This is a genomic window from Imbroritus primus, from assembly GCF_964332355.1.
In the GTDB taxonomy this organism is placed as follows: domain Bacteria; phylum Pseudomonadota; class Gammaproteobacteria; order Burkholderiales; family Burkholderiaceae; genus Imbroritus; species Imbroritus primus.
In genome coordinates this window covers 1,423,557-1,481,227 of sequence record NZ_OZ201293.1, presented here as the reverse complement: position 1 = coordinate 1,481,227, position 57,671 = coordinate 1,423,557, and the positions used below count along the sequence as shown (strand labels likewise).

Here is a 57,671-nt window from a genome sequence, read left to right as displayed (position 1 = left end):
CGCGCACCGCGGCCGGCGCCGTCGACCAGTTCGGGGAAGGCATTCGAGATCCCGCCCGCGCCCACATCGTGGATCGACTGGATCGGGTTGGCGTCACCCAGCGCCCAGCAGGCGTTGATGACTTCCTGCGCGCGCCGCTCCATCTCCGGATTGCCACGCTGCACGGAATCGAAATCGAGGTCGGCCGCGTTGGTCCCGGTGGCCATCGAACTGGCCGCGCCGCCACCCATGCCGATACGCATGCCGGGACCGCCCAGCTGGATCAGCAGCGTATCGGGTGGCAATGCATTCTTGTGCGTGTGCGCGGCATCGATGTTGCCGATGCCGCCGGCGATCATGATCGGCTTGTGATAGCCGCGCACGGTTCCGCCGACGTTCTGCTCGTACACGCGGAAATAGCCGCCGAGATTGGGCCGGCCGAATTCGTTGTTGAACGCTGCCCCGCCGATCGGGCCTTCGATCATGATATCGAGCGCCGAGGCGATGCGCTCCGGCTTGCCGGTCACGCCCGGGGTGTCGCCGGCTGCAGCCGGCCGGGTGGCATCACGCGCGTTCTCCCAGGGCTGTACCGCACCGGGCAGCATCAGGTTGGAAACCGTAAAGCCGGTCAAGCCAGCCTTCGGCTTCGCGCCGCGACCAGTGGCGCCCTCATCGCGGATCTCGCCGCCAGCCCCGGTGGAGGCGCCGGGGAACGGGGAAATCGCGGTCGGGTGGTTGTGCGTCTCGACCTTCATCACGGTATGCGTCAGCGCCTGGCGCGCCGCGTACTGATGGAGTTCTCCTTGCGGGAACCAGCGTTCGGCCATCCCGCCTTCCATGACGGCGGCATTGTCGGAATACGCCACGACCGTGCCCTGCGGCGCCAGTGCGTGGGTATTGCGGATCATCTGGAACAGCGACTTGTCCTGTTCCTCGCCGTCGATGGTCCAGGTCGCGTTGAAAATCTTGTGGCGGCAGTGCTCGCTGTTGGCCTGCGCGAACATCATCAGCTCGACGTCGGTCGGATTACGCTCCAGCGTACGATAGGCATCGACGAGGTAATCGATCTCGTCTTCCGACAGCGCCAGACCCATCGCTACGTTGGCATCCACCAGCGCGGCACGCCCGCCTGCCTGTACATCAACGAACTGCAGCGGCTTGGCCGGCAACTCGTCGAACAGGCGGTAACCGTCTTCCGGCGTCGCCACCACGGTTTCGATCATGCGGTCATGCAGCAGTGCCGCCACGGCCTCGCGCTGTTCCGGCGCGAGGCTCTTGCGGCCGCGCAGCAGGCCTTTCTTGCACGTCACGGTGTAGGCCACGCCGCGTTCGATGCGCCGCACCTGCGGCAGGCCGCAGTTGTGCGCGATATCCGTGGCCTTGCTGGCCCATGGTGAAATCGTGCCAAAACGCGGGATGACCACGAAACGGTCGCCTTCGGTTTCGGCAGTGAACGGCGCACCATAGGTCAGCAGCGCCGCGACATAGCCCTGCTCGTCCTGGCTGAGCACGCGATCGCTGGCGACAAGATGGACAAACTGGCCGTGAATCGCTTCGATATCGCTATCGATTTCGCGCAGGGCGGCAAGCAGGCGTTGTTGACGGAAGACGGACAGCGCCGAAGCACCGGGAAAGCACGAAAAATGCGCCATGATCTGAGTGAAAAGCGGTGAAAGAACGCCACGAACAGGCGGCGTCCGGCAAAACCCGTATTGTACCCTGCCCGCCCTGCTGGCGATATGGCGCCATCGGCCAGAGTGCAGCGCGGCGCATGCCGGTGGTCCCTTGCGCTGGCGACGCAAAGCGCACTGCGCGGCACTTGCATCTCGTGCCGTGCTCAGGCCTGCCGAGCCTTGCGTCCCCGCGATGGCCTCGCTAGACTGGTTCGCCCATGCTTCCGGCCCTGTTTTTGAGTGCGCCATGCTACCCACTATCGATACCATTCTCGCGCGCATTGCCGCTGGCGACCTGACCCATACCGAGTTGCTTGAGCGCTGCATTACCGCCAGCAATGCTCCTGAAGCTACCTCGGTCTACCTCCACACCTGGTTCGACAGCGCCCTGGCCACAGCCCGGGCTGCGGACGCGGCACGTGCCGCAGGCGAGCCGCTTGGTCCGCTGGCAGGCTTGCCGGTTTCCATCAAGGACCTGTACGACGTGGCCGGTGAAACCACACGCTCGGCCTCGGTGGCACGTGACGACGCTGCTGCGGCAACGTCCGACGCCGAGGCTGTACGGCGCCTGCGCGCCGCCGGTGCGGCACTGATGGGCCGCACCAACATGACCGAGTTTGCATTTTCCGGTGTCGGCATCAATCCGCATTACGGCACGCCGCGCAATCCCACCGACCGCAGTGTCGAACGTATTCCGGGCGGATCGTCGTCGGGGGCCGCGGTCTCGGTCGCACTCGGCCTCTGTGTGGCAGCACTGGGCAGCGATACCGGAGGCTCAATCCGCATCCCCGCTGCGCTCAACGGCTTGACCGGTTTCAAATCGACCCAGCGCCGCGTGCCGCTGGATGGCGCCCTGCCACTCTCGCGTACGCTCGACACCGCCTGCGCCATGGCGCGCTCGGTCACCGACTGCCTGCGCCTCGACAGTGTGCTCGCCGACCAACCGCTGCGGCCGGCCGCCGTACCGGCATCGACCTTGCGTTTCGCCGTCCCGCAAACGTTGCTGCTGGATGAACTCGAACCGGAGGTCGGCGAAGCCTTCGAGCGGGCGTTACGCCTCCTGCGCGAGGCTGGCGCGAGCATTGAGGAAATCCCGTTGCAGGAGCTTGGCGAGCTCGCGGCCCTGAACGCGGCAGGCGGCTTTTCCGCGCCTGAATCGTGGGCTGTGCATCGCAAGCTGCTGAGTACGCGCCGCGCCATGGTCGATCACCGTGTGGTCGCCCGCATCGAACGCGGTGCGGCGATGAGCGCTGCGGACTATCTCGATCTCATCGATGCGCGGACAGACTGGATCGAACGCGTGGAGGCCCGCATCGAGCCTTTTGACGCCATCCTGTGCCCGACCGTGCCCCTGCTGGCCCCGCCCATTGCGGCCCTGGCGCACGATGATGCCTTCTTCCGCGCCAATGCCCTGCTGCTGCGCAATACCGCAGTCTTCAATTTCCTGGATGGCTGCTCCATCTCGCTGCCGTGCCAGCCGCCGGGCGCGCTGCCGGTCGGCCTGATGCTATCGCATGCCGGCATGCTTGACGAAGTCCTGCTGTCGGCTGCCATGACAGTGGAAACCCTGCTGCACTCAGCCGGCCTCGGCCTGCCGCCCGATGGGCTGATGTAGACCCGCCATGGACACACCGACGCCGCTCTACCTGACACGCCAGATCCGGGCCATCGAGGCCGCCGCGTTCCAGCGCGAACCTTCCTACGCCGTCATGACCCGCGCCGGCCGCGCCGCCGCGCGCTGGCTTGACGGCGTGGCACCGGGTGGTGGGACGCTGCTGTTCGTCGCGGGTCCCGGCAACAACGGCGGCGACGCGCTGGTCGCGGCCACCATGCTACATCGCGCCGGCCGCGCGGTGCGGGTCTGGCTGCTGGCGCCGCCGGAACGCCTGCCTGCGGATGCCTCTCAGGCGTGGCACGATGCCTGTGTCGCGAAGGTGCCGACTGACATCCTTCCGCCACCGGCTCCAGCAGCCGGCATGGCGCCATACGTACTGCCGGCGTTTCCACCCCGCATGAGCGCCATCGTGGACGGCCTGCTCGGCATCGGCCTGAGCCGCGCCGTGGAAGGGGACCTCGTCAGCGTGATCGAGCAGCTCAACCATGCACCGGTCCCGCGCTTTGCGCTCGACATCCCGAGCGGCCTGCAAGCCGATACCGGCGTTGCGCAGCAGGCCATTCGCGCCACCGCGACGCTGACGTTCATTGGCGCCAAACCAGGGCTCTACACCGGCCAGGGCCGGGACTTTGCCGGCACGGTGAGTACCGATGACCTGGGACTCCCCCTGCCAGACGGCGTCACCGCCGAGATCATGCTGAATGGGCCGGCATGCTTTGCCCACGCCCTGCCGGCTCGCCTGCATGCCTCGCACAAGGGCAGCTATGGCAGTCTCGCCATCATCGGCGGGGACGCTGGCATGTGCGGCGCCCCCTTGCTGAGCGCGCGCGCAGCGCTACGGCTGGGCGCCGGGCGCGTACATGTGGGTTTTTTGAACGATGCGCCGCCGGCATTCGATGTACAGCACCCGGAACTGATGCTGCGCGCAGCAAGCCAGATCGACCGCACCGCCATGGACGCCATCGTGCTCGGGCCGGGCATGGGCCAGGGCACAAGGGCGCAGCCCTGGCTCGATTTGCTGAATGCCGGCACGCCACGCACGGCGCGGCATGTACTGGATGCCGATGCTCTCAATTTGCTGGCGCAGGCGCGCACGCCGCCGCATCTGAACGAACAGGATGTGCTCACGCCACATCCGCTGGAGGCAGCGCGCCTGTTATCCGGAAATATCGCCACGGTCCAGACCGACCGCCTCGCTGCCGCGCGCGCGCTGAGCAAGCGCTATGGCGCGGTAAGCGTACTGAAGGGTTCTGGCACCGTGGTGGCCGCGCCGGATGGCCGCCTGGCGATCAACCCGACAGGGAATGCTGCGCTGGCAACCGCCGGCACAGGCGATGTGCTCGCTGGCATGACGGGCGCGCTGCTTGCGCAAGGCATGCCTGGCTGGGAGGCGGCGCTTGCGGCAGTGTGGCTGCATGGCGCGGCAGCCGACCGCCTGGTCGCCCAGGGCGCGGGCATGGCAGGACTGGCCGCCGGCGACCTTGCATGCGCCGCACGCGCGGTCTATCGCGAACTTGTCGAACTCATGCAGGGATCCCCCGGTTTGTAGGACGTTGGACGATGGAAGGCCGTGCCCCGGCGCGCTATACTCCACCCCTATTTCGCACACCGCGAGTCACGCTGCGAGTCGCACTGCCTGTCACTTTGCGAGTCACTCCGCGATTCGACCCCAACGGCGCGCTGAGAGCAGCGGGCCCACTGACAACGCAATCGACAAGACCACGCCGCACACCACATGCTGACGGATCTACCCGCCTGGAACGCCCTCACCCACCACTGCCAGACCATGCGCACGGTTCGGATGCGGGACCTGTTCGCGCGGAGTGACGGCGACGCACGCGTGGCGACCTTATCGGTCGAGGCTGCCGGCCTGCATCTGGACTACAGCAAGAATCGCATCACGCCTGAAACGATGGCACTGCTCATGCAATTGGCGGAAGAAGCCGGCGTACTGGCCGCCCGCGATGCCATGCTGGCTGGCGAGCAGGTCAACACCACCGAGCACCGCGCAGCCCTGCATGTTGCGCTGCGCGCTGCGCCCGGCGAGCAATACTGCGCCAATGGCGAACCAGTCGGTCCGGCAGTCGCCGCCGTGCTGGCGCGCATGCGCGACTTCAGCGATGCCGTACGCAACGGGACATGGCGGGGCCACGACGGCCAGGCGATCACGGATGTGATCAATATCGGTATCGGCGGCTCGGATCTCGGTCCACGCATGGCGTGCCGCGCCCTGTCGCATCTCGCTTCGCCGCGCCTGCGCATGCATTTCGTCTCGAACGTCGATGGCGTCGAACTCACGGAAATCCTGGCGCGCGTGCAACCGGCCACCACGCTCGTCATCGTCTGCTCCAAGACCTTCACCACCCTGGAGACGATGACCAACGCGCACAGCACGCGCGACTGGTTCATCGCCCATGGCGTGCCGGAGGCAGGACTGGCACGCCATTTCGTTGCCGTCTCCACCAATACCGATGCGGTGCGTGCCTTCGGCATCGATCCTGCCAATATGTTCGAGTTCTGGGACTGGGTCGGCGGACGGTATTCACTCTGGTCCGCCGTCGGTTTATCGATCGTGCTGAGCATCGGCTATGAGCATTTCTCCGAGCTGCTGGCAGGCGCGCATGCGATGGACCGGCACTTCGCCACGGCCGCACCGCTCCAGAACATGCCCATGATCCTCGGCATGCTCGGCGTGTGGTACCGCAACTTCTTCGACAGCGCCAGCACCTGCATGGCGCCATACAGCGCCTCACTGGAACTATTTCCGTTTCACCTCCAGCAACTGGAGATGGAAAGCAACGGCAAGTCGGTGCGCAAGGATGGTACGCCCGTGTCGTACCGCACGTCGCCGATCATCTGGGGCACGGCCGGCACCAACGGACAGCATGCCTACTTCGAATTGCTGCACCAGGGCATGCAGCTGATTCCGGTGGATTTCATCGTTCCGCTCAAGGCGCCGCATACGCTTCCTGGCCATCATGCCAAGGTGCTGGCAAACTGCTTTGCACAGGGTGAAGCGCTGATGCACGGACGCACCCTGGATGACATCACCGCACAGGGTGTCGAGCCGGAACTGGCACCGCACCTGGCCTGTCGCGGCAACCAACCCAGCAATACCCTGCTGCTGCCGGCGCTGACGCCTCACGCCGTCGGTGCACTCGTCGCGCTCTACGAGCATCGTACGTTTGTACAAGGGGCGATCTGGAACATCAACTCATTCGACCAATGGGGCGTCGAACTCGGCAAGGTGCTTGCCAAGCCGATTCTCGAAGAGCTGAACGGCGGCGCCAGCCATCCGCATGATGCGTCGACAGCTGCATTGATCCGCCGCGCTCGCGGTTGAGCGTGCTTCCTGCCCGCGCACCGGCAGATTCAAACAGCAAGTACAGAAAAAAACCTAGATATCCGCCGCCAGGACTTCGTCGCTGGCGATGCGCCCGGCTTCGATGGTCAGCACGCGCCCGCAGCGGGCCGCGACCGAGCGGTCGTGTGTGACGAGGATCAAGGTCGAACCGGCACTGCGGTTCAGCTCGAACATCAGGCCGATTACCGCCTCGCCGGTTGCCGTATCCAGGCTGCCGGTCGGCTCATCGGCAAACAGCACTGCAGGACGAGTCACAAATGCGCGGGCCAGTGCCACGCGCTGTTGCTCACCGCCTGACAATGTCTTCGGGTAATGCCGCAGACGCGCCGACAACCCTACGCGCGCCAACATGTCGGCTGCGCGGGCTTCGGCGCCTTCCGTTTCACCACGCAGTTCGAGCGGCAGCATGACGTTCTCCAGCGCCGTGAGGTGCCCAACCAGCTGGAACGACTGGAACACGAAACCGACATGCTCGCCCCGGAGTCGTGCACGGGCGTCTTCATCGAGTGTGAACAGCGGTTGCCCGAGCAGGCGAACCGACCCGGTGGTCGGCAGGTCCAACCCCGCAAGCAAGCCAAGCAGGGTGGATTTACCTGAGCCGGATGCGCCGACAATGGCGAGGCTCTCCCCGGCCGCAACGGAAAAGTGGATGTCGTGCAAAATAGCCAGCGGCCCGGTAGCATCGGTGACGGTCTTGCCAAGGCCTGCGACTTCGAGAATGGATGACGACATGTTCGAGCACAAATGGAAAGCATTGAAACGCCTGGCGGCGATGGTCGGCCTCGCCGTCACGACCGCACTGGCGCTGGGACTGACGCCGGCATCGGCGCTAGCCGCCCCCGTGATCCTGGTGATGGGCGACAGCCTGTCGGCTGAGTATGGGCTCGCACGTGGCACGGGCTGGGTCAGCCTGTTGGAAGACCGCCTGAAGGCGCAGAAGTTCGATTATAGCGTCGTCAATGCCAGCATTAGCGGCGAAACCACGAGCGGCGGCAAGACCCGTCTGCCGGCACTCCTGCAGCAGCACAAGCCGGCCCTCGTGATCATCGAGCTCGGGGCCAACGACGCACTGCGCGGCCTGTCGCTGCTGTCCACCCAGACAAACCTGCGCGCCATGCTGGCCGCGAGCCGCAATGCCGGCGCACGCAGCCTGGTGATCGGCATGCGTATCCCGCCCAACTACGGCCAGCAGTACACCGAACGCTTCTTTCAGACCTTCGGCAGTGCCGCCAAGGAATACAAGGCCGGCTACGTGCCGTTCCTCCTCGAGCATGTGGTGACCCGCCCCGAGTGGTTCCAGCAGGATCGCATCCATCCGACGGCTGCCGCCCAGCCCGCCATGCTCGATACCGTCTGGCCACACCTGCAGCCCATGCTGAAGCGCTGACGCCTGCCTGCCGGGCATGGTCAGCGCGCCATGCGCGCGCCGCGCTACAATGCGCGGCATTGCCCCATATCCTCCCTTGCCATGAAGCTGCCGCGAGTGGTCCCCAGCGCCGAGGCGCTGCCGGACCTCGACCAATACTCCGCGATCATCGACGTCCGCTCCCAGGCGGAATTTGCCGAAGACCACATCCCCGGCGCCATCAATTGCCCGGTACTCGACAACGATGAGCGCGCGCGCGTCGGCACGCTGTACAAGCAGGTATCGCCGTTCGAAGCCAAGAAGGTGGGCGCGGCCCTCGTCGCACACAATATTGCCCGGCATATCGAAACGCAGTTCCTGGGTCATCCCAAGCAGTGGCATCCCTTGATCTACTGCTGGCGAGGCGGTAATCGCAGTGGCGCGATGGCGCTGGTGCTGTCTCAGATCGGCTGGAAAGCGGATCTGGTGGAAGGCGGCTACAAGGCCTATCGCCGGGAAGTCATTGAGGCCATGGCACCGCTTTCCGGGCGCCTGCGTTTCATCGTGCTGTGCGGTCCGACCGGCAGCGGCAAAACGCGATTGCTAGGCTCCCTCGCCGACGCTGGGGCACAGGTGCTCGATCTGGAAGAGCTGGCGGCCCATCGCGGCTCGGTGCTTGGCGCCCACCCGCACGCCAGCCAGCCGTCGCAGAAGATGTTCGAGTCGCGCCTGTGGGATGCGCTGCGGCGCTTCGACCCTGCCCGCCCGATTTTCGTGGAGGCGGAAAGCAAGCGCGTGGGCCGTGTGCATGTGCCGGACCCGCTCATGGAAGCCATTCGCAGCGGGCAATGCCTGCGGGTGGAAACGCCGATGCCGGTACGCGTCACGCTGCTGCTGGAGGAGTATCAGCACTTCCTGGCGGACACGACCCAGTTGGCCGAACAGCTCGCCTACCTCGCGCCCCTGCATGGCAACAAGACCATTGCCCAATGGCTGTCACTGGTGGAAGCGGGACAAGCTGGCGAATTTGTCGAGGCCATGCTGCGCAGCCACTACGATCCGACCTATACGCGTTCGATGACGCGCAACTTCCCGGCGTATGGCGATGCCTTGGCGGTGCCGATTGCCGATGCCGGGCAGGAAACTTTCGCGGCGGCAGCGCAAGGGCTACACGGCGGCCGGCAAGACATTGGCTGAACGGCGGAGGGAGTATTCGATCCGCCCTATCCGCATCATGTGCGCACCATGCCCGCGCCATATTCGCGCCGTGTTCGGTGTGATGCAAGCCGTCAGCCGCGGGTTGCCCTGTCACTGCCACCTTCTTCTCATAAAAAAAGCGCATCCGGAGATGCGCTTTTTTCTTGCCGCGAGCCTGTCAGCCCTCAGCCGGTGCCGTCGCCGGCCGAATGATCTGGACCTTCGAGCGGCTCTTCAGGTTCTGGTAATAGGCATCGAACTGGCTCTGTCCGGCAATCTGCTCCAGCTGGCGGATATCTGCCTGACGGCGCGCCGCATCGGGCTTGGCACCTTCCTGCACCTTGTTGATACGCAGTACCGCATAACCATTGGCACCGAGATCGACCCCGACGAACGCCGGCAGCTTGCTGGTGTCGGCACGCATGACCGCTTCCAGCGCTGCGCCGGGGAGATCGCCTGCCTGGCTGCGTGACACCGTCAGTGGTGCGCCGAAACCCTCATCCGACGGTGCCTGCTTGAGCGCAGCGACGCGTGCTTCGCCAGCCTTGCGCGCGAGCGCGGCCGCCTCCTGGGCCACGACCTTGGCGCGCAGTTCGTCCTTCACGTCTTCGAGCTTGCGCGTCGTGGCCGGCTGGTATTCAGCGACACGCGCCGCGACGAGCGTATTTGGGCCAACCTGGATCGCTTCGGTATTACGTTTGTTTTTCAGCACGTCGTCCGAAAAGATCGCGGCGAGCACCTTCTCGTTATTGATTGGGCTCTGACCCAGGGCCGGATTGGGCTGGCGTGTCACACCGGTAGCAGTCTGGATCGTCAGCTTCAGGCGTTCTGCAGCCGGCTTCAGGCTTTCGGAGCGGTCGTAAACGGTATTGGTGAACTGGTCGACCGCCTCGCCATACTGCTTGGTGGCCTTCTGCGTCCGGATCTCTTTTTCCAGCTCGGCCCGCACGGCATCAAGCGGACGTGTTTCGCTCGCCTTGATGCCGGTTACGCGGATGATGTGATAGCCGAAATCGGTTTCGACGAGATCGCTGATCTCATCCTTTTTCAGCGCGAAAACGGCGTCCTCGAACGGCTTCACCATTGCACCACGGCCAAAGGTTCCCAGGTCACCACCTTTCTCGGCGGAGCCGGGATCCTGCGAGTTCTTGCGGGCGACCTCAGTGAACGATGCGGGATTGGCGCGTACCTCGGCCAGCAGCTTGGCAGCCTTTTCCTTGGCCGCAGCGCGATCTGCAGCCGGAGCATCCTTCGGCGATACGATCAGGATATGGCTTGCCTGGCGCTCCTCGGCAGTCTGGAAGCGCTTCTTGTTCTGCTCGTAGTAAGACTGCAGCTCCTCCGGCGTGACCGTCACGCCCTGCGCGAAACTGTCGGCCGACAGCACCAGGTACTCGACCTTGGCTTGCGCCGGCACCGCGAACTCGGCGGCATGGCCATCGTAATAGGCCTTGAGCGCAGCCTCGTCTGGTGTCACGCGGGCAGCGTAGTCCGCCGGCTTGTACGTGACAGCCTGCACGACGCGCTGCTGGTCGCGGATGGCGATCAGGCGGTCGATCAGGCTGGCGGGAATGATGTCGGTGGCGGCAATCGAGCGAACAAGCTGCTGCGTGGACAGGTCGAAACGCATGCGGGCATCGAACTGTTCCGGGGTCATGCCCTGCGCACCCAGCAGCTGGCGATAACCGTCCACATCGAACTTGCCGTCTGCACTGCGCAGTTGCGCGATGGCGGGAATCGCCATGATGGCTTCCTGCAGATGCGCATCGGAAACCGTCAGGTGCAGGCGTGTCGCCTCATTGGCGATCAGGCGTTCCTGGATCATGCCATCGAGGAGCGCACGACGCGTCTCGGCATTCTCGAACTGCCGCGGGTCGTAGCTCGCGCCAAGTGCCTGGCGCATCTGCTCGCTCTGCATGCGCATCGCATTATCGACTTCGGCATTGGTAATGACGCGTCCTTCGACCTTGGCGGCATCGTTGGCGTTATTCATGAAGCTTGAATAACTTTCCATGCCAAAGAAGACAAACGACGGGAACACCAACAGAAGCAGCACAAACAGCATCAGCCGGCGGTGGTTGCGGACGATCTCAAGCATGCGGTTTCTTCACGTAACGCTCAGCGAGCGGGAGAATGGGATTCTATCAGCACGGCCATGGTCACTTCCATGATCGCCACCAAGAGACAATAGCGAACGTCACAGAAAAAAAGGCGAACTGATGTTCGCCTTTTTTTGATGATGCTGGCGGAGTGGACGGGACTCGAACCCGCGACCCCCGGCGTGACAGGCCGGTATTCTAACCGACTGAACTACCACTCCAGATTGCGTTGACCGATGAACTGGTGGGTGCTGAGGGGATCGAACCCCCGACCTACGCCTTGTAAGGGCGCCGCTCTACCAGCTGAGCTAAGCACCCGCTCATCGCAACGACGGAAACCGGCCAACGCTTGGTTGTCGATTTCCGAAAGCGCATCAGTTTACTGCATCTTTCAGTGCTTTGCCAGGGCGGAATTTCGGTACCTTGGCTGCCTTGATCTTGATCGCCGTGCCGGTGCGCGGGTTGCGGCCAGTACGGGCAGCGCGCTTGCCGACAGCAAACGTGCCAAAACCGACCAGCGTCACGGTACCGCCTTTCTTCAACGTCGTCTTGACCGCGCCGACGACTGCGTCGAGCGCGCGACCTGCTGCTGCTTTCGAAATTTCCGCCTGCTTGGCGATATGGTCGATCAGTTCAGTCTTGTTCACGTAAGCCCCCTCGGAATGAGATAGATGGCAGATGGTGTGCGGCAGAAAAACAGGCGCGTTGCTGGCTCTTCCCGTCCTGCCGATTGTTTGCCGGCACGATGCCGGGCGAAGTCATTAAACATTTGGCAAAGCCTTATGTCAAGCGGTTTTCCGGGCGAAATACAAAATTTCGTGAGGATTCATGCGGCTTGCCACGACCCTACCTCCGGCAACTACGGAAAACGCATCGCGAATGCACGCCCATCGCACCACTGGCACGCCTGGACGGCACCTCTACCGCACCAGCAGCACCTACATTGCGCCCGCATCCGGCAGATCCGGCTCTCCCGCAGGAGCAATTTGGTATAGCAAAAAAAAAGCCCCGGTCGGATGACCGGGGCGATTGGTTCAGCGATACCTCAGTGATGCGTCATCTCTGCTTTCGCGGCATCCGGCTTGTCTCCCACCTCAGCCGGTTTCGCCGCCTTGGGATCATCCTCCGGAATCGGCTCCGGCATGCGTTCCAGCGCAAGTTCGAGCACCTTCTCGATCCACCGCACTGGCACGATCTCGATGCTGTTCTTCACGTTGTCCGGAATGTCCTGCAGGTCCTTCACGTTCTCTTCCGGAATCAAAGCGAGCTTGATACCGCCACGATGAGCCGCCAGCAGTTTTTCCTTGAGACCACCGATCGGCAGTACTTCGCCGCGCAGCGTGATCTCGCCGGTCATGGCCACATCAGCACGCACCGGCACGCCGGTCAACACCGACACCAGCGCCGTAGTCATCGCGATACCGGCGGACGGACCGTCTTTCGGTGTCGCGCCTTCCGGCACGTGGATGTGGATGTCACGCTTCTCGAGCACCTCATCGCGGATGCCGAGACGGCGGGAGCGCGAGCGCACCACCGAACGTGCAGCCTCAACCGACTCCTTCATCACGTCACCCAGCGAGCCGGTACGGATGATGGCCCCCTTGCCCGGCATCGTGGCTGCCTCGATGGTCAGCAAATCGCCGCCCACCTCGGTCCACGCCAAGCCGGTTACCTGACCGATCTGGTTCTGCTTGCCGGCCAGGCCGAAATCGAAGCGTCGCACCCCGAGGAACTTGTCGAGATTCTCGGAGTTGACCTTGACCGTGCCACTCTCCTTCTTGAGCAGCAGCAGCTTGACCACCTTGCGGCAGATCTTCGACAGCTCGCGCTCGAGCGAACGCACACCGGCTTCGCGCGTGTAGTAGCGGATGATGTCGCGAATCGCATCTTCGGCGACGTCGATCTCGTTCGGCTTCAGGCCGTTGTTACTGATCTGCTTCGGCAGCAGGTAGCGCATGGCGATGTTGATCTTCTCGTCCTCGGTGTAACCCGAGAGGCGGATGACTTCCATCCGGTCGAGCAGCGGCGCCGGGATGTTGAGCGAGTTGGAGGTCGCCACGAACATCACGTCCGACAGATCGAAGTCGACTTCGATGTAGTGATCCTGGAACGTATGGTTCTGTTCCGGATCGAGCACCTCGAGCAGCGCGGAAGACGGATCGCCACGGAAATCCTGGCCCATCTTGTCGATCTCGTCGAGCAGGAAGAGCGGATTGCGCACGCCGACCTTGGTCAGGCTCTGCAGGATCTTGCCGGGCATCGAGCCGATGTAGGTCCGGCGGTGACCGCGAATCTCGGCCTCGTCACGCACGCCACCGAGCGCCATGCGCACGAACTTGCGGTTCGTGGCCTTGGCGATCGACTGGCCGAGCGAGGTCTTGCCCACGCCAGGAGGCCCGACGAGGCACAGAATCGGCGCTTTCACCTTGTCGACGCGCTGCTGCACCGCGAGGTACTCGAGGATACGTTCCTTGACCTTCTCGAGGCCATAGTGGTCCGAATCGAGCACGCGCTCGGCGTTCGACAGGTCCTTGTTGACCTTGCTCTTCTTGGTCCACGGCAGCGACACCAGGGTATCGATGAAATTGCGCACGACCGTCGCCTCAGCCGACATCGGCGACATCAGCTTGAGCTTCTTGAACTCGCCTTCAGCCTTCTTGCGCGCTTCCTTGCTCATGCGCGCCGTCTTGATCTTTTTCTCGAGTTCGTCGAGGTCCGCGCCCTCTTCGCCTTCACCCAGTTCCTTCTGGATGGCCTTGACCTGTTCGTTCAGGTAGTACTCGCGCTGGCTCTTCTCCATCTGCCGCTTGACGCGGCCACGGATGCGCTTTTCTACCTGCAGGATGTCGATCTCGCCCTCGAGCTGCGACAGCAGGCTTTCAAGACGCTCGGTCACGCTCAGCATCTCGAGCACTTTCTGCTTCTGCTCGAGCTTGATCGGCAAATGGGCGGCAATGGTATCCGCCAGACGACCGGGCTCATCGATACCGGACAGCGAAGTCAGGATCTCGGGCGGGATCTTCTTGTTCAGTTTGACGTAGGAATCGAACTGCGAAACGATCGCGCGGCGCAGCGCCTCGGTCTCGGCGGATTCCACCGGACCTGGCGCGACCGGCACGGCCTCGCAGGTGAAATGCGACTCGTCTTCCGTCACGTCGACGATATTGGCGCGTTGCGTGCCTTCGACCAGTACCTTGACGGTACCGTCGGGCAGCTTGAGCATCTGCAGGATGTTGGCGATACAGCCAACTTCGTACAGGTCCTTGTCGGTCGGCTCATCCTTGGCCGCGGTCTTCTGCGCCACGAGCATGATATTTTTGCCCACTTCCATGGCGGCTTCCAGGGCCTTGATGGATTTGGGACGACCAACGAACAGCGGAATCACCATATGCGGAAACACCACCACATCGCGCAACGGCAACAGTGGCAGGTGAATCTGCTCGGCAGGGAGGAGTTGGGTTCCAGACATCATTTATCCCCAGTCAGTCAATTACAGGCTAAATTGGGCTGCGGCGGCCTTTTGCAAGAGCCCACGCAGAACACGTACCCGACACCACCACAAAAAAACTGATTTTCAAGAAAAAAAGCCGCTCGCAGCGACACGAACGGCTTTTTGAACAACATTTTCCGTCACGTGTCAGTTGGAACCGGCCACCTTCGGCTGCTCCTCGTAGACGAGCAACGGCTTTCCATCCCCGCTGATCGTCGTTTCCTCGATGACAACCTTCTTCACACCCTTGTAGCTGGGCAAGTCATACATCACATCCATCAACGCCTGTTCGATGATCGAACGCAGTCCTCGCGCGCCGGTCTTGCGCTTGATGGCCTTGCGGGCAATCGCCGAGAGCGCCGCGGGACGGATTTCCAGTTCGACATTTTCCATCGCCAGCAGTTTCTGGTACTGCTTGATCAGGGCATTCTTCGGCTCGACCAGGATCTGCACCAGAGCGGCCTCATCCAGCTTGGCGAGCGTGGCGACCACCGGCAGGCGGCCGATCAGCTCGGGAATCAGGCCGAACTTGATCAGGTCTTCGGGCTCGACCTGCGGTAATACCTCGCTGGCCTCGCGCTCTTCCTTGCTCTGCACTTCCGCGCCAAAACCGATACCAGTCTTGTCCGAACGCTGCATGATGACCTTTTCCAGGCCGTCGAACGCACCGCCGCAGATGAAGAGGATATTGGTCGTATCGACCTGCAGGAAATCCTGGTTCGGATGCTTGCGGCCGCCTTGCGGCGGTACCGAGGCCATGGTGCCCTCGACCAGCTTCAGCAGTGCCTGCTGCACGCCCTCGCCCGACACGTCGCGAGTGATGGACGGGTTGTCGGACTTGCGCGAGATCTTGTCGATCTCGTCGATATAGACGATGCCGCGCTGCGCCTTCTCGACTTCGTAGTTGCAGTTCTGCAGCAGCTTCTGGATGATGTTCTCGACGTCCTCGCCGACATAGCCGGCTTCGGTCAGGGTGGTCGCATCGGCGATCACGAACGGGACGTTGAGCAAACGTGCGAGTGTCTGGGCGAGCAGCGTCTTGCCGGAACCGGTCGGGCCGATCAGCAGGATGTTGCTCTTGGAAAGCTCGACGTCGTCCTTGCGGCCCAGGTGCTTCAGACGCTTGTAGTGGTTGTACACCGCCACGGCCAGAATCTTCTTGGCAGCATCCTGGCCGATCACATACTGGTCGAGGCTCTGCCGGATTTCATGCGGCGTGGGCAGGTCGGATTTGGCCGCGCCGGACGCATCCTTGTCGGACAGCGCCGCTTCGTCGCGGATGATCTCGTTGCACAGGTCGATGCACTCGTCGCAAATAAAGACCGACGGGCCGGCGATCAGCTTCTTGACCTCGTGCTGGCTCTTGCCGCAAAAGGAGCAATACAGCAGCTTTTCGCTATTGGAGCCTTTTTTATCCGCCATAGGAGTGATTCAGAAGTTGTAATTGCATCATACGCCAATTTGGTAACCCGGGCGAAAAACCGGGCGCGGCACCGGAAATCGGTTTCCGCGCCCGGTTCCGCCCGGATGCCACGCCGTCGCCAGCGCGGCATCCGGATGATGCGTCAGTTGGCGCGCTTGCCGATGGCCTTGTCGATCAGACCATACTCCACGGCCTGGTCGGCGCTCATGAAATTGTCCCGATCGGTGTCGCGGGCGATCTTCTCGACTGGTTGGCCGGTCACGTCCGACAGGATCTGGTTCAGGCGTTCGCGCAGGTAGAGGATCTCGCGCGCCTGGATTTCGATATCGGAAGCCTGGCCGCGCGCGCCACCGAGCGGCTGGTGGATCATGATGCGCGAGTTCGGCAGCGCAAAGCGCTTGCCCTTCGCACCCGCGGCCAGCAGGAACGCACCCATGCTGGCGGCCATGCCCATGCACAGCGTGGACACGTCGGGCTTGATGAACTGCATCGTGTCATAGATCGCCAGGCCGGCGGACACGGAGCCACCCGGAGAATTGATGTACAGCGAGATGTCCTTGTCCGGATTCTCGCTTTCCAGGAACAGCAGCTGGGCAACCACGAGGTTGGCGGTCTGGTCGTTCACTTCGCCAACCAGAAACACCACTCGCTCCTTCAAAAGGCGCGAGTAGATGTCGAATGCACGCTCCCCACGGCCGGACTGCTCCACGACCATCGGCACCAGTCCAAGTCCCTGCGTATCGAGCGCGGAAGCCTGGGTCGTGACCATACGGTCCAGCAGATCGTTACGGGTCATGCAAACTCTCCTGAGTATCGTGCGCAAAAAGCCGGCTGGGTTGCCAACTTAGGCTGCCTGGCCGTTGCCTTCATTGGCAGCGGTCAGTTCCTCGAAGGACACGGCCTTCTCGGTCACCTTGGCTTTCCCGCATACGAAATTTACCACGTTGTTTTCGAGCACGTAGGCTTCCATTTCCGCCAGGCGCTGCTGGTCGCCGTAGTACCAGCGCATCACTTCCTTGGGATCTTCGTAGCTCTTCGCAAAATCTTCGATCTCTGCCTTGATCTGCTCCGGCTTCGCTTCCAGGCCGTTGGCCTTGACGATCTCGGCCAGAATCAGGCCGAGCTTGACGCGGCGCTCGGCTTGCTGAGCGAACATCTCGGCCGGGATAGGCATATCCTTAGCGTTCGGCATGCCGCGCTGCTCGAGGTCCCGGCGGGCCATTTCCACCAGGCGCTCCTGGTCCTGCTCGACCAGTGCCTTGGGCACATCCAGCTCGCTGGCCTTCAGCAGCGCTTCCATCACCTGGTCCTTCAGCATGGCGTGCGTGCGACGCTTGACTTCGCGCTCGAGGTTGTCGCGAATGTCGGAACGCATTTTCTCCAGGCTGCCGCCAGGAATGCCCAGCGACGTAGCAAATACCTCGTTCACTTCCGGCAGGTGCGGCCACTCGATCTGCTTCACGGTGATCTTGAATTCGGCGGTCTTGCCGGCCACTTCCTTGCCGTGGTAATCCTCGGGGAAGGTCAGCGGGAACGTCTTGCTCTCGCCCACCTTCAGTCCAACGGCAGCGGCTTCGAATTCCGACAGCATGCGGCCTTCGCCGAGCACGAAAGCAAAATCCTCCGCCTTGCCGCCGGCGAATTCCACGCCGTCGATGGTGCCGACGAAATCGGCAGTGATACGGTCGCCGTTCTTGGCCACCACGTCGCCGTCACCGTCGCCGTGCTCGCCCTTTTCACCGCGCGGATGGTAGTGCACGCGCTGCTTGCGCAGGATGTCGACGGTCTTCTCGACTTCTGCATCGGTGATCTCCGTCTTGGTGCGCACCAGCTCAGCGCCCGACAGATCGCCGATCTTCACTTCCGGATACACCTCGAAGGTGGCATCGAACGCGACCTCGCCGTCGGCCACACCTTCAGTCTTGACTTCGAAGCGCGGCTGGCCAGCCACCTTCACATCCTGTTCCTTGGTGATGTCGAAGAACAGACGGGCAGCCTTGTCGAAACGGACTTCCATCTCGACTTGCTGGCCGTACTGCTTCTCGACCATTTTCATGGGCACCTTGCCCGGGCGGAAGCCCGACATCTTCACGGTCTTCGACAACTTGACGAGACGCTGCTGCTTTTCCTGCTCGACTTCGGCCTGCGGCACAGCCAGCGTGACCTTGCGTTCGAGTTTGCCCAGATTTTCAATGACAGTTGCCATGGTGGTTTTCCAATTCACTCAATGATTTGTATTCGGTAGGCGACCGGATTGCGCCAGATTGCACCGGACTGCGCGCCATGCCCGGAGCCTTGGGCCCAGCGGACGGAAAACGCGCATTATCGCACGGAAAGTTTCGCTTTCGGCGTTTTGCGCATCGTTTTGCGACACCTGGAACGGTATTGGCACACCAGCCGGCAGCAACGTACTGCATCGTACGGATGCGCGCGCCTGCGGCGCGAGCCGTCAATGCGACAACCCTTGCGGCAACCCGTGGCGCAGGCGATGCAACAACTCGCGCGCGGGGTCGACAGCCCCGGCCAGATCACGTTCGATTGGCCACGGCTCGCCTTCGATCTGGCTGGCCAGGAGTTCGCCGCCCAGTGCTGCCCATGTCAGACCGCGCGAGGCCAGACCCAACAGGCCGTACAGCCCGGGCAGGCGCGGCAGGTCGGCCAGATGCGCGCCGCGCAGGCGCTCGGCTTGCGCCAGCGCCACCGCTTCGTCGGCGAGAGAACCGATGTGTGGCAGCCGGTTATGTGTCACCCACCGCACCCCGCGATAGCCCTCCAGGGCTGCGGGATCCAGCGCCGCCAGCCGCGCGCGCCATGCCGGCAACAGCGCTGCAATACGTGTCAGGTTCTCCGCATGCGCCTCCGCCGGCGAGAGCACTTGTGGAGGCGTTTCATAAGTCGAGCCGATGCGGACGCCCCGGGCATCGGCCGGCAATACATAGCCGTTGCCAGACACGACGGCCCTCGGCCAACCGGCGGATGCGGGATTGCCGCCGATGAGTGCGGCAGGGATATCTGTGAGGCGGCCGGCCATCGGTGATAGTGTCATGGCTACGCGCGGGAGCAGCTCCAGCGCGGCTCCGCCGTTTGCCAGAATCACCACGGGTACGCTGGCCAGCAGTTCCCCCGCCGGCCCATGCAACTGCCAGGCATCCTCGACGCGCCGAAGGCTGGCGACATGGCAATTCCACCGTGTGGTCACATTCGGAGCGGCATCGGCCAATTGCGAAACACACACCGCCGGCGGCGCTACCCAGCCGCCCAGGCCAAACCACCACCCGCCGTAGGTAACCTCGGCGCCGCAGGCATCCTGCGCCTCGTGCGGTGTGACCCAGCGTACGATTTCCGGGGGAAAGCCGAGCTGCTCCACGGTGCGTCGCTGCAAGGCAGCCTCTTCTTCCGACATGGCCGCCTGCAGGAGGCCGCTCGCGTGCCAGCCGACAGCATGCCCGGCCGCCGACAACGCAGCCCAGTGCGCCAGTGCATAGTGATGCCCAGCACGCGTCAGGCGCGACAGATGGCTGTCATCCGGCGAGACATGGGGGTGCAACGCCGCAGCATGGTGTGCCGAAGTCAGCCGGGCCGGGCCGCCCTCGCGTTCGAGCACCGTTACCTGCCAGCCGCGGGCTGCCAGCCGGTGGGCGACGGCACATCCGGCCAATCCGGCGCCGATGACCACGGCCTGCCTGCGTGCCCACTGGGCGGCCACCGGCGGCGGCTGACGGCGCTCCCGCCAGCGTGGCAGGAAGGTTGCCTCGATCGCTTGCCCCACGCTCGCCTGTTCTGGCGCGGCAACGGTAAACCCCGCACGCCGCAGCCCTTGCAGCATGGCCTGATCGGTCAACGTTGCCACGAGAGATCCACCCTCGCGCATCAGACGGCCTGCCGCGCGTATCAGTTCGATACCGGAATGCTGTGGCGCCACCCACAGACCGTCGAATCCGCCCCCGAGTCGCCCGACCACGGACTGCGGCTCACCCACTGCCAGTGTGCTCACGACTTCTTTTTCGGTCTCGAAGCGCAGCAGCCCGGGCACATTTGCAGCCTCTGGAAGATGCAACTGCGTCGCCAGCGGATGCGCGCATGCCGCCAGCGCAGTACGCTGCTCATCGGGCCGCGCCACCCACACCAGATGGAGACGGCCGCGCGGTGCGGGGCTGTCGCGCCACGCCTGCCACGCCGCCAGAAGTGCCGGGAGCGCTGCCTGGCCAACATACAGGGCAGCGGCATGCGCATGCGTCCGCCATGCGCATGCAAGCGTGCGCAGGAACGGGGCAAAACGGGAAGATCCGTCGGACATCAAACTGGTGGGCTGGATGGGGAGAACATGCGGCATGGCCGTCCGCCGCGCAACGGAGTGGTAGGATACGCTATCCGCGCACATCGACGGATACCAGTGCTCGCCCGACTCATACCCGATGGCGTGCCAAACATGCCGTTGCGCATTTCACATTCCCCGCTGCTTATTTCGTTCCGCTCTGCATGCTCAGTTATCGCCACGGCTTTCACGCCGGCAATCACGCCGACGTCCTCAAGCATTTCCTGACCGTGGAACTGCTTCAGTACCTGAATCGCAAGGACAAACCGTACTGGTATATCGACACGCACGCCGGCGCCGGGGTCTATGCGCTCGACGACGCGTTCGCCAGCAAGAATGCGGAATACAACACCGGCATCGGCCGCCTGTGGCAGCGCAACGATGTGCCCGAGGCGATGACGGCCTACCTGGACGAGATCCGCGCACTGAATCCGGACGGCCAGTTGCGCATCTACCCGGGCTCGCCCTACCTGGCGTTTTCGCTGTTGCGTGACGCAGACCGCCTGCGCCTGTTCGAAATGCACTCCACCGAAATCGAGATCCTGCGCGACAATTTCCGTAGCGCGGGCCGGCGCGTGATGGTGTATCCCGGTGATGGTTTCACTGGATTGAAAGCCTTGCTGCCACCCCCGCCCCGGCGCGCCATCGTGCTGATCGATCCCTCATACGAGGACAAGGAAGACTACACGCACGTGCTCGACACCCTGCGTGACGGCCTGCGGCGTTTCGCCACCGGCACCTATGCCGTGTGGTATCCGCAGGTACAGCGGCGCGCCTCGGAACGCCTGCCGGAGCAACTGAAAGCCCTCGGTGTGCGCCAGTGGCTGCATGCCTCCCTGACAGTCGCAGCGCCGCGCGAAGATGGATTTGGCCTGCACGGTAGCGGCATGTTCATCATCAATCCGCCGTGGACCCTGCGGCCCATGCTCGAGACCGTGATGCCGTGGCTGTGCGATGCACTGGCGCAGGATGCCGGTGCGTCGTACCAGCTTGAATGGCAGGAAGAGTGACAGCCGCTCTTCCGCCGTACTAGCCGTGCAGCCGTACTAGCCGGCCGCCCTGGCCCACCGTGTGCCAGCCGCGTTGCAAACCTTACTTGCCGCTGCCGATCTTGTAGCCGCCGCCGCTGACATTGACGTGTGCGCCAGTGACGAATGACGCCTGGTCAGACAGCAGCCACAGAATCAGCTCGGCCACTTCTTCCGGCTGCCCGACACGCCCCATCGGCACCGTGGCGGACAATTCCTTGCGGCGCTCCGGATCCTTGAGATAGGCAGTCATGGCGGTTTCGATGATGCCCGGCCGCACGGCATTGACGCGCACGCCATCCTCCGCGATCTCGCGGGCAAATCCGGCGGTAAAGGTATCGACCGCGCCCTTGGAAGCGGCATAGGCGCACGATGCCGCGCGGCCACCGTTGGTAGCAGCCATGGAAGATACATTGACGATCGCCCCGCCCTTGCCGCCGCGCGATACCGCCATGCGGCGCACGGCTTCACGACAGCAATACATCAGCCCAACGACATTGCTCGCCATCAATTCGAGCGTCACGTCAAAGTCCAGCTCCGCCACTTCGGATTTGCTGATCGTGCCGGCGGCGTTGACCACGGCGTCGATGGGACCCAGTGTGCGTTCGGCATCCAGGAATGCCTGCTCGATGGATGCGCGATCCGACAGCGTCATCGACAGCGCAACGGCGCGGCCACCTGCGGCCTCGATTTCGCGCACGGCCGACTGCGCCTGCTCGCTTGCTGCGGAGCGCCCCGTCAGCGCCACGGCGTAGCCGGCGCGCGCCGCCAGAATCGCCGTTGCCCGGCCGATTCCCGTGGTGCCACCGGTCACAAGACACACTTTACCCATCACCTGACTCCTCCATTATTATCAATATATGGAATACCTGTTCATCGACGGCAATGCCGCGTGGCGCAGGAACGCCGGGCCATGCAACATGCCAAGGCGATGGCATATTATGCGCCGAGATTCCAGGATCCGCATCCTGGAATCTCGCACAAACGGCCTCAGTACAGCGTTTGAGATGATGTTATACAGCAAGCCGCGCCTACCCGGTCTTCGAGGTACAGCGCGAAAATCCACCGGCCATATGGCCGGATCCGGTTGGATTTACGGTGAAGTCAGCACGATTTTGCTTGATGCAGTCCTGCCCTGATCCAAATCCTGGAATGCCTTTCCGCCCTCGGTCAGCGGCCGTTCCTCGACCCATTCCAACGTCCCGAATGCGCCTTCATGCAATGCGACGACGGCAGCACGCAGGTCGGCGATCGTGTAGGTGTAGGTGCCCAGCAAGGTGATCTCCGCCAGCGTCAGCTTGCGCATGTCGATCTCGCTGGCCCAGTCCTGCAGGCCGATATGCATTACCACGCTGCCCGGCTTGGCGCCGGCCAATGCGGCATTGCGCGTCGCCTTGGACCCGACGGCATCGATCACGTAATCGTAGGCGCTGTCGCGGACGGCTTCTTCGAGCGGGTTGTAGGTCCGGCAGCCGACATGCAGTTCGGCCGAGGCCCGGCGCAATGGATTCACTTCTGCCATGTCGATATGGCGGCAGCCATACGATTTCAGCAGCAGCGCGGCCAGCAGCCCGATGGCGCCACCGCCGATCACCAGCACGCGGGCCTCAGGCAAGGGTCGCGTCAGTACGCGCATCGACAGGTTGATGGCATGCAGCGCCGTTGCCGCCGGCTCGGTGAGCGAAGCATGCAGCGCCGACATGTCTTCCGGAATTTCGACGATGCACGATGCGGGAATCGACATGTACTCGGCGAACGCGCCCGGACGCGTCATGCCGACCATCGTGCGGTTCGAACACAGATTGGTCCGCCCCTGCACACAGAATTCGCAGTGACCGCAGGTAATCAGCGGGTTGCCCGTGACACGCTGCCCCGTGGCCAACGCTGGCGCACGGCTCTCGACGATCGTGCCGGCAAACTCGTGGCCCAGCACAAGGCCGGGTTTACGACGCGGATCATGCCCGTGATAGGCATGCATATCGGAGCCGCAGATCCCCACGGCGTCGATCTTGAGAATCACCTCGCCATCGGCCACCTCGGGATACGGGCGCTCCTGCACCATCACTTCGTTTGGCTGCGTATATACCAGTGCTTTCATGGCACTCATCCTTCACATCAAAATTTTCGTCATTCGCCGCACTACACGGGCGGCAGTTGCCTGATCGCATCGGAGGCTCGTTACTTGGCGGTAAAGCCGCCATCCACCGCCAGCGTCTGGCCGGTGACGTACGCGGAGGCTTCGCTGGCGAGGAACACTGTCGCGCCATACAGATCCGACAACTCCCCGTTGCGGCCGATGCACGTCGCCTCGGCATTGCGCTTTGCCAACGTCTCATCGGCGAATACCGCCGCCGTCAGGTCAGTCGGAAAAAAGCCCGGTGCGATGGCGTTGCACGTGATGCCATGCTTCGACCATTCCTGCGCGATAGCGCGGGTCAGCTGGACGATGCCGCCCTTGCCCGCGCCATATGGCGCGCTGTTCGCAAACGCGCGATAGGATTGCAGCGAGCCGATGTTGATGATCCGGCCCCAGCCGCGTGCCTTCATCTGCGGCGCCAGCACCTGCGTCAGGAAGAATGGCGCACCGAGGTGCAAGGCAAGATGCAGGTTCCACGCCTCCGGCGTGACCTCCTGAAAGGGCTGCCGCAAGTTAACGCCTGCGGCATTCACCAGGATGTCGATCGCGCCGTGGGCCTGCAGCGCACGCTCTCCGCAGCTCCGGACGGCTGCGGCATCGGAAAGGTCGCACGCCAGCGCATGCGCCTCAATGCCATCCGCGCGCAGGTCGGCGCAGGCTTTTGCCAGCACATCCTCGCGGCGCGCCACCAGCACCACGCGCGCACCGGCCATACCGAGGGCGCGCGCCATGGCGCCACCCACGCCGGCGTTTCCCCCTGTGATCAGGGCTGTACGGCCCTGCAGATCGAATAGTTGCTTGATGTCCATTGCCCCGCCACTCCTCGAAACTGAAACGGCGCAGCCAGGCTGCGCCGTTCAACCATGTTTACACCTGCACCGGTTCGCCGCGATCGAAGGTCTCGTTCGGGAAGTATTTGCGCAGGCGGTCATCGGCCGTGCGCGCGTGGGCTTCCATGCCTTCGAGACGCGAGATCCGGGCCGTGACCTCACCGATGCGCTTGGCGGCATCGCGCGTCATCTTCTGCCAGGTCAGCGTCTTCACGAACTTGTGTACCGACAGGCCGCCCGAATAGCGTGCCGCGCCCTTGGTCGGCAGCACGTGGTTCGGGCCGCTGGCCTTGTCACCGAAAGCGACCGTGGTTTCCTCGCCCAGGAACAGCGAGCCATAGCAGGTCAGGTTGGCCAGCCACCAGTCGAGATCGGCGGTATGCACTTCAAGGTGTTCGGAAGCATAGCGGTCCGACACTTCGACCACTTCTTCGCGCGTATCGCACAGCACCACCTCGCCGTAATCGCGCCATGCGCAGTACGCAGCATCGCGTGCGGTCGGCGGCAGATCTTCGATCAGCTTCGGCACGAGACCCATCACTTCATCGGCCAGCGCCTTGGAGGTGGTGAACAGCCAAGCCGGCGACTCGTGGCCGTGTTCGGCCTGGCCGACCAGGTCGCTCGCCACGATATAGGGATCGGCCGTCTCGTCGGCGATCACCGCCACTTCAGACGGACCGGCAAACACGTCGATACCCACCTTGCCGAACAGCGTACGCTTGGCTTCGGCCACGAACTTGTTGCCCGGGCCGACCACCACATCAGCCGGCTTGCCAGTGAACAGACCGTAGGCCATCGTGGCAATCGCCTGCACGCCGCCCAGCGTCATGATGGTATCCGCGCCAGCCGCCTTGAAGGCGTACAGCACGTAGGGATGCATGCCGCCGCCACGGAACGGGCTGGAGCACGCGATGATAGATTTCACACCGGCCGCCTTGGCGGTCGCCACCCCCATGTAGGCCGACGCAATGTGTGCGTAGCGACCTGCAGGCGCGTAGCAACCCACGACATTGACGGGAATGACGCGCTGCCCGGCCGTCACGCCCGGATACAGCTCGGTGGAAAAATCTTCCAGCGAACGACGCTGCGCCAGCGCAAAGTCATAGACCTGCTGCGCAGCGAATTCGATATCCGCCTTGACGCTAGCCGGCACATCCTTGATGCCCTGGTCGATCTGTGCAGGCGTCATGATGATGTCGCCGTCCCACTTGTCGAGCTTCTTCGCATACTCGCGCACCGCGGCTTCGCCCCGGGTCTCGATCTCGTGCAGCATTTCGTTCACTACTTTCTGGGCAGTGGCGGTTTCGGTTTCGGGCGTCTTGGACGCGCGCTTGAGGTACTGGGTGGCCATGGGAATAATTTCCTTGCAAAAATGAAATCGCTTACATACAGATTCTGAATAAAGGCCGGCACACTGCAGACACCGGCCCTGACCCGACTATTCCGGCCGACGCGTGCTGCAGCGCCGACCGGAGCTGTGCTTACTTACCCTGTGCGGCGAATGCGGAGAGCTTCGGATCCGCCTGCACCTTCGCCATGTAACTGCTGTCGATGAAATCCTTCGCAGCCGGCACCTTGGCCAGCGCGCCCGAACCCTGCATGAAGGTGGCGATCTGCGTGAACCAGCCATCCATCTGCGAAGCGCCCTTGGCACGGTCCATGGCTGCCAGCTGCTGCTGCAGGTCAAAGACCGGGCGCGTCGAGAATTCCTTTTGCATCGCCGATTCCGAGATGGTTACGCCACCCTGCTGGTAGAACTTCTTCATCAGCGCCACGGCTTCGGTCGGATTGGACTTCAGCCAGTTCTGGGTCCGCAGGTACACTGCCAGGAACTTGGCGACGTTCTCGGGATTGTCCTTGGCGTAGTCGCCGCGCGCGATCAGGGCACCCGGCACCACGGCGCCACCGTCCTTGCCGGTACACAGGACCTTCGCGTTGGCCTTTTCTTCCAGCGTGTAGCTGTTCGGCGCCCACACGCCGGCGTAGTCAGCGTTGTTCGACGACACCGCCGAAATGATCTCGGCCTGCCCCATGTTCTTGAGCGTGACGTCCGCCTTGCTCAGGCCAAACTTCTTCAGGCAGGCCTGCACGGCATAGTCGCCTGTCGAGTTCGAGGTCAGGACGATCGTCTGGCCTTTCAGCGACGCCGGGTTGGCTTTCACCTGGTCGAACTTCGACTGGCTCACCAGCAGCAGGTTGGCTTGCGACTCATCGTTCGACAGGCCAATGGTCTTCACGCCGAAACGGACGAAGCCCAGCACGGCCGGCACCGAGCCGGTCGCGCCGACATCCCACGACTTCGAGGCCGAGGCTGCCATCTGCGGCACGCCTGCCGGGAAGATCGAGAACTCGGGCTTGAGGCCGACCTCGGCCCACCAGCCTTTTTCCGACGCCACATAGAACGGCAGCGCCCAGTACACGGCGGGCTGGTAGCTGACCTTGATCGGCGTGAGCTCGGCCGCACCGGCCTGCATGCTGACGACACCTGCCAGCGCCACTGCCCACACACCGCGTTTCACCAACTTGCGAAGTCCCTGCATCTTCCTCTCCTTGTTTTTTCTGCGACAGTTCGACGGCAACGCACCTCGCGGTGCATCGCCTGTTTGCAGACAGCGATTCGATTCAATGTTCGTGACCAGCGTGCTCGGCACGCAGTGATTTCCAGATATGCGTGCGCAGATGCACGAAGGACTCGAGGTCCATCACGTCTTCGATGGTGGCCTGTTCATCCCAGCGGTTGGCTTCGCGCACCGACTTGATGTCGATGATCTCCTTCACGCGGCCCGGACGGCTGGTCATGATGACCACACGATCGGCCAGATACACCGATTCTTCCACTGCGTGGGTAATGAACAGCACCGTACGCGGATTCACGCGTGCGAGGCGCACGAGCTCTTCCTGCATAACGACCCGGGTCTGCGCATCGAGTGCACCGAACGGTTCGTCCATCAGCAGCACGCCCGGATCGAGCGCGTAGGCGCGGGCAATCGCCACACGTTGCTGCATGCCGCCCGACAGCTGGTGCGGGAATGCTTTTTCGTAGCCGGTAAGATTCATGAGCTTCAGGTAATGCTCGATGATGTCGCGGCGTTCACCCGTCGCCAGCCCTTTGCTGCGCAGGCCGAAGTCGACGTTCTCCCACACGGTTTTCCACGGAAACAGCGCAAACTGCTGGAACACCACCGCGCGGTCCGGGCCCGGGCTGCGCACGTCGCGGCCGGCCACCGAGACGGTGCCGCTGGTCGGAAATTCCAGGCCAGCTGCCATCCGCATGCAGGTCGTCTTGCCACAGCCGGAGGGTCCGACGATAGCAACGAACTCCTTATCCTGGATATGCAGGTTGATGCCATCCAGCGTCAGCAGGTCTTCGCCGTTGCGCTGGAAGACGCGCGTGACATTGTCAAAAACGATATCGGCCATCGACTTCCATCCTTTTACTTGAGTGCACGACGACGATTACGCATCGCGAAATTTTCGATCTGGCGCAGCAGCACATCGATCAGCCCGCCCACGATCCCGATGGCGATCATCGCGCTCATCACGATTGGCGTATCGATATTGCTCTGGCCTTTCACCATCATGTAGCCGATACCGCTGGAGGCCACGATCAGCTCGGCGCCGACCAGCGACATCCAGCCCAGGCCGGCGGATACACGCAGCCCCGCCATGATCGACGGCAGCGCAGCGGGCAGCAGGACTTCCAGCAGGATCATGCGTGACGATGCACCGAGCATGCGGGCCGCTTCGAGCAGCTTGGCATCCACGTACTTGGCGCCACGATATGCATTGACCACGCAGGGTGGGAACGCACCGGCAAAGATGATCAGTACCGGCCCGCCAATCCCCGTACCGAACCACAGTGCCGCAAACGGCACCCACGCGATCGGCGCGATAAACCGCAGGATCTCGAACAGCGGCGAGACGATGTAGTCCAGCCAGCGGAACCAGCCCATCAGCAGGCCAAGCGGCACACCGATCGCTGCCGCCAGCAGGAAGCCCATCAGGTAGCGCATGAGGCTTGACCACAGGTGCGTCTGCAGCGTGTAGTTGGCAAACGGCGCCTGGGTTAACTCGACGAAGCGTGCGAGGACCTGGGGCGGTGTCGGCAGGAACTGCGGCGGCGCCAGGCCGGTGGCAGCGGCGCCCCACCAGATTCCGAAAAAAGTTACCAAGCCTGCCAGCGACAGCAGCCAGTATTGCCCTGCCCCGCTGCGGCGGGCTTTCTTGGCCTTGGCTGCGGGCGCAGCCGGTGCGGCCTGATGCGTCAGCCGTTGATCCGCGGTCAAATTCGCACTCCTCACGATGTAGCCCTCCACGGCATGGCGCGACGCTCGAGCATGCCCAGGCACCATGTCATTACCCAGCCAAGCGCGGCAATCGTCAGCATGGCCACCAGAATCATCGACGGGTAGATATCGAGCGAGCCCTGTGTGAGGACATGCCCGAGGCCCAGCAGCGCGCCAACCAGTTCACCAGCCACTAGCGTGGTCCATGCCGCCTGCAGCGACAGGCGCAGGCCAGTGAAGATCATCGGCAGAGAACCGGGCACGAGTACCTCCCACACGAACGCGCCACGGCGGATGCCGAGCATGTCGGCCGCTTCCAGCAATTGCGGTTCAATATTGCGCACGCCCGCGTAGCTGTTGATCACCGCCGGCACGAAGGCCGCCATCCAGATCACCATGATCTTGGCGGCATCGCCCAGGCCCAGCCAGACGATGGCCAACGGAATCCACGCCAGCGGCGGAATCGGCCGGATCAAGCTGAACACGGGATTGAAGAAGGCTTCCGCGCGGCGCGAATAGCCCATCGACAGGCCAAGCGGAACGCCAATGACGATGGCAGCCAGGAAGCCCAGCAGAACCAGCTTGACGCTTTGCAGGACGTGCTGGTCGAGTCGGCCATCGCCATAGCCGGTGGTGGCGATTTGCACGAGGGAATCCCAGACCTCTCCGGGAGTGGGGAAAGTCATGGGGTTGATGATCTGGGTCACCGTGGTCAGCACATACCACAGCGCCAGAGTGCTGCCGAGTGTCAGGATGCCGGCCTGACCGCGGGGGGATAACAACGCTTTTGCTCGCACCGCCTGTCTCCGAATGGTTTTGGTTTTGGTGTTGCTTTGCGAGTGAATTCACTATGAATTCATTTGGATATTATTGGATGTGCGATCAGCCTGCAAGTCAGCGTATACCCGACGCATCATTCAGTAGCACATCACAACACTGAAAATATTTACATTCCGCCTGTTCGATCTGTCTGGTTTTCTGGAATGGCTCCTGGTCTCGCTACTCCTGATGTGCTCATCTGGGTACTTTGTGATGCGAGATCATGTAACCGCTTTCATTTCATCATATTGAACCTTCAGGCCAATTGCAAGGCCGCGTTTACCCGACGTGCATTTCTGCGCCAGATTACAATAATGAAAACATTTACATTCTTGATCATAGGTATTACATGGCCACGCGCCCACGCATCGTCGATGTTGCTGCCCGAGCCGGGGTGTCCACCGCTACCGTCTCGCGCGCCCTGTCCAATCCGGATCTCGTACATCCCGAGACACAACAGCGCATCCGCTCCGCTATTGCCGAGCTGGGCTATGTCATGGATGGCTCGGCCCGCGCCCTCGCCTCCGGCCGGGCGCGCACCGTGGCGGCGATCGTGCCGACGCTCGATAACGCGATCTTTGCGCGCGCGGTGCAGAGCCTGCAGACGACGCTCTCGAACTCCGGCTACCAACTGCTGATCGCGGCCCATGAATACAATCTCTCGGCCGAACATGAACTGGTACGCGCCCTGCTCGAGCGCTCCATCGATGCGCTGATCCTGGTGGGCGCGGACCATGCACCGCAGACATGGGAAGTGATTCGCGGCAGCCGCGTACCCCTGCTCATTACCTGGGCGCGCAGCAGCGAGCACGAGCCATCGATCGGCTTCGACAACCATGAAATCGGCCGGCTGGCGGCGCGCCACCTGCTGTCGCTCGGGCACCAGCACCTGGCCGTGGTATCCGGCTACTGCCGGCACAATGACCGGGCCCGCCATCGCGTCGAGGGATTCCGCGAAGTCCTGGCCGAACATGGCCGCCGACTTGCAGATGCCAATGTGGTCGAGCAACCGTTCGGCTTCGAAGGCGGCCGCGCCGGTCTGCAACTGCTGATGCAGCTGCGGCCGCGCCCCACGGCAATTTTCTGCGGCAACGACATGCTGGCGCTGGGCTGCCTGTTCGAGGCGCAGTCGATGGGCATTCGCGTACCCGAAGCGCTGTCGCTGGTCGGCTGCGACAACCTGCCGGTGTCGTCGCAGATTCCGCCAGGCCTGACGACTATCCTGCTGCCCACCTATGAACTGGGCCAACGGGCTGCGGAAGCCGTGCTGCACTGGCTCGCAACCAGGGAAGTGCCACCCAGCCAGTGTCTGCCGATCGAGATTGTGGTGCGCGGTACGAGCGCGCCGCCTGCGGACATCCAGAAAGAAGAAACCAGCCGTCCGCAACATGTTTCCGCCTAGTAGCAGAGTGTCATGCGCTGCGCGAAGTCGCGCAGCAATGGCAGGCTGTCGCGCAACTCCGCCGCGCTCGCGCGTGCGCGCGGCGCGGCAATAGCCAGCCCCATGATCGGCGGATTGTCGCCATTGGGAATGGGCACCGCCATCCCGACCACGCCTGGCAGATACTCTTCATCGTCGAGCGATACACCCTCCTCGACGATCTGGTCGAGCGCGATGCGCAATGCATCCACATCGGTCATGGTGTGCTCGGTATGGCGCGCCAGCTCGATGGTCATCAGGTATTTCTCGCGATGCACGGGCGGCAGGTAGGCCAGCAGCAGTTTGCCAATGGCCGTGCAGTGCAGCGGAATCTCGCTGCCAGGCTCGAGCCGCAGGGACAGCGGCCAGCGCGCCTCCACACGATCCACATAACGTACACGCCCGCCGGTGATCACCCCGACGTTGCAGGTTTCCCCCGTCCGGTCAGACAGTTCACGCAGGATGTCATGGCGCGGGCCGCGCTGCGTCGCGCGGGCCACCACGTCGAGCGCCAGCTTGAGCAGGCGGTCACCCTCGATGAGCTGGCGCTGGCGCGCGTCGCGCTTGAGGAAATCGAGACGCACGAGATTGCCGATGATCCGGTTGGTCGTCGGCCGTGGCAGGTTCAGTGCATCGGTGATCGCCGCCGCGGACGGCGGATACACCGAGCCCATGACCAGTTCTAGCACGTCGAGCGCCTTGGACAGCGCGCCCGCGCCATCGGTTGCGCTCTCGGTCGAAACATCGGCCGGCTGATCAATCGGTTCAAGAGAGTCGGATGACATACGTTGGAGTACCTGGAAAGTCTTCACGCCACGTGCTGCATGGCCCAATACCGGCATCCCGCCTGCATCACCCGTTGTGCGGGGCGCAGCGGGCAAGCGGCTGCCCGAGTCCACGGATTATAAGGATCCACCCTTCCTGTGCACTGCAAAACCAGCTGCAAGATACGATTCCGTCCTTGACATAGTATCACCATATGATACTGTACAAATCATAAATTGATACGACCGATTTGGCGCCGCGCAGCAACCCAGCCGCCGGACACTCGGTTTCACCCAAGGAGACAGTGAAATGGCAGTAAGGATGGTGCCCCTGGAAACCAAGACGCCGTGGCTGCGTCTGGAAGTCACCGAAGCCGATGTCAAGGCGACGGACCACGCCGATCTGCTGCGCATGCTCGAGCAGGTGCTGCTGATCCGCCGCTTCGAGGAAAAGCTGCTGCGCCTGAGCGTGGCCGGCATCCTCCACGGGCCGGCGCACTCCAGTATCGGACAGGAAGGCGCCACAGTCGGGGCCATGTCGATGCTCACCACGGGTGACAAGATCAACGGCACGCACCGCATGCACCACCAGTTCCTCGCCAAGTCGCTGAACTACGCCACGCCGCAGGGCTACGTGCCGCTCGAACAGGACGTGCCGGAAGCCTTCCACGACGTGGTATACCGCACCTATGCCGAGATTCTCGGCCTCACCCCCGGCTACTGCGGCGGACGCGGCGGCTCCATGCACCTGCGTTATCCGGAAGCCGGCGTACTCGGCTCCAACGCCATCGTCGGCGGCAATCCGCCGCACGCCGTGGGCTATGCCTTTGCTGACAAGATGCTCGGCAACGACAATATCTCGGTCACTTTTTTCGGTGACGGCGCCACGCAGATCGGCTCCGCCTACGAGGCAATGAACCTCGCGGCGCTGTACAACACGCCCACCGTCTTCTTCATCGAGAACAACCAGTACGCCGTCTCCACGCATGTTTCCGAGCAGACGCGCGAAACGCGCCTGTCGGCGCGCGGCCTGTCGCTGGGCGTGCCGGCTATCGAATTCGACGGCATGGATGTGGTCGCCGCGCGCCTGGCCATGCAGGAAGCCAAGAACATCATCGAGCGCGATGGCGGCCCGGTGCTACTTGAAGCCCGCACCTACCGCTTCTTCCACCAGTCCGGCGCGCTCAAGGGCAGCGCTTTCGGTTATCGCGAGAAGACGGAAGAAGAAGAATGGCAGCAACGCGACCCCGCAACCGTGTTCCCGGCACAACTGAAGAAACTTGGCGTGCTGACCGACAAGGGCCTGGAGCAGATCGACGCACGCGTCAACGCAGTGCTCGACGGCGCGCTCGAACGCCTGATCGAGCACTACGGCAACGAGAAAAAGGAACGCATCTTCCCGGCGCTGTGGCCGAAGCCGGAAGAAGCCGATGAAGGCATTCGCGGCGATCTCAGCGAACTGGCCAGCTACCGCCAGCGCGAGCTCGAAGACGTGCCCGCATCCGAACTCGAGGAAGTAAAGTTCCTCGACATCATGTCGAAAGCCATGCTGCGTAACATGGAAAAATTCGACAACCTGATCATCCTCGGCGAGGACGTGCACCGCCTGCGCGGCGGCACCGCCGGCGCCACGCGCAATATCGGCGAGCGCTTCCCGGACCGCCTGATCGGCACGCCGATCTGCGAGAACGGCTTTACCGGCATGGCGCTCGGCGCGGCGCTGAACGGCTTGCGTCCCGTCGTGGAGATCATGTATCCCGACTTCTCGCTGGTTGCGGCCGACCAGCTGTTCAACCAGATCGCCAAGGTCCGCCACATGTTCGGCGGCAAGTTCCCGGTACCGGTGGTCGTACGCAGCCGCGTCTCCGCAGGTACCGGCTACGGCTCGCAGCATTCGATGGATGCCAGCGGCCTGTTTGCGCTGTACCCGGGCTGGCGCATCGTCGCACCCAGCCGTCCCTATGACTACATCGGTCTCGTCAACGCCGCCATCGCCTGCGACGATCCCGTGCTGATCGTTGAATACAACGAACTGTTCAAGAAGCCCGGCATGGTGCCGACCGGCGACTGGGACTACATCGTGCCGTTCGGCAAGGCCCGCATCGCCCGCCCGGGCAGCCGCTGCACCATCCTGGCCTATGGTCCGATGGTCGACATCTGCAGCAATGTCGCGGACAGCACCGGCATCGATGCCGAGGTCATCGACCTGCGCACGCTCGATCCGCTGGGACTCGACTGGGACACCATCAGCGAAAGCGTGCAGCGTACCAATGCACTGATGATTGCCGAGCAGACCGCGCGCGGCACGTCGATCGGCTCGCGCATCGTCAGTGATGCCCAGGAACGCCTCTTCGACTGGCTCGACCATGAGATCGTGCATGTCACCGGCGGCCACGCCTCGCCAGTGGTGTCGAAGGTCCTCGAACAGGCTGCGCTGGCCAATGCCGGCACAGTCGAAAAAGCCCTGCGTGCGCTCGATGCGCGCCGTGGCGGTCGTTGAACCGGGAGCCCGCCATGCAACTCAAGGATCCGCTCCTGAAGACCCACCATACCGCCATCTGCGTCAATGACTTCGAACGCGCCAAGGCGTTCTACATCGACTTTCTCGGCTTTACGCTCGAAGGCGAGATGGACCATCGCGACGAAGCCGCGCTCGGTGAAGTCGTCGGCCTGCCCGGCGCGGTGATCCGCTGGGCCATGCTGGCGCATGGCCCGCACCGCATCGAGCTGTTCAAGTACTACACACCGCAAGGCGATACGCAGGCGCGACGCCAGTGCGATTTCGGCTACAGCCATTTCGCCTTCCAGGTCGAGGATGTCGACGCGGTGTACGAGCAGGTGATCAAGGCCGGCTACAAGACCACCGCACCGCCGCGTTCCTTGCGTGGCGGACGGAGCCGGGTGATCTACGTGACGGAGCCGGAAGGCGCGATCACCGAGTTCATCCAGCTGTCGCCCGACGCGTAACACGCCGACTGCCAGAACACGCAGAATATCCGGAGACAGAATGAAACGAACCATCGGCTTCATCGGCCTCGGCACGATGGGCGGCCCCATGGCTGCACATCTGGCCAAGGCCGGCCACCATGTGCAGGGCGTCGACCTCGATCCCGCCAAGGTTGCCGCGCTGGAAGCAGCGGGCGGCACGGCGTGCGCCAACATTGCCGCAGCCTGTGCCCATGCAGACACCATCATCACCATCCTCCCGCGCGACCAGCATGTGCGCGAGGCACTGCTCGGTGCAGACGGCGTGATCCGCCACGCCGCGCCCGGCACGCTGGTGCTGGAGATGAGCACCATCCTGCCGCGTACCAGCCTGGATATCGCGCAGCAGTTGCAGGCTGCCGGCCTGCGCATGATGGATGCCCCGGTCGGCCGCACCCCGGCGGATGCCCGCGCCGGCCGCCTGCTGGTCATGGCCGGCGGCAGCCAGGAAGATTACGTGGATGCCCAGCCGCTGTTCGAGTGCTTTGCCGACAAGGTGCTGCACATGGGCGCCCTCGGCACCGGCATCCAGATGAAGGTGATCAACAACTACATGTCCATGGTCAGCATGGTACTGACCTCGGAAACGCTGACCATGGCCAAGAAGGCCGGCATCGCCACGCCGGCAGCCGTCGAAGTGTTGCAGAACACCGTGGCCGGTCGTGGACAGATCAACACCAACTTTCCGAAGAAGGTGCTGGCGGGCGACATCACGCCGGATTTTCCGCTGTCGCTTGGCTATAAGGATCTCTCGCTCGGCCTGGCGCTGGGCCATGAACTCGGCACGCCGCTGTTCCTGGGTGCCTCGGCACTCGAGCTGTTCGGCATGGCGCCGGCCATGGGTCGCGCCGATCAGGATTGTACGGCCATGCTGTTGATCCTCGAACAACTTGCTGGCATCAAGAAGGACTGACAAAAGATGGCCTACATCAAGAATTTTCTGCTGCCACGCCTCGGCGATATCGACAGCGTCCGCGTGGTGAACTGGAATGTCGCACCCGGTGCGGCATTCGCGACCGGTGACATCCTGCTGGAGATCGAGACCGACAAGTCCATCGTCGAAGTCGTGGCCGAAGAAGCCGGCACGCTCGTCGAGCAGCTCGTACCCACCGGCGAGTCGATGGATGCCACGGCGCCGGTCGCCCGCATCGAGGTGGCTGGCGAAGCGCCGGACGAGGAGCAAGCGGCATCTGCTTCCTCCCCTGCCGCTTCCCTCGCCTCCTCGGCCAGCAATGCGCAGCCCGGTTTCTACATCAAGGATTTCCTGCTGCCGCGCCTTGGCGACATCGACAGCGTCCGCGTAGTGAACTGGAATGTCGCACCCGGTGCGGCATTCGCGACCGGCGACATCCTGCTGGAGATCGAGACCGACAAGTCCATCGTCGAAGTCGTAGCCGAAGAGGATGGCAAGCTCGTCGAGCAGCTCGTGCCCACCGGCGAGTCGATGGATGCCACGGCGCCGGTCGCCCGCATCGAAGTGGCCGGGGAAGCCCCGCTAGACGACGTGCAGGCAGCCCCTGCTGCCCAGACACGTGCGCCGGCAACGGCCGCGCCTGCGGCCAGCGTACCTTCCACGACGACACCGCTGCCGGCAGGCGCACGCGTATTCGCCACGCCTGCGGCGCGCCGTGTAGCCGCTGAGCGCGGGATCGATCTCGCAGCCCTGACGGGCACAGGCCCTGGTGGCCGCATCACCGTGGCCGATGCCATGTCGGCCACGCCCGGCACGACTGCTGGTACTAGCGCGGGCGCAGCAGGTGCGCGCGCGGCACAGGAGGAACTGCAGGTCGCCACGCCTCACGGCACGGTCTTCGCCACGCGCTGGTCCGCCGCACGCGGCAACGCGGCGACCGTGGTGCTGATCCACGGCCTGTTCGGTGATACCGACACCTGGGCCAGCACGGTCACCACGCTGACCCGTACCGGCCTGAATGTCCTGGCGCTCGACTTGCCGTGCCATGGCCGCAGCGCAGCTTCTGCGACAAACTTCGGCATGCTGGTGGACACCGTTGCGGCAGCGCTCGACAAGCTGTGCCGTGGGCCGGTACTACTGGCCGGGCATTCGCTCGGCTCCGCCGTCGCGGCACGCATCGCCCGCCAGGGCAAGCTGCAGGTACGCGGACTGACGCTGTTCTCCCCGGCCGGACTCGGCACCGAGATCAACCAGTCGTTCATCGACGGCATGCTGCATGCGCACTCCGACGAAGCCCTGGAGCGCGAGGCACGCAAGCTGACGGCTACGGCTGTCAACTTGTCAGCCGCCTACCTGCGCAAGCTGCGCGAGCGGATCCAGGCCAAGGCCGAGCCGCTCGGCGCGCTGTGCCGCGACATCGGCGTGCAGGGCGTGCAGCAGTTCAGCATCCAGGGCGATCTGGAAGCGCTGCGCTGCCCCATCACCATCGTGCATGGCCGCAGCGATGCGATCATTCCATGGCAGCATGCCTTGAACGCACCGGCACGTGCGGCCCTGCATCTGGTGCCGCAGGCCGGCCACATGCCGCAGGCAGAAGCCATGGTGCTGGCCGGTGAGGTGATCGAACGGATGGCACGGTCGATCTGAGCAAACCAACCGCCGCACCGCCCTTCATGCGCCCGGATGCCTTGCGTGCAAATCCGGGAGCATGAAGGATGCGCACGAGGGACCCGTGTGACGCGCCCCCTCAGGGCGCGATGCAGATGTACTTCTCGTCCAGGTATTCATCGATACCCTGGCGCCCTCCTTCGCGTCCCAGCCCGGATTGCTTGACCCCGCCAAAAGGCGCCGAGACGGTCGTCATCAACCCGCTATTGATCGCGACCATACCGCACTCGATCGACTCCATCATGCGCAGCATGCGCGGCTGTGACTGCGTATAGACATAGGCCGCCAGGCCGAACTCCGTATCGTTGACCATCTCCAGGAGCTCGGCCTCCGACTCGAAGCGATACAGCGGCGCGACCGGGCCGAATATCTCCTCGCGCGCCATCCGTGCCCGCCGCGACACGTTCGTGATGATCGTCGGTTCATAGAACGTACCGCCCGCGGAATGCGGCCTGCCACCGCGCAGGATAGTGCCGCCGTGGTCGAGGGCATCCTGCACGTACTCTTCCACCTTGCTCAACGCGCGATCATTGATCAGCGGCCCCTGGGTCACGCCCTCTACATGGCCGTTTCCGACGATCAGCTTGTCGACAGCCTGTGCCAGGGCCTGGGCGAAAGCATCGTAGATGCCCGAGTGCACATAGACACGATTCGCACAGACGCAGGTTTGGCCGGTATTGCGGAACTTGGAAATCATCAGCCCCTGGACCGCTGCCTCGATATCCGCATCCTCGAAGACAATGAAAGGGGCATTGCCGCCCAGTTCGAGCGACAGCCGCTTGATCGTCGGCGCGCACTGCGCCGCGATGAGTCGCCCCACATGCGTCGAGCCGGTGAATGAAATCTTGCGCACCACGGGATCCGTGCACAGCGTCTCGCCGATGGGCGCGGCATCGCCTGTGACGATGTTGATCACGCCGGCTGGCACACCGGCACGCTCGGCCAGGACACCAAGCGCCAGCGCCGAGAATGGCGTGGTCTCGGCGGGCTTGAGGACCACGGTACAACCGGCCGCCAGCGCCGGGGCCAGCTTGCGGGTTACCATCGAACTGGGGAAATTCCACGGTGTAATGGCCGCGCAGACCCCGACAGGCTGTTTCAGGACGAGCAGCTGCTGCCCCGGCCATGGACTGGCAATCACCTCTCCAGCCACCCGACGGGCTTCTTCGGCAAACCACCGCACGTAATCGGCCGAGATCTGGATCTCCCCCAGCGCCTCCGCCAGCGGCTTGCCCTGCTCCAGCATCAGCACGGTCGCGAGTTCCCGCTTGCATGCAAGGATTTCGCGGTACCAGCGGTCCAGCACGTCCGCCCGTTCCGCTGCGGTCGTCTTGCGCCATGTCCGGAACGCCGCGCTGGCGGCGTCGATCGCAGCCTTGACATCGGCCGGTCCGAGATTGGGAATCTCACCGATGACGCTGCCGTCCGCAGGATTGGTCACTTCCAGAACCCTGCGCCGCTGCTCACTCACCCATTCGCCGTTGATCCAGCATTGGTCCCGATACAAATCGGGTACGACCTGCTCCAGTACGTTCGCCATAGTCTCCTCTTGTATTGTGAATTCACCATGAATTCTCACTACATGCTGGACTTTGATCCGTCAAGCCCGCATCCTTCGGTGTTGGCGGGAGGCCACGCAAATACCGGTTAGCGGCGTTTCCCTTGATTTCTCCGACTGACTTGATTAATGTGAATTCAGCATGAATGCAAACGATAAACGCAACGCAGTCACGGCGCAAGACTTTGCTTACAGATTCATCAAGGAAGAGATCCTCTGCTTCCGGCTTCAGCCCAACGAGCACCTGAGTGCACTTGAGCTGGCCAACCGCCTGGAGGTCAGCCGCACGCCCATTCGCGAGGCATTGAGCCGGCTGGAGCAGGACGGACTGGTGACAAAAGGCGGCAGCGGAGGTTTTTATGTGCGCCCGATTTCCCTGAAGGAGATCGTCGACGCGTACCGGATTCGGGAGGTATTGGAGGTACAAGCTGCACTGGAGGCATTGCCGTTCGTGGATGACGCCCTGCTCGAACGACTGCGCCACATTCTCGCCGAGTGCGAAGCGCTGCTCGATCCGGACAAGTATGTGGAGTTCCTGCTGGCGATCCGCCGTTTCCAGGCCGAGATCGTTGTGGCCTCGGGCAATGGGTTCTTCGAGCAGGTCATGACGCCGATCATCGATCGCGCCCGCCTGGTGGGCGGCATGCTGATCCGCGTGCATGCGCCGCGCCAGCGCCAGGTCTACGACGAGAACGTGGCGATCTTCGAGGCGCTCGAAAAGCGCGATGCCGCGCTGGTGGAAGCGACCGTGCGCCGCCATGTGCAGAACGCCCGGGAACAGGTCGTGAAGCTGCTGACGAACGACACCGGCAATACCTATCTGGGCGCGAGCCGCTAAACATTTCGATGATGAGCGGACAAGGAGGTATCACGTAGGCCGGACAGGCACGCCACCATTTGCATGCCTGAGGGGACGGGCGTGCGTGAAAAATGTGTGGTCCCTATCAAAAGGAAAGTCTGTTCATGGCATTTATCAAGTACCTCACCGATATCCAGTTCGACTACGGCGCAGTCTCGTTGCTGCATGCCGAATGCCTCAAGGCCAATATCAAGCGCCCCTTGGTCGTCACCGACAAGGGTGTGCGGGCTGCAGGTGTCGCGGACATGGCCCTGGCTTCCGTCTCAGGAAAACTGCCGCTCGAGATCTTCGACGAAACGCCGGGCAACCCCACCGAAGCCGCAGTCGAAGCCGCGCTCGCGGCCTATCGGGCCCACGATGCCGACGGCATCATCGCCATTGGCGGTGGCTCGGCGCTCGATCTCGCCAAGGCACTGGCCATTGCCGCGACGCACCCCGGTCCGCTGGCGCAGTACTGCACCATCGACGGCGGCTCGAACAAGATCACCGATGCCTGCGCCCCCACCATCGCCATTCCGACGACCTCGGGCACCGGAAGCGAAGTCGCACGCGGCGCCATCATCATCCTGCACGATGGCCGCAAGGTAGGCTTCCACTCATGGCATCTCATGCCGCGCTGCGCGATCTGCGACCCCGACCTGACGCTCGCCCTCCCCCCTGCCCTCACGGCTGCCACAGGCATGGATGCCATTGCCCACTGCATCGAGTCATTTCTGTCACCAGCCTTCAACCCGCCTGCCGAAGGCATTGCCCTCGATGGCCTGGAGCGGGCCATGAAATGGATTGACGTTGCCGTCAACGATGGCAAGAACCGCGAGGCGCGCAAGCACATGATGTCAGCCTCCATGCAGGGTGCCATGGCCTTCCAGAAAGGGCTGGGCGCCGTGCACTCACTCTCCCACGCGCTTGGCAGCTATGCGGGCAAGAGCCTGCATCACGGCACGCTGAACGCCGTGCTCCTGCCTGCCGTCCTGCGCTTCAACGAATCTGCCGAAAGCGTGATTGCCGACGACAAGTACCCGCGGCTCAAGCGCGCCGTCGGCCTCGCACAGGACCGTCAGCTGGACGAGCTGATCGTCGAAATCAACCAGCGCATCGGCATCCCGTCCGGTCTCGGCGCCATGGGCGTACCCGAGAGCTTTGTCGGCGAAGCCGTGCAAAAAGCCATGCACGACCATTGCCATGGCACGAATCCCCGCGTCGCGACACCAGAGCAGTACACCGCACTGATTCGCGAAAGCTGGTGATGGAAGGAGCGCCTCCGGGCGCTCCCCTTGCCGATACAACGCGCTCGCTGCCTTATGACGCCTTCCCCAAAAAAAATCCGGCCACGCGGGCCGGAAAGCGAGGAAACTACAACACAACGGTAACACGCCAGTATCACGCCACGGCCGCCGCCGGCGTTCGTGGCGCACCCTGCTCCAGCTCCCGCAGCAGGCGCCAGATGCGCGTGCGCAGATGCACGAAGGACTCCAGATCCATGACTTCCTCGATGTGCTCGCAACTGTCCCACGCATCCTGCTTGCGTACGGTCGCCACATCGATGATTTCCTGCACATGGCCGGGCCGGCCGCTCAGCACCACCACACGGTCGGCAAGATAAACCGCCTCTTCCACGCTATGGGTAATGAACAGCACCGTGCGCGGGTTCACCCGCGCGAGGCGCACCAGTTCTTCCTGCATGACCACGCGCGTTTGCGCATCGAGCGCGCCGAACGGTTCATCCATCAGCAGTACATCCGGATCGAGCGCGTAGCTGCGGGCAATCGCCACCCGCTGCTGCATGCCGCCCGACAGCTGGTGGGGAAACGCATTCTCGTAGCCCTCCAGACCCATGAGCCGGAGATACCGCGTCACCGCGTCCTGTTGCCGCGCGGCGTCCGCACCCTGGCACTTGACGCCGAAGGCAATATTCTCGCGAACAGTTTTCCATGGAAACAGTGCGAACTGCTGGAACACCACGGCACGCTCGGGACCGGGGCCTTTCACGGGCTTGCCCCCCACCTTCACCGCGCCGCTGGAGGGAAACTCCAGGCCCGCGGCCATGCGCAGCAGCGTGGTCTTGCCACAGCCAGATGGCCCGACAATCGCCACGAATTCCTTCTCGCGCACCTCGAAGCTGACGTCACGCAAAGCCATGAAGGTTTCATCCCCGCGCCGGAAGATGCGCCGCACCTGTTCGAATGTGATCTGACTCATGTGGTCTCCTATCCCGAAACCGCGCTGGAAGACGCCGCGCAACATTGCACGGCGCCTTCCATATACGCATTCAGTCGCCAGTATTCTCGGCGAATGCCTTCAGCTTCGGATCGTTCTGGATCATCAGCAGGTACTTGTTGGTCACGTGGTCCTTGACCGAAGGAATCTTGCGCACCACGCCCACGGATTCCATGAACTTGCTGACCTGCATCCACCAGTCGGCCATCTGCGACTTCTCGCCGCCATCGAAGATCTTCAATTGTTCCGCCAGCGTATAGGCCGGCCGGTCACGCAGCTCGCGGGCCAGGTACTCGGGCGGGATATTGACGCCGACAGACTTGAAGAAAGCGCCCAGGTAAGCTTCGGCTTCCTTCGGATTGGCACGCTGCCAGGCAACAGCGCGCAGGTACACGGCCAGGAACTTGGCTACGGCATCCGGATTCTCCTTGGCGAAGGCCGGCGTCACAAACAGGTTGCTGGTGATCGGCAGGCCGACATCCGCACCCGTGCAGATCACCTTGGCACCGATGGTCGATTCAAGGATGTAGGTGTTGGGCGCCCACACCTGTGCAACGTCATAGCGTCCGCTGTTGACCGCGGCGTTGATCTCGGACGGCGAAAGATTGACGAAGCGGTAGTCATCCGGCTTGAGGCCGAACTTCTTCTCCAGGCACACTGCCGCGCCCCAGTGACCGGTCGAATTGGTCGTCACCGGAATGGTCTTGCCTTTCAGCAAGGCAGGATTTTTGGCGTAGGCGTCTGCCTTGTCCTTGGTGGCCATGATGGAGATGATGGCCGCTTCGCCATCCGCCAGGCCAATGGTCTGCAGACCATAACGCGAAGCGCCGAGCACCGAGGGAATATTGCCGGCGCCGCCGACATCCCACGAGCCGGACGCACCGGCGGCGATTTCCGGCGCCCCTGAGGAGAACGTCGACATGACCGGGTCGAGGCCCACCTGTTTCCACCACCCCTTTTGCGTGGCGATATACCACTCCAGCCCCCAGCGCTGCGGTTGCTGGGCAATCCGGATCTTCACCGGCCCCTTGTCGTCGCCCGGCGCAGCGACCGCCGGCGCGCTGAATGCTGCCGCGAGAACCGAAGATGTTGCGAGTGCTGCCAGTGCCTTGATATAGCGATGCCTCATCATTTGCCTCCTCCCTTTGGCGGGTGTGTTGTACAGAGCGCGAACCCGTGCCGCAATAGCGCGGGCCCGCGCTGGATCAGTTGCGCCAGTTGCGGCGGATACGCTGTTCGACACGGCGCATCACGTAATCGATCAATGCACCGACCACCCCGATGGTGATCATCCCGACCACCACGACATGTGCGGCGAGATTGCTCTCTCCCTGGATGATCATGTAGCCCAGGCCGGTCGACCCGACGATCAGTTCCGCGCCGATCAGCGACTGCCAGCCAAAGCCGGCGCCGATGCGCATGCCTGCGACGATCTGCGGCAGCGCGGCGGGAAACAGCACTTCGGTCAGCGTCAGCCAGCGGCTCGCGCCCAGCATCTGCGCGGCTTCGAGCAGGGGATTGTCGATCTGGCGCGCACCGCTGTAGGCATTGACCACGCAGGACGAGAACACCCCGGAAAAGATCACTACCGTCGGCGACAGGAAGCCCGTGCCGAGCCAGAGAATGGAGAACGGCACCCAGGCGATCGGCGGGACGAAGCGCAGCGCTTCGATCACTGGACCGAAGGCCCACTCCATGATGCGGAAGCGCCCCATCAGCAAGCCAAGCGGCACACCGACGATCACGCCCAGCACATAGGCGATGGCAAACTTGCGCAGACTGGCGAGCAGATGCTCCTGTAGCAGCGCGCCGGAGTATGGCTCGTGCGTGAGCAAGAGCATCTCCTTGAACACCAGTGTCGGGCTTGGCAGGAAGTTCTCCGGCACCAGGCCCGATTCCGTGACCAGCGCCCACCCACCCAGCAGCGTGAGCACCCCGAGTACCGGCAGGATCCAGCCCTCCAGCTGGGCGCGTCGCTTGGCGGCGCGATCTTCCTCGAGCATCAGCGCTTCCATGGCATGACCCTCCGTTCGATGACGGTCAGTGCCGTATTCATCAGCACGCCGAGCAGCGCCACGGTGACCATGGCCACGAAGATCATGCTTGGATCGAGGTCACGCGTGGCATTGATCATGATGTAGCCGAGCCCCATGAACGACCCGACCAGTTCGGCCGCCACCAGCACCATCCAGCAGGCCTGCAACGAGATCCGCAAACCGGTGAAGATGGTCGGCAAGGCATTGGGAATGACCACGTCGCGCAGCAGTTGCCAGGTCGAGGCGCCGTGCACGCGCGCGGCTTCTACAAGCACCGGGTTGATGTTGCGGATACCGGTGTGCGTATTGATCAGTGCCGGCGAGAAGGCCGCCAGCCAGATCACGAATACCTTGGCGGAAATGCCGAGGCCGAACCACAGGATCGTCAGCGGAATCCAGGCGATCGGGGCAATCGGCCGCATGATCTGGAAGATCGGATTCAGGTAGGCATCGGCCATGCGGTTCCAGCCCATGAGCAGGCCGAGCGGCACGCCCGTGAGGATGGCGGCGGCGAAACCGAGCAGCACCAGGCCGAGGCTCGATCCGATATGTGCGAGCAAGGTAGAGCCCGCATATCCAGGCGAGAGCGCCAGGCGGAATGCGGCATAGGCATCGCTGATCGATGGGAACTTGATGGGGGCGACCAGCTCCAGCGGGCCGGTCGCCAGATACCAGAACCCAATGAGCGCGGCGATCAGCCCGCTCCTCACCGTCCAGCGCAGGCGACGATGGCGCTGCTCGATGGAAAGCGCTGGCTTGCTTCGCCCAGGCGATAACGGCGCGGACATGGCCGATGTACCTCCCCTGCTGATTTTCTGCTGCATCCATTCCTCCTTCGAGGCGTTTCCACATCACCCCGGGTGTTCTTGTTCTGAATGTCCCGCGTTGCGAAGATGCGTCCGGAATGGCCTTATTGAGGCAGTCCGCCGTATGGCATCCAGCCACAGCCGATGGTCACGCCGCCATCGCAGGGAATCGTCGCGCCGGTCACGCCGCTGGCGCTGGCACTCAGCAGGAAATAGATGACCTCGGCAATTTCCGATGGCTGCATGAGGCGGCCTTGCGGCGTCGCGTTGATGATCGGCCCGAAATCGCGTTCGCCACCGCGTTCCTTGGGCCGCAGGAACGGGGTATCAGTCCAGCCCGGCGCCACGGCGTTGACGCGCACGCCACGTTTTGCCCACTGCACGGCCAGGGCCTCGGTCAGATTGACGACGGCAGCCTTGGCCGCGCCATAGGCCAGCACCGGTCCCGAGCGGAATGCCAGCACCGAGGCGATGTTGACGACAGCGCCTGCGCCACGCGCAGCCATATCGCCGCCAATCACCTGGCAGGCGAGATACGTCGTCTTGAGATGGGAATCGAGGATGCGCGACCATTCCTCGACGGGAAAATCCTCGATCGACCGGGGAACCTGCGGCAACCCTGCGCAGTTGACAAGGCCATTGATGGGCGGGAGGTCAGCCGCGACCGCAGCGTAGCCAGCCGCGACGGCGTCGCGGTCAAGCGCATCGACGCGAATGCCGCGTGCCCTGGCGCCAAGCGCCTGCGCGAGGGTCTGTGCGGCCTCGCCATTCAGATCCATGATGGCGACATGGCCGCCTGCTTCGACCACCTTGCGAGCCGTGGCCGCACCGATACCACTGGCGCCGCCTGTTACCACCACGCACAACCCTGCCATACCGCGACTTTCCATCCTGAGCTCCATCTTGCCTACCGAATCTGGACTGCCGTGCCATTGGCACGACAGGCTGTTCTGTTGCTACCTGCGAGCGTCAACCGGCTATACCGCGCGATCAGGTCATGCATTCCAGCAGCCCTTTCGGGTGGGATCAGCGCCGCTGAAGGCACCACCGCGATCGCTTCGGACGAATGCCATCCGGACACGCCAGCCAATCCGCCGAGAAAAACCACACTCTCGACCGCAATGGAAAACGTTTGCCATGGCTCAGAGTAGTAGACCGTAAAAGCTCCTGTCAAGACGATCAGGCCGGCAAAATCCCAGACCTAGTACAAACACTGATAAGCCCAATCAAATAGCGGAATTACTAGAGATATAAAAAGTGCCCTTGGCTCGCCTTTTCGCCGCTAGAATAAGCAGGTGCCTAACCGGAAAACGTTTTCCATAATGCGATGAAACCTGCAGATTCGCCCATCACGATCAAGGATGTTGCGCGCAAGGCTGGCGTGTCGGTAGCGACGGTATCGCGTGCGCTCAACAAGCCGGGCCGTGCAAGCGCCGAGATGGTGGCGCAGGTGCGCGCCGCCGCCGACGCGCTGGGCTACATCCCCTATCGTGCCGCGGGCTCGCTGGTCTCGAAACGCTTCAAGGCAGTCGGCGCGATTGTGCCGACCATCGACAATGCGATCTTCGCGCAGGCCCTGCATGCACTGCAGAGCCGCCTGAACGCCCATGGCTATACCTTGCTGCTGGCCAGCAACCACTACGACGCAGCGCGCGAGGTGGCGGAGGTGCAGTCTTTGATCGAGCACGGCGTGGATGCCATCGTGCTCGTCGGCGAAACCCATCATCCGGGCGTGTTGCGGCTGCTGGAGAGCAAACGCATCCCATTCGTCAACACCTGGATCTACAACCCGGCCAGCCCGGCTCCGTGCATCGGCTTCGACAACCGCGCGGCCATGATGCGCCTGACCAATTACCTGCTGGATCTTGGGCACCGCCGCTTTGCCATGATCGCGGGCCTGACGCAGAACAACGACCGCGCGGCGCAGCGGCTCGAGGGTGCCCGCGCGGCGCTGGCAGCACGCGGCATTGCCCTGCCGCCCGAACGGATCATCGAGAGTCCTTACACAATTGCCGCCGGTCGCAGCGCCCTGCGCGTGCTGATGCATGCGCCGGAGCCGCCGACAGTCATCCTGTGCGGCAACGACATCCTGGCGTTCGGCGCGATCTGCGAATGCATCGCCACCGGTATCTCGGTACCGCAGGATCTGTCCATTGCGGGCTTCGATGATTTCGAACTGTCATCGCACATGACACCCTCGCTCACCACCATCCGGGTGCCGGCCATCGAGATGGGCACCTGTGCCGCCGACTTCGTGGTATCGCATCTCGAAGGCAAGCCGATGCCGATCCATATCGAGTTCGAGGCGGAGCTGATTGTCCGCGGGTCGACCGTGCCGCCAGCGCGGCAGGATTAGCGCAGCGGCATCAGGACGGCAGGATCAATGCGGGTGGACCATCCGCGTCGATACGGCGACGCGGTTCCAGACGTTGATGGCGCCAATCGCCACGATCAGCTGCGAGAAGCCGACTTCGTCGAAATGCGCGCGCACCTCTTCATATAATGCATCGGGCACATCATTCTGCGACAGGCGCGTCACGCTTTCCGTCAGTGCGAGGACCGCGCGCTCGCGTGCATCGAACAGCGGTGACTCCCGCCATACGGACACGAGATGAAGCTTCTGCGCCGGCATGCCATCGGCCAGCGATTCCTCAACGTGCATATTGACGCAAAACGCACAGCCATTGATCTGCGAGGCGCGCAGTTTGATGAGGTGTAGCAGTTGCTGGTCGATGCCCGAATGCTTCACCGCCGCGTCCAGCGCAGCGATGGCGCGATACAGTTCGGGCGTGGCCTGGGAGAGGTTCAAACGTTGTTTCACCGGCAGCCTCCACGGCATGGCAAAAGCGATAGCTTACTGCCGGGCGCAGACTCCTTGCCAGATCGACCCGCTTGCGCGCAGGGGAATCCCTGATGCAGCCTCCATGCGCCAAAGCCGGGCTGGTGCAACGCGGGCCGTCGGTTGCGGCGTCGCAGGCCACTCAACCCGCCTCGCGAGGGATAAAATTGCACAACGACTGGATCGAAGCGGGCGGATTGCGATACAATCCGCCCTTCGCCAAACAATGGCGAACCGGGACCGTGCGAGGGTGGCGAAATTGGTAGACGCACCAGGTTTAGGTCCTGACGCCAGCAATGGTGTAGGGGTTCGAGTCCCCTCCCTCGCACCATCTCTCGATATCACCGGAAATTCACCCGAATCCTTGTGGGTCACTGGGTGAAGCCCTGCCAACTCACGGAAGCAGGATTCCAAGCTCGGTTCAGCACGAGTCTCTCCGCTACCCTGGGGGGTTCGCGCACATTACGCTGCACCCCGCCTTGGCCCCAGCGGCGCGTGGCAGTCGAACCGCCCTGCACTCCCCGTACTCCCTTCTACGCCACCGCCGTGGCCATCGACACAGCCAGCGTCACCAGCTCGCGCTGATTCGCAGCTTCGCGTGACACGCCAGCGGTATCGCATCGACCCCGCTGGAGAGGGCATCACTCAGGCGCCCATGTCGCGTACCGCGCGCAGTGCGTCCTGATACTTGGTTTCAAGGGCTTCAAGCAGGGGAATATCGAAATCCTCGGGAGGCCAGCGATATCCCTGATCGATTTGCCATGCGTAGTGCTTGCGCTGCTCCATGAGACGATCCTTGATCGCAGCGACCGTACAGCGGAGTTCCTCCTCGTCCAGCATCAACAGCATTGCACCCTCTTGAATCAGGAATCCATTCGCCCGCGGTTATACCAAGCGGAAGAGGATGCGTCCAGGTTGTCCTGCCACCTTTCATTAATCGAGGCAATGGCCAGGTACCCCAGCGGGGGGTGCCAGCTCCGCGCGGCATCTCGCTCCGGAATACTGCAGTGCCGGACAGGAACGCAAGGCATGTCAGCTGCTGTGCGCTGGCACACCGCCCTCGGCCTCGGGCCGCTTGACACGGAACCACGCGGCATACAGGGCTGGCAGGAACAGCAGTGTCAGCACGGTGGCAACGATCAGCCCGCCCATGATGGCAACGGCCATTGGTCCCCAGAACACGCTGCGCGACAGCGGGATCATGGCCAGCACGGCCGCTGCCGCCGTCAGGATGATCGGCCGGAAACGCCGTACGGCAGATTCCACGATCGCAGTCCAAACGGGCACACCGGCCTGGATATCCTGCTCAATCTGGTCGACCAGGATCACCGAGTTGCGGATGATCATGCCCATCAGGGCCGTGATGCCCAACTGCGCCACGAAGCCCATCGGCGCCTGCAGGAGCAGCAGCGTACCGGCCGCGCCGATCAGTCCCAGCGGGCCGGTCAGGAACACCATCACGGAACGCGAGAAGCTGTGCAGCTGGAGCATCAGCAGCGTGAAGATCAGGAAGATGCACAATGGCATCTGCGCGGCAATCGAGGCGCCAGCGTTGGCGCTCTCTTCCTCGGCGCCGGCGATCTTGATCTGGTAGCCCATCGGCAGGCGCTTGCGGATGCCGTCGAGCTGCGGATTGACCTGCGCGGTCACCGTGGGCCCCTGGATACCATCAACCACATCGGCCTGCACGGTAATGCCGAAATCGCCATTCTCACGCCAGATCACACCCGGTTCCGAGGCCAGATGGATACGGACAAGCTGCGTCAACGGCACACTTTGCCCGTTACTGGTCCGCACGACCGCGCTCTGCAGGTCGGACATGGTGTCGCGCTCTTCGCGGGGCGTGCGCATGACAATATCGATCAGCCGCACGCCATCGCGGAACTGTCCGACCGGCACGCCGGTGAGGATGGCTTGCGTCGCCTGCGCGATGGTATTGGTGGTGACGCCCAGGGCGCGCGCCTTGTCCTGGTCGATATCGAGCCGCAGGATCTTGACGGATTCGTTCCAGTTGTCGTTCACGCCCACGGTATAGGGATTTTGCGCCATCACGGCCTTGACTTCATCCGCATACTTGCGCACCAGCTTCATGTCTGGCCCCACCACGCGGAACTGGACGGGATATGGCACGGGCGGCCCATTAGGCAGCAGCTTGACCCGGCCACGGGCATGCGGGAACGACTCGTCAAGCACAGTCTGGATCCGCTTGCGCAGACGCTCGCGCGCCTTCAGGTCGGACGGCATGACGATGATCTGCGCGACGTTGGTCTGCGGAAATATCTGATCCAAAGGCAGGTAGAAACGCGGCGCGCCGGTGCCGACGAACGACGTGATGCTGACGACGTCCGGCTCCTGCGCGATCAGGGTTTCGAAGCGCTTCACATCGACTTCGTTCTGCGTGTAGCTGGAACCTTCAGGCTGCCAGATCTCGACCATCAGTTCGGGGCGGCTGGAGTCCGGGAAAAACTGCTTTTCGACATACTGGAACCCGAACAGCCCAAGTGCGAACGTAGCGAGCGTCGCCGCGATCACGATCTTGCGGTAGGTCACGCACCAGTCAACGAGACGGCGGAAGCGGTTGTAGAACGGCGTATCGAACAGCTCGTGATGCGAACCGCCGTGCTGGCCGCGCGGCTTGGTCTTGAGCAGGAGATAGCCCAGGTAGGGAGTAAACACCACGGCGGCAAACCACGACAGCACCAGCGCCAGCGCGGTCACGGCAAAGATGCCGAAGGTGTACTCGCCAACAGTGGAGCGCGCCAGGCCAACAGGCAGGAAGCCAGCCGCGGTGATCAGCGTACCGGTCAGCATCGGCATGGCCGTGGAGGTATAGGCGAAGGTCGCCGCCTCCATCTTGGAAAAGCCCTCTTCCAGCTTGCGCACCATCATCTCCACGGCGATGATGGCATCGTCTACCAGCAAGCCGAGCGCGATGATCAGCGCACCCAGCGAGATCTTGTGCAGGCCGATATCGAAGATGTTCATGAAGAGGAATGTCACGGCGAGCACGAGCGGGATCGTCAGGCCCACGACCAGACCCGGCCGCGTATCGATGCGTAGCGGACGCGTATGCAGTCCCAGGGACAGAAAGCTGACGGCCAGCACCACGACCACGGCCTCGATCAGCACTTTCACGAACTCGTTGACAGACGATTTGACCGCCTGCGGCTGGTCCTGTACCTGGGCCAGCTCGATCCCGACCGGCAGGCCCTGGCGCACCTCGGCAACCGTCTGCTCCAGCGCCTTGCCCAGGGCAATGATGTCGCCCCCCTTGGCCATCGAGATCCCCAGGCCGATGACTTCCTTGCCGTTGAAGCGCATCTTCGAGTTGGGCGGGTCGATATAGTCGCGATGGATCGTGGCGATATCGCCGAGCCTTACATTGCGGCCGGCATTCGAACCCGTATTGGCACCACTAGGCACCCGCAACACCAGGTTGGCAAGGTCCGCGGTATCGCTGAATGCGCCGGACAGGCGGATCTGCATGTTGTCGGTCGGCGTCACCAGCACGCCGCTGCCTTCCAGATTGTTCTGCTGGGCAATCTGCGTCGCGATGCTGTTGATATCGAGACCCAGCTGCGCCATGCGCGCCTGCTGGAATTCGATATAAACCTTTTCGTCCTGCACGCCCAGCAGTTCGACCTTGGCGACCGACTTCACGCGCAGCAGCTGTTGTCGCACGGCATCGGCGTAATCGCGCAATTCCCGATAGCTGAAGCCATCCGAAGAGAGTGCGTAGATCGAGCCGTAGACATCGCCAAACTCGTCGTTGAAGAACGGGCCATGCACGCCCGCCGGAAACGTACCGGCAAGGTCGCCGACCTTCTTGCGGACGGTGTACCAGATCTGGCTGATTTCCTTGGCCGGCGAGTTATCTTTCAACTGAAAGATAATCATCGTTTCGCCTGGCTTGGAATAGCTGCGGATCTTGTCTGCGTACGGCACTTCCTGCAGGGTCTTCTCGATCTTGTCGGTAACCTGGACGGCGATCTGCTCCGCCGTCGCTCCCGGCCAGACTGCGCGAACCACCATGGCACGGAAGGTAAACGGCGGGTCCTCGTCCTGACCGAGCTGGAAGAAGGCGAGCATGCCGCCCAGCAGCAGCACGACAAGCAGGTAACGCGTCAGCGCCTGATGCTCGAGCGCCCAGCGCGAAAGATTGAAGCGGGAAGGGTTCATGAGGCGATTTACCGGGCCGGCGCTGTACGATTGGGGGCCGTAGCTGGCGTGGAGGCCGCTTGATGCCCGTTGCCTGCCTCATCGCCCATCACGCGCACTTTCTGGCCAGGCTTGAGCAGATGAACACCCGCAGTCACGATAAGCTTCCCAGGCTGAAGGCCTTGTGTCACCGTCACCCGGTTGTCCACTGGATCGCCAAGCGTGACCGTTACCGGGCTCACCGACTGGCTGGCCGGATCATAGATCCATACCTGGCTGTGGCCATTGACCTGCAGGAGCGCACTGAGCGGTACGCTCAACGCCTGCGCAGCGGCATCGCGGGCCAGCATGACCGTTGCCGTCATGCCCAGGCGGAGCTCGGCGGGCGGATTGGGCAGCGCGACGCGCACGGTATACGTTCGGGTGGCGGCGTCTGCTGCCGGAGCAATCTCGCGCACACGACCTGGGAGCGTGCGCGCTTCATCAGCCCACAGGCGTACCGTCGCGGCAGCCCCGACACGTACCTGCCCAACCTGATCCTCTGGCAAGGCGATGACCACCTCTTTCTCTGCCGTCTGCGCCACGCGCACGACTGGCTGGCCAGGCGACACCACCTGCCCGACCTCGGCTTCGATCGCCGTCACCACGCCCTCTGCGTCCGCCAGGAGTTCGCCATAGGCGAGCTGGTTGGACTGGCTGCTCAGCCCGGCCTGCGCCTGCCGGTAGCGCGCCTCTGCGGCATCGTACGTCGCCTTGCGGCGCTGCTGTTCGGCGGCGCTGATGAAGCCTTTGGCGTACAGGTCATCGAAACGCTTGAGATCGCTGTGCGCGAGGTCGCGTTCGGTCCGGGCAGCTTCCAGCTGGGCCCGGGAACCGCTCTCGGCCAGCTTCAGATCCGCCAGATCGAGCCGCGCAAGCACCTGCCCTTTCTTGACCGTCGCGCCAACGTCGACCAGGCGCGCAGCCACCTTGCCGCCGACGCGAAAGCCCAGGCGCGACTCGATGCGCGCCTGCACATTGCCAGAATAAGTCACTGCACTGTCGGCACCCGCTGGCTGCAGCTTCATCAGGCGCACCGGGCGTGGCGGGGCTTCAGCCTCGGGTTGCTTGCCGCATGCCACCAGCAGACACGCCACTGCACCAGCTGCTGCCATCCGCCGCCAGAGACTGCCCGCCGTTCTCGTGGGTGCTCGGGGTACGACGGCAATGCCCGGGCGAACGCCTGGGATGCGCAAATCCGACATGACCATTCCAGTAAATTACCGATGGGTCAGTAATATATCGAAGGGGTTGGGAGGCGTCAAACGAGAACGGTGCCGATGGCGCTTGAGCCTCACCTTACCGACATAGGCGTAAAACATGCGCTCTGGCCTGATTTAGCCTCACAGCCAGCCTGTACCATCAATCCATTCTGCTCGCATGGCTGCGCGGATAACTTCGCGAATCATTGCTCGAATTGGCACGCGAACCAGGGCCGCACAGAAGATGCCAGGACACTAACCTATGGTTAAATCGCGCCATGACCTCAGGCCGCCCCTCTCTACCTTCTGCAGCCGGCACCCCGATGGCCGCCCGTACCGACACCCGGATCGATCATTACGAGAACTTCCCGGTTGCCAGCCTGCTGTTGCCCAAGGCGCTGCGCTGGCCGGTGACGGTGATCTACCGTATCGCGCGCAGCGCCGACGACATTGCCGACGAAGGCGATGCTCCGGCCGTAGAGCGGCTAGCCTTGCTGGCCGAATATCGCGCGGAGCTCGACCGCATCGCACAGGATATGCCGGCGCGTGCGCCAATGTTCCAGGATCTGGCTGAGGTCGTGCGCCAGTATCGCTTGCCTCTGCAGCCGCTGTACGAACTGCTGTCGGCGTTCGAACAGGATGCGCGGTTTGTCCGCATGACGGACGCAGCCATGCTGCTCGACTACTGCACCCGCTCCGCCAATCCGGTCGGTCACCTGATGCTGCATCTGTACGGCGCGGCCACGCCGGAACGTCTCGCCCAGTCGGATGCGATCTGCACGGGTTTGCAACTGGTGAATTTTTGCCAGGATGTGGCCGTGGACTGGCGCAAGCAACGCGTCTACCTGCCCGCGGATGCCTGCGCCCGGCATGGCGTGACTGATGCCCATTTCGCCGAAGGCCGCTGTGATGCGCAGTGGCGCGCCCTGATGTCGGAGTGGGTCGATCGGACGCGCGCAATGCTACAATCCGGCGCGCCACTGGCACTTGGCATGCCGCCCGGTACGGCACGGCGGATCGGCTGGGAACTACGCCTCATCGTACAGGGTGGATTGCGTATCCTGGAGCGTATTGAAGCCGCGCGGTACGATGTGTTCAGGCAACGCCCCACGCTGCGCGCAGCCGACTGGTGCATCATGCTCGCGCGCGCCGCTGTCATGCGCGTGCCTCCTGCCGGCTAAGGCAGCCGAGCATGCGCAACGCGGCAACGCTGTCCTGTCGCAGTCATTCCCATAGCGCTCATCAAGGGCGGCCCAGAGACCTCTTTTCGACGGAACCGTTTTGACGCCAGATCAGTACTGCGAGCAGAAAGTCGCGCAAAGCGGCAGCAGTTTCTACTACAGCTTTCTGTTCCTTCCCACCCCCCGTCGCCGCGCCATCGTGGCGCTGTATGCATTCTGCCGCGAGGTCGACGATATCGTCGACGGCGACCCGATGCAGCATGCCACGGCGGATGCTCCCCACGGCGAGCTGGCACATGTGCGGTTGGCCTGGTGGCGGCAGGAGCTGGCGCGGCTGTATGCCGGCCAGCCCACGCATCCGGTCACGCAGGCGCTGGCCCCGCATGTGCCGGAATATGGCCTGCCGCAGGAAGACCTGGAGGCGATCCTCGAAGGCATGGACATGGATCTGCGGCAAAGCCGCTATCTGGACTTCGCCGGACTGCGCCAATACTGCCATCGTGTCGCCGGCGTGGTGGGGTTGCTGTCGGCACGCATCTTCGGCTGCACGCAACCCGCGACGCTTGAGTATGCGGCACGCCTGGGCCTGGCCCTGCAGCTCATCAATATTATCCGCGATGTCGGCGAGGATGCCCGCAATGGCCGTATCTACCTGCCGATGGAAGACCTGCAGCGCTTCGAAGTGCCAGCAGCCGACCTGATGCAGGCGCGCTACTCGGACAAGTATCGCGCTCTGATGAAGTTCCAGGCGGAACGCGCCCGTACGACCTACCGCGAAGCGCTTGCCATGCTGCCGGCGGAAGATCGCCGTGCGCAACGGGCCGGCCTGATCATGGGCGCCATCTATGCAACGCTGCTGGACGAAATCGAAGCGACCGGCTTTGAAGTCCTGCACCAGCGCATCGCCCTCACCCCGGTCCGGAAACTGTGGATCGCCAGCAAGACCAGCTTCCAGGCACGCTGACCGTGATGCGCGCGCACCTGCCCCCGCAGACTTCGCGCCAGTCTTCGCCACAGGTTGCGGCATCCCGGGTCGCCTCGCCGCATACTGCCGCACACCATGCCGCCAACCCACATGTTGCCGTGATTGGCGGTGGCTGGGCCGGGCTGGCGGCGGCACTTGAGCTGACCACGCTCGGGGCCACTGTCACGGTGCTGGAACGGGCGCGCACGCTCGGCGGCCGCGCCCGCGCGCTGACGGACGACAACCGCGATCGGACTATCCGGCTCCGCCTCGATAACGGCCAGCACATCCTGCTCGGCGCATATCGTACCTGTCTTGATCTGATGCAGCGGGTCGGCGTGACGCCGGCCACGGCGCTGCTGCGGCTGCCGCTGCAGATCCGCTATGCCGACGGATTTGCGCTCGCCGCCACGCCAGGTGGCCGACCATGGCACCTGCTCGCGGGTCTGTGGCAGGCGCGCAGCATCCCGCTCGGTGAACGTGTGCGGCTGGTGCGCAAGCTGGCAGTCGCCGCCTTACGGGGCTGGCGTTGCCACGACGCTCTCACCGTCGCGCAATGGCTGGCCGGAGAACCCGTTCAAACCATCGACAGGATCTGGCAGCCACTCTGTATCTCGGCGCTCAATACGCCCATCGAAGAGGCCAGCGCCCAGGTCTTTCTCAATGTCCTGCGCGACGCCCTGCTGTCCGGACCGGGCAGCAGCGATATGCTCGTGCCACGCATCGACTTCGGCGCATTGTTCGCCGAACCTGCAGCCAACTGGCTGGCCCGGCATGGCAGCCAGGTCCACCTCGGAAAGCCAGTGCGAGGACTCATGCCCGGTGCATCCGGCTGGAATGTGATGACGACGCCGGATGAGCTTGAGGTCGACGGCATCGTGCTCGCCACCGCACCGCGCGACGCTAGCCGACTGATTAATGGCATCGCGTTGACGGACGCGAGCGCTCTACTGGCGCGCGAGGCACTCTGCACGCAACTCGCAGCACTCACCCATGCGCCGATCACGACGGTATACCTTCCCGCACCCGGCGTCCGCCTCCCACACCCCATGCTGGCGCTACGCTGCGATCCCGCATCCGGCGCCTTCGGGCAGTTTCTCTTCGATCGCGGCCAGCTGTCTGCTCCCCCCGGTTCGCCAGATCATGAGCATTGGGCCATCGTCATCAGTGTCGCAGACGATGCGGTACAACGGCCACGGGCCGATCTTACCGCGGCGGTATGCCATCAATTGCTGGAGGAGTTGCGCGGCGTGGTTCCCGCGGCTGATCTGCAGGCATGCCTGCTGCCGGACAAGGCACTGGTCATCACGGAGAAGCAGGCGACTTTCCGCAGCCGCCCCGGCATCTGCCGTCCCGAAAACGCGACCGGCTTGCCAGGGCTGGTGCTAGCCGGCGACTACACGGCCGGACCTTATCCGGCTACGCTGGAAAGCGCAGTTCGGAGCGGTCTGCAGGCAGCACACACATTATGGGCGCAACTCACTGGCGACCTGCCGCTTGCAGGCCGATAACGCGTCATACGGGGTATTCCGCTGGATCAGCCGCCGTGATAGATATCGCGCATGGCGTCGTACACGCTCTGGCGCAGGTTCTGCCGCTCGTTGGGGGCCAGCATGTGCCCGCCGCCATGGCGCCCCTGCGGGCGTCCCTGCTGGTGTCCATGCGCTGGCGCTGCCCGGCGTTCCCGCTCGCGACGGGCTGCCTGCCCCGGCTCCTTGCCATGCCGCCCTGTGTCCTTGCGCATCTTCGTCTTGCGGTCTCCGGCTGCATGGGCGACGCCTTCCGGCAGCGCCAATGCGGACGCCGCAAACAGCAAGGCAACGGAAACAAGCAGCCGGGATAAAGGCATGGGAAAATGGCGCGTCAGTCTGCGGGAATGATTTGGTCGATCGGCAGTCCGATGGAGTTCGGTGGCTGCCCGAAAGTTTACCGTGCACGCGCGGGCGTAGGGTGCACAAGGCCTTCCGTGGTCACGTAAAGTATGTAACCAGTTGTTTCTCTTTCGTTGATTCCCCGCGATTGTCTGTTTAACCGGCTTGCTTTTATCGCTAAGATACCGCCATGGAAAATACCAGCTACAAGATTCTTGTCGTAGACGACGACCCCCGTTTGCGCGATCTGCTGCGTCGCTATCTGGGCGATCAGGGGTTTACGGTACTGGTGGCGGAAAACGCCACGGCGATGAACAAGCTCTGGCTACGCGAGCGCTTCGACCTGCTGGTGCTCGACCTGATGATGCCCGGGGAAGATGGCCTGTCGATCTGCCGCCGGCTCCGCGGAGCCAATGACCAGACGCCGATCATCATGCTCACTGCCAAGGGCGAGGATGTGGACCGCATTGTCGGGCTGGAAATGGGCGCGGACGATTACCTGCCCAAGCCCTTCAATCCGCGCGAACTGATTGCGCGCATTCATGCAGTACTGCGTCGCAAAGGCCCCGCTGAAGTGCCGGGTGCGCCATC

47 protein-coding genes and 3 tRNA genes (2 of these 50 cut by a window edge) are annotated in these 57,671 nt (G+C 63.3%); 19 read left to right on the top strand and 31 right to left on the bottom strand.

What is annotated here, in order from left to right:
• Positions 1-1,631 carry the start of a phosphoribosylformylglycinamidine synthase gene (gene purL / locus ACQ3C8_RS06790; protein WP_428852920.1) on the bottom strand. It extends 2,392 nt beyond the left edge of the window, so only the first 1,631 of its 4,023 coding nucleotides appear in the window; its start codon is at positions 1,629-1,631; the stop codon falls past the left edge of the window.
• A 268-nt stretch (positions 1,632-1,899) separates the two neighbouring features.
• Between purL and ACQ3C8_RS06785 the strand changes: the two genes are divergently transcribed.
• From ACQ3C8_RS06785 to pgi, 3 genes are all read left to right on the top strand, one after another.
• Positions 1,900-3,267: an amidase gene (locus tag ACQ3C8_RS06785; RefSeq protein ID WP_009522588.1), complete on the top strand. Its 1,368-nt coding sequence runs from the start codon at positions 1,900-1,902 to the stop codon at positions 3,265-3,267.
• A gap of 7 nt (positions 3,268-3,274) precedes the next feature.
• A complete protein-coding gene (locus tag ACQ3C8_RS06780; RefSeq protein ID WP_428852919.1) occupies positions 3,275-4,816 on the top strand; it encodes an NAD(P)H-hydrate dehydratase in 1,542 nt (513 codons plus the stop codon).
• A 186-nt stretch (positions 4,817-5,002) separates the two neighbouring features.
• Complete coding sequence (gene pgi, locus ACQ3C8_RS06775; protein ID WP_428852918.1) at positions 5,003-6,610, top strand: glucose-6-phosphate isomerase; 1,608 nt, start codon at positions 5,003-5,005, stop codon at positions 6,608-6,610.
• A gap of 54 nt (positions 6,611-6,664) precedes the next feature.
• Here the strand turns inward: pgi and ACQ3C8_RS06770 are convergent, their stop codons facing one another.
• Entirely contained in the window at positions 6,665-7,363 is a 699-nt protein-coding gene (locus ACQ3C8_RS06770) for an ABC transporter ATP-binding protein (RefSeq protein ID WP_428852917.1), read from the bottom strand.
• On the opposite strand from ACQ3C8_RS06770, the gene ACQ3C8_RS06765 reads away from it, so the two are divergent.
• Both ACQ3C8_RS06765 and mnmH read left to right on the top strand, forming a co-directional pair.
• Positions 7,362-8,018: an arylesterase gene (locus ACQ3C8_RS06765; protein ID WP_428852916.1), complete on the top strand. Its 657-nt coding sequence runs from the start codon at positions 7,362-7,364 to the stop codon at positions 8,016-8,018. The two genes, ACQ3C8_RS06770 and ACQ3C8_RS06765, sit on opposite strands and share 2 nt — an antisense overlap.
• An 81-nt stretch (positions 8,019-8,099) precedes the next feature.
• A complete protein-coding gene (gene mnmH, locus ACQ3C8_RS06760; RefSeq protein WP_428852915.1) occupies positions 8,100-9,173 on the top strand; it encodes a tRNA 2-selenouridine(34) synthase MnmH in 1,074 nt (357 codons plus the stop codon).
• Positions 9,174-9,351: 178 nt separating this feature from the next.
• On the opposite strand, the gene ACQ3C8_RS06755 is transcribed toward mnmH, so the two are convergent.
• The 9 genes from ACQ3C8_RS06755 to mnmC all read right to left on the bottom strand — a co-directional run bounded on the left by ACQ3C8_RS06755 (position 9,352) and on the right by mnmC (position 20,482).
• On the bottom strand, positions 9,352-11,271 hold the full coding sequence (locus ACQ3C8_RS06755; protein WP_428852914.1) for a SurA N-terminal domain-containing protein: 1,920 nt from the start codon (positions 11,269-11,271) through the stop codon (positions 9,352-9,354).
• A 145-nt stretch (positions 11,272-11,416) separates the two neighbouring features.
• Positions 11,417-11,493, bottom strand: a tRNA-Asp gene (locus ACQ3C8_RS06750).
• Between the two features lie 21 nt (positions 11,494-11,514).
• Positions 11,515-11,590: transfer RNA gene (locus ACQ3C8_RS06745), tRNA-Val, on the bottom strand.
• Positions 11,591-11,646: 56 nt separating this feature from the next.
• Positions 11,647-11,919, bottom strand: a complete 273-nt coding sequence (locus tag ACQ3C8_RS06740) for an HU family DNA-binding protein (protein WP_009522581.1) — start codon at positions 11,917-11,919, stop codon at positions 11,647-11,649.
• Between the two features lie 398 nt (positions 11,920-12,317).
• A complete protein-coding gene (lon, locus tag ACQ3C8_RS06735) occupies positions 12,318-14,741 on the bottom strand; it encodes an endopeptidase La (RefSeq protein ID WP_428852913.1) in 2,424 nt (807 codons plus the stop codon).
• Between the two features lie 168 nt (positions 14,742-14,909).
• Positions 14,910-16,184 (bottom strand): ATP-dependent Clp protease ATP-binding subunit ClpX, encoded by a 1,275-nt coding sequence (gene clpX / locus ACQ3C8_RS06730; RefSeq protein WP_009522579.1) that lies wholly within the window; start codon positions 16,182-16,184, stop codon positions 14,910-14,912.
• Between the two features lie 143 nt (positions 16,185-16,327).
• Entirely contained in the window at positions 16,328-16,981 is a 654-nt protein-coding gene (gene clpP, locus ACQ3C8_RS06725) for an ATP-dependent Clp endopeptidase proteolytic subunit ClpP (RefSeq protein WP_009522578.1), read from the bottom strand.
• 48 nt (positions 16,982-17,029) lie between these two features.
• Positions 17,030-18,391 (bottom strand): trigger factor, encoded by a 1,362-nt coding sequence (gene tig, locus ACQ3C8_RS06720; protein WP_428852912.1) that lies wholly within the window; start codon positions 18,389-18,391, stop codon positions 17,030-17,032.
• 243 nt (positions 18,392-18,634) lie between these two features.
• A complete protein-coding gene (mnmC, locus tag ACQ3C8_RS06715) occupies positions 18,635-20,482 on the bottom strand; it encodes an FAD-dependent 5-carboxymethylaminomethyl-2-thiouridine(34) oxidoreductase MnmC (protein WP_428852911.1) in 1,848 nt (615 codons plus the stop codon).
• A 182-nt stretch (positions 20,483-20,664) separates the two neighbouring features.
• Between mnmC and ACQ3C8_RS06710 the strand changes: the two genes are divergently transcribed.
• Positions 20,665-21,510: a 23S rRNA (adenine(2030)-N(6))-methyltransferase RlmJ gene (locus ACQ3C8_RS06710; RefSeq protein ID WP_428852910.1), complete on the top strand. Its 846-nt coding sequence runs from the start codon at positions 20,665-20,667 to the stop codon at positions 21,508-21,510.
• Between the two features lie 82 nt (positions 21,511-21,592).
• On the opposite strand, the gene ACQ3C8_RS06705 is transcribed toward ACQ3C8_RS06710, so the two are convergent.
• The 8 genes from ACQ3C8_RS06705 to ACQ3C8_RS06670 all read right to left on the bottom strand — a co-directional run bounded on the left by ACQ3C8_RS06705 (position 21,593) and on the right by ACQ3C8_RS06670 (position 29,563).
• Positions 21,593-22,360 carry an SDR family NAD(P)-dependent oxidoreductase gene (locus tag ACQ3C8_RS06705; protein ID WP_009522574.1) on the bottom strand — a complete coding sequence of 256 codons (768 nt, stop codon included), beginning with the start codon at positions 22,358-22,360 and terminating at the stop codon, positions 21,593-21,595.
• Positions 22,361-22,621: 261 nt separating this feature from the next.
• Positions 22,622-23,626, bottom strand: a complete 1,005-nt coding sequence (locus ACQ3C8_RS06700; RefSeq protein WP_428852909.1) for an alcohol dehydrogenase catalytic domain-containing protein — start codon at positions 23,624-23,626, stop codon at positions 22,622-22,624.
• A gap of 80 nt (positions 23,627-23,706) precedes the next feature.
• Positions 23,707-24,474, bottom strand: a complete 768-nt coding sequence (locus ACQ3C8_RS06695) for an SDR family NAD(P)-dependent oxidoreductase (RefSeq protein WP_428852908.1) — start codon at positions 24,472-24,474, stop codon at positions 23,707-23,709.
• Between the two features lie 58 nt (positions 24,475-24,532).
• Complete coding sequence (gene hisD / locus ACQ3C8_RS06690) at positions 24,533-25,846, bottom strand: histidinol dehydrogenase (RefSeq protein WP_009522571.1); 1,314 nt, start codon at positions 25,844-25,846, stop codon at positions 24,533-24,535.
• Between the two features lie 130 nt (positions 25,847-25,976).
• Positions 25,977-27,035, bottom strand: a complete 1,059-nt coding sequence (locus ACQ3C8_RS06685; protein WP_428852907.1) for an ABC transporter substrate-binding protein — start codon at positions 27,033-27,035, stop codon at positions 25,977-25,979.
• A gap of 82 nt (positions 27,036-27,117) precedes the next feature.
• Positions 27,118-27,915, bottom strand: coding sequence for an ABC transporter ATP-binding protein (locus tag ACQ3C8_RS06680; protein ID WP_009522569.1), 798 nt, complete (start codon positions 27,913-27,915; stop codon positions 27,118-27,120).
• Between the two features lie 14 nt (positions 27,916-27,929).
• A complete protein-coding gene (locus tag ACQ3C8_RS06675) occupies positions 27,930-28,781 on the bottom strand; it encodes an ABC transporter permease (protein WP_009522568.1) in 852 nt (283 codons plus the stop codon).
• 11 nt (positions 28,782-28,792) lie between these two features.
• A complete protein-coding gene (locus ACQ3C8_RS06670) occupies positions 28,793-29,563 on the bottom strand; it encodes an ABC transporter permease (protein WP_428849598.1) in 771 nt (256 codons plus the stop codon).
• A 386-nt stretch (positions 29,564-29,949) separates the two neighbouring features.
• On the opposite strand from ACQ3C8_RS06670, the gene ACQ3C8_RS06665 reads away from it, so the two are divergent.
• The gene (locus ACQ3C8_RS06665) at positions 29,950-31,002 is read left to right on the top strand and encodes a LacI family DNA-binding transcriptional regulator (RefSeq protein ID WP_009522566.1); all 1,053 of its coding nucleotides are present in this window, start codon (positions 29,950-29,952) and stop codon (positions 31,000-31,002) included.
• Here ACQ3C8_RS06665 and ACQ3C8_RS06660 read toward each other — a convergent pair.
• Entirely contained in the window at positions 30,999-31,805 is an 807-nt protein-coding gene (locus ACQ3C8_RS06660; RefSeq protein WP_428852906.1) for an IclR family transcriptional regulator, read from the bottom strand. The two genes, ACQ3C8_RS06665 and ACQ3C8_RS06660, sit on opposite strands and share 4 nt — an antisense overlap.
• 289 nt (positions 31,806-32,094) lie before the next feature.
• Here ACQ3C8_RS06660 and ACQ3C8_RS06655 point away from each other — a divergent pair, with 289 nt between their 5' ends.
• From ACQ3C8_RS06655 to ACQ3C8_RS06640, 4 genes are read left to right on the top strand one after another with little or no spacing between them, the layout of a single operon-like run.
• Positions 32,095-34,284 carry an alpha-ketoacid dehydrogenase subunit alpha/beta gene (locus ACQ3C8_RS06655; protein WP_428852905.1) on the top strand — a complete coding sequence of 730 codons (2,190 nt, stop codon included), beginning with the start codon at positions 32,095-32,097 and terminating at the stop codon, positions 34,282-34,284.
• A 14-nt stretch (positions 34,285-34,298) separates the two neighbouring features.
• Positions 34,299-34,751: a VOC family protein gene (locus tag ACQ3C8_RS06650; RefSeq protein ID WP_009522563.1), complete on the top strand. Its 453-nt coding sequence runs from the start codon at positions 34,299-34,301 to the stop codon at positions 34,749-34,751.
• A 40-nt stretch (positions 34,752-34,791) separates the two neighbouring features.
• The gene (locus ACQ3C8_RS06645) at positions 34,792-35,682 is read left to right on the top strand and encodes an NAD(P)-dependent oxidoreductase (protein WP_428852904.1); all 891 of its coding nucleotides are present in this window, start codon (positions 34,792-34,794) and stop codon (positions 35,680-35,682) included.
• A 6-nt stretch (positions 35,683-35,688) separates the two neighbouring features.
• Positions 35,689-37,329 carry an alpha/beta fold hydrolase gene (locus tag ACQ3C8_RS06640; protein WP_428852903.1) on the top strand — a complete coding sequence of 547 codons (1,641 nt, stop codon included), beginning with the start codon at positions 35,689-35,691 and terminating at the stop codon, positions 37,327-37,329.
• A 100-nt stretch (positions 37,330-37,429) separates the two neighbouring features.
• Here the strand turns inward: ACQ3C8_RS06640 and ACQ3C8_RS06635 are convergent, their stop codons facing one another.
• Complete coding sequence (locus ACQ3C8_RS06635) at positions 37,430-38,890, bottom strand: NAD-dependent succinate-semialdehyde dehydrogenase (RefSeq protein ID WP_428852902.1); 1,461 nt, start codon at positions 38,888-38,890, stop codon at positions 37,430-37,432.
• Positions 38,891-39,050: 160 nt separating this feature from the next.
• Between ACQ3C8_RS06635 and ACQ3C8_RS06630 the strand changes: the two genes are divergently transcribed.
• Together ACQ3C8_RS06630 and ACQ3C8_RS06625 are read left to right on the top strand one after the other, a co-directional pair.
• Complete coding sequence (locus tag ACQ3C8_RS06630) at positions 39,051-39,746, top strand: GntR family transcriptional regulator (protein WP_428852901.1); 696 nt, start codon at positions 39,051-39,053, stop codon at positions 39,744-39,746.
• A 125-nt stretch (positions 39,747-39,871) separates the two neighbouring features.
• Positions 39,872-41,014, top strand: a complete 1,143-nt coding sequence (locus ACQ3C8_RS06625; protein ID WP_428852900.1) for an iron-containing alcohol dehydrogenase — start codon at positions 39,872-39,874, stop codon at positions 41,012-41,014.
• A 133-nt stretch (positions 41,015-41,147) separates the two neighbouring features.
• Here ACQ3C8_RS06625 and ACQ3C8_RS06620 read toward each other — a convergent pair whose 3' ends face one another.
• The 5 genes from ACQ3C8_RS06620 to ACQ3C8_RS06600 all read right to left on the bottom strand — a co-directional run bounded on the left by ACQ3C8_RS06620 (position 41,148) and on the right by ACQ3C8_RS06600 (position 45,716).
• On the bottom strand, positions 41,148-41,966 hold the full coding sequence (locus tag ACQ3C8_RS06620) for an ABC transporter ATP-binding protein (RefSeq protein ID WP_428852899.1): 819 nt from the start codon (positions 41,964-41,966) through the stop codon (positions 41,148-41,150).
• A gap of 70 nt (positions 41,967-42,036) precedes the next feature.
• The gene (locus ACQ3C8_RS06615) at positions 42,037-43,116 is read right to left on the bottom strand and encodes an ABC transporter substrate-binding protein (RefSeq protein WP_428852898.1); all 1,080 of its coding nucleotides are present in this window, start codon (positions 43,114-43,116) and stop codon (positions 42,037-42,039) included.
• Between the two features lie 73 nt (positions 43,117-43,189).
• Positions 43,190-43,999 (bottom strand): ABC transporter permease, encoded by an 810-nt coding sequence (locus ACQ3C8_RS06610; protein ID WP_428852897.1) that lies wholly within the window; start codon positions 43,997-43,999, stop codon positions 43,190-43,192.
• Entirely contained in the window at positions 43,987-44,808 is an 822-nt protein-coding gene (locus ACQ3C8_RS06605; protein WP_428852896.1) for an ABC transporter permease, read from the bottom strand. Before ACQ3C8_RS06605 ends, ACQ3C8_RS06610 begins: the two co-directional genes overlap by 13 nt.
• A gap of 122 nt (positions 44,809-44,930) precedes the next feature.
• Positions 44,931-45,716 (bottom strand): SDR family NAD(P)-dependent oxidoreductase, encoded by a 786-nt coding sequence (locus ACQ3C8_RS06600; RefSeq protein ID WP_009522553.1) that lies wholly within the window; start codon positions 45,714-45,716, stop codon positions 44,931-44,933.
• 437 nt (positions 45,717-46,153) lie between these two features.
• Here ACQ3C8_RS06600 and ACQ3C8_RS06595 point away from each other — a divergent pair, with 437 nt between their 5' ends.
• Positions 46,154-47,182 carry a LacI family DNA-binding transcriptional regulator gene (locus tag ACQ3C8_RS06595; RefSeq protein WP_009522552.1) on the top strand — a complete coding sequence of 343 codons (1,029 nt, stop codon included), beginning with the start codon at positions 46,154-46,156 and terminating at the stop codon, positions 47,180-47,182.
• A 24-nt stretch (positions 47,183-47,206) separates the two neighbouring features.
• Here the strand turns inward: ACQ3C8_RS06595 and ACQ3C8_RS06590 are convergent, their stop codons facing one another.
• Positions 47,207-47,647: a carboxymuconolactone decarboxylase family protein gene (locus tag ACQ3C8_RS06590; protein ID WP_428852895.1), complete on the bottom strand. Its 441-nt coding sequence runs from the start codon at positions 47,645-47,647 to the stop codon at positions 47,207-47,209.
• Between the two features lie 262 nt (positions 47,648-47,909).
• On the opposite strand from ACQ3C8_RS06590, the gene ACQ3C8_RS06585 reads away from it, so the two are divergent.
• Positions 47,910-47,996, top strand: a tRNA-Leu gene (locus tag ACQ3C8_RS06585).
• Positions 47,997-48,310: 314 nt separating this feature from the next.
• Here the strand turns inward: ACQ3C8_RS06585 and ACQ3C8_RS06580 are convergent.
• From ACQ3C8_RS06580 to ACQ3C8_RS06570, 3 genes are all read right to left on the bottom strand, one after another.
• On the bottom strand, positions 48,311-48,514 hold the full coding sequence (locus ACQ3C8_RS06580) for a hypothetical protein (protein ID WP_428852894.1): 204 nt from the start codon (positions 48,512-48,514) through the stop codon (positions 48,311-48,313).
• A gap of 183 nt (positions 48,515-48,697) precedes the next feature.
• Positions 48,698-51,844, bottom strand: a complete 3,147-nt coding sequence (locus ACQ3C8_RS06575; RefSeq protein ID WP_428852893.1) for an efflux RND transporter permease subunit — start codon at positions 51,842-51,844, stop codon at positions 48,698-48,700.
• An 8-nt stretch (positions 51,845-51,852) separates the two neighbouring features.
• A complete protein-coding gene (locus tag ACQ3C8_RS06570; protein ID WP_428852892.1) occupies positions 51,853-53,067 on the bottom strand; it encodes an efflux RND transporter periplasmic adaptor subunit in 1,215 nt (404 codons plus the stop codon).
• Between the two features lie 320 nt (positions 53,068-53,387).
• On the opposite strand from ACQ3C8_RS06570, the gene hpnC reads away from it, so the two are divergent.
• The 3 genes from hpnC (at position 53,388) to hpnE (ending at position 56,720) form a co-directional block, all read left to right on the top strand.
• The gene (hpnC, locus tag ACQ3C8_RS06565; protein ID WP_428852891.1) at positions 53,388-54,245 is read left to right on the top strand and encodes a squalene synthase HpnC; all 858 of its coding nucleotides are present in this window, start codon (positions 53,388-53,390) and stop codon (positions 54,243-54,245) included.
• A gap of 100 nt (positions 54,246-54,345) precedes the next feature.
• Positions 54,346-55,209, top strand: coding sequence for a presqualene diphosphate synthase HpnD (gene hpnD / locus ACQ3C8_RS06560; RefSeq protein ID WP_428852890.1), 864 nt, complete (start codon positions 54,346-54,348; stop codon positions 55,207-55,209).
• On the top strand, positions 55,173-56,720 hold the full coding sequence (hpnE, locus tag ACQ3C8_RS06555) for a hydroxysqualene dehydroxylase HpnE (protein ID WP_428852889.1): 1,548 nt from the start codon (positions 55,173-55,175) through the stop codon (positions 56,718-56,720). Before hpnD ends, hpnE begins: the two co-directional genes overlap by 37 nt.
• 26 nt (positions 56,721-56,746) lie before the next feature.
• Here the strand turns inward: hpnE and ACQ3C8_RS06550 are convergent, their stop codons facing one another.
• A complete protein-coding gene (locus ACQ3C8_RS06550; protein WP_428852888.1) occupies positions 56,747-57,058 on the bottom strand; it encodes a hypothetical protein in 312 nt (103 codons plus the stop codon).
• A 212-nt stretch (positions 57,059-57,270) separates the two neighbouring features.
• Between ACQ3C8_RS06550 and ompR the strand changes: the two genes are divergently transcribed.
• Positions 57,271-57,671, top strand: partial view of a two-component system response regulator OmpR gene (ompR, locus tag ACQ3C8_RS06545; RefSeq protein ID WP_009522544.1) — the 5' portion only. The gene runs 322 nt beyond the window's last position; the window shows 401 of its 723 coding nt (coding positions 1-401); it begins with the start codon at positions 57,271-57,273; its stop codon lies off the right edge, out of view.

Bases quoted from the DNA above. Each gene is read 5' to 3' on its own strand.
- ACQ3C8_RS06785 (WP_009522588.1), top strand. From the start codon at position 1,900: ATGCTACCCACTATCGATACCATTCTCGCGCGCATTGCCGCTGGCGAC.
- ACQ3C8_RS06780 (WP_428852919.1), top strand. From the start codon at position 3,275: ATGGACACACCGACGCCGCTCTACCTGACACGCCAGATCCGGGCCATC.
- pgi (WP_428852918.1), top strand. From the start codon at position 5,003: ATGCTGACGGATCTACCCGCCTGGAACGCCCTCACCCACCACTGCCAG.
- ACQ3C8_RS06765 (WP_428852916.1), top strand. From the start codon at position 7,362: ATGTTCGAGCACAAATGGAAAGCATTGAAACGCCTGGCGGCGATGGTC.
- ACQ3C8_RS06770 (WP_428852917.1), bottom strand. From the start codon at position 7,363: ATGTCGTCATCCATTCTCGAAGTCGCAGGCCTTGGCAAGACCGTCACC.
- mnmH (WP_428852915.1), top strand. From the start codon at position 8,100: ATGAAGCTGCCGCGAGTGGTCCCCAGCGCCGAGGCGCTGCCGGACCTC.
- ACQ3C8_RS06755 (WP_428852914.1), bottom strand. From the start codon at position 11,271: ATGCTTGAGATCGTCCGCAACCACCGCCGGCTGATGCTGTTTGTGCTG.
- lon (WP_428852913.1), bottom strand. From the start codon at position 14,741: ATGTCTGGAACCCAACTCCTCCCTGCCGAGCAGATTCACCTGCCACTG.
- clpX (WP_009522579.1), bottom strand. From the start codon at position 16,184: ATGGCGGATAAAAAAGGCTCCAATAGCGAAAAGCTGCTGTATTGCTCC.
- clpP (WP_009522578.1), bottom strand. From the start codon at position 16,981: ATGACCCGTAACGATCTGCTGGACCGTATGGTCACGACCCAGGCTTCC.
- tig (WP_428852912.1), bottom strand. From the start codon at position 18,391: ATGGCAACTGTCATTGAAAATCTGGGCAAACTCGAACGCAAGGTCACG.
- mnmC (WP_428852911.1), bottom strand. From the start codon at position 20,482: ATGTCCGACGGATCTTCCCGTTTTGCCCCGTTCCTGCGCACGCTTGCA.
- ACQ3C8_RS06710 (WP_428852910.1), top strand. From the start codon at position 20,665: ATGCTCAGTTATCGCCACGGCTTTCACGCCGGCAATCACGCCGACGTC.
- ACQ3C8_RS06705 (WP_009522574.1), bottom strand. From the start codon at position 22,360: ATGGGTAAAGTGTGTCTTGTGACCGGTGGCACCACGGGAATCGGCCGG.
- ACQ3C8_RS06700 (WP_428852909.1), bottom strand. From the start codon at position 23,626: ATGAAAGCACTGGTATATACGCAGCCAAACGAAGTGATGGTGCAGGAG.
- ACQ3C8_RS06695 (WP_428852908.1), bottom strand. From the start codon at position 24,474: ATGGACATCAAGCAACTATTCGATCTGCAGGGCCGTACAGCCCTGATC.
- hisD (WP_009522571.1), bottom strand. From the start codon at position 25,846: ATGGCCACCCAGTACCTCAAGCGCGCGTCCAAGACGCCCGAAACCGAA.
- ACQ3C8_RS06685 (WP_428852907.1), bottom strand. From the start codon at position 27,035: ATGCAGGGACTTCGCAAGTTGGTGAAACGCGGTGTGTGGGCAGTGGCG.
- ACQ3C8_RS06680 (WP_009522569.1), bottom strand. From the start codon at position 27,915: ATGGCCGATATCGTTTTTGACAATGTCACGCGCGTCTTCCAGCGCAAC.
- ACQ3C8_RS06665 (WP_009522566.1), top strand. From the start codon at position 29,950: ATGGCCACGCGCCCACGCATCGTCGATGTTGCTGCCCGAGCCGGGGTG.
- ACQ3C8_RS06660 (WP_428852906.1), bottom strand. From the start codon at position 31,805: ATGTCATCCGACTCTCTTGAACCGATTGATCAGCCGGCCGATGTTTCG.
- ACQ3C8_RS06655 (WP_428852905.1), top strand. From the start codon at position 32,095: ATGGCAGTAAGGATGGTGCCCCTGGAAACCAAGACGCCGTGGCTGCGT.
- ACQ3C8_RS06650 (WP_009522563.1), top strand. From the start codon at position 34,299: ATGCAACTCAAGGATCCGCTCCTGAAGACCCACCATACCGCCATCTGC.
- ACQ3C8_RS06645 (WP_428852904.1), top strand. From the start codon at position 34,792: ATGAAACGAACCATCGGCTTCATCGGCCTCGGCACGATGGGCGGCCCC.
- ACQ3C8_RS06640 (WP_428852903.1), top strand. From the start codon at position 35,689: ATGGCCTACATCAAGAATTTTCTGCTGCCACGCCTCGGCGATATCGAC.
- ACQ3C8_RS06635 (WP_428852902.1), bottom strand. From the start codon at position 38,890: ATGGCGAACGTACTGGAGCAGGTCGTACCCGATTTGTATCGGGACCAA.
- ACQ3C8_RS06630 (WP_428852901.1), top strand. From the start codon at position 39,051: ATGAATGCAAACGATAAACGCAACGCAGTCACGGCGCAAGACTTTGCT.
- ACQ3C8_RS06625 (WP_428852900.1), top strand. From the start codon at position 39,872: ATGGCATTTATCAAGTACCTCACCGATATCCAGTTCGACTACGGCGCA.
- ACQ3C8_RS06620 (WP_428852899.1), bottom strand. From the start codon at position 41,966: ATGAGTCAGATCACATTCGAACAGGTGCGGCGCATCTTCCGGCGCGGG.
- ACQ3C8_RS06615 (WP_428852898.1), bottom strand. From the start codon at position 43,116: ATGATGAGGCATCGCTATATCAAGGCACTGGCAGCACTCGCAACATCT.
- ACQ3C8_RS06610 (WP_428852897.1), bottom strand. From the start codon at position 43,999: ATGGAAGCGCTGATGCTCGAGGAAGATCGCGCCGCCAAGCGACGCGCC.
- ACQ3C8_RS06605 (WP_428852896.1), bottom strand. From the start codon at position 44,808: ATGTCCGCGCCGTTATCGCCTGGGCGAAGCAAGCCAGCGCTTTCCATC.
- ACQ3C8_RS06600 (WP_009522553.1), bottom strand. From the start codon at position 45,716: ATGGAAAGTCGCGGTATGGCAGGGTTGTGCGTGGTGGTAACAGGCGGC.
- ACQ3C8_RS06595 (WP_009522552.1), top strand. From the start codon at position 46,154: ATGAAACCTGCAGATTCGCCCATCACGATCAAGGATGTTGCGCGCAAG.
- ACQ3C8_RS06580 (WP_428852894.1), bottom strand. From the start codon at position 48,514: ATGCTGTTGATGCTGGACGAGGAGGAACTCCGCTGTACGGTCGCTGCG.
- ACQ3C8_RS06575 (WP_428852893.1), bottom strand. From the start codon at position 51,844: ATGAACCCTTCCCGCTTCAATCTTTCGCGCTGGGCGCTCGAGCATCAG.
- ACQ3C8_RS06570 (WP_428852892.1), bottom strand. From the start codon at position 53,067: ATGTCGGATTTGCGCATCCCAGGCGTTCGCCCGGGCATTGCCGTCGTA.
- hpnC (WP_428852891.1), top strand. From the start codon at position 53,388: ATGGCCGCCCGTACCGACACCCGGATCGATCATTACGAGAACTTCCCG.
- ACQ3C8_RS06550 (WP_428852888.1), bottom strand. From the start codon at position 57,058: ATGCCTTTATCCCGGCTGCTTGTTTCCGTTGCCTTGCTGTTTGCGGCG.